This is a genomic window from Roseateles depolymerans, from assembly GCF_003387155.1.
In the GTDB taxonomy this organism is placed as follows: Bacteria; Pseudomonadota; Gammaproteobacteria; order Burkholderiales; family Burkholderiaceae_C; genus Roseateles; species Roseateles depolymerans.
The window spans coordinates 685,163-742,833 of the sequence record NZ_QUMT01000001.1 but is presented as its reverse complement, the minus strand read 5'-3'; the positions used below and the strand labels follow the sequence as shown (position 1 = coordinate 742,833).

The 57,671-nt window shown below is 67.7% G+C and carries 50 protein-coding genes (2 of these 50 running past the window's edge); 23 read left to right on the top strand and 27 right to left on the bottom strand.

All coding sequences use genetic code 11. The features are described 5' to 3' along the window. A protein-coding gene (locus tag DES44_RS03210; protein ID WP_058936241.1) for a S41 family peptidase crosses the window boundary here: on the top strand, positions 1-1,236 show its 3' portion. It extends 216 nt beyond the left edge of the window; the window shows 1,236 of its 1,452 coding nt (coding positions 217-1,452); its start codon lies off the left edge, out of view; its stop codon occupies positions 1,234-1,236. 857 nt (positions 1,237-2,093) lie between these two features. Continuing rightward, positions 2,094-2,453, top strand: a complete 360-nt coding sequence (locus DES44_RS03205; RefSeq protein WP_058937554.1) for a hypothetical protein — start codon at positions 2,094-2,096, stop codon at positions 2,451-2,453. A 31-nt stretch (positions 2,454-2,484) separates the two neighbouring features. On the opposite strand, the gene DES44_RS03200 is transcribed toward DES44_RS03205, so the two are convergent. Next, positions 2,485-3,030, bottom strand: a complete 546-nt coding sequence (locus DES44_RS03200; protein ID WP_058936242.1) for a type II TA system antitoxin MqsA family protein — start codon at positions 3,028-3,030, stop codon at positions 2,485-2,487. 11 nt (positions 3,031-3,041) lie between these two features. Further along, positions 3,042-3,344, bottom strand: coding sequence for a hypothetical protein (locus DES44_RS03195; protein WP_058936243.1), 303 nt, complete (start codon positions 3,342-3,344; stop codon positions 3,042-3,044). A gap of 341 nt (positions 3,345-3,685) precedes the next feature. Between DES44_RS03195 and DES44_RS03190 the strand changes: the two genes are divergently transcribed. From DES44_RS03190 to rocF, 3 genes are all read left to right on the top strand, one after another. After that, positions 3,686-4,450 (top strand): HesA/MoeB/ThiF family protein, encoded by a 765-nt coding sequence (locus DES44_RS03190; RefSeq protein WP_058936244.1) that lies wholly within the window; start codon positions 3,686-3,688, stop codon positions 4,448-4,450. An 82-nt stretch (positions 4,451-4,532) separates the two neighbouring features. Further along, positions 4,533-5,420 (top strand): LOG family protein, encoded by an 888-nt coding sequence (locus tag DES44_RS03185; RefSeq protein WP_058936245.1) that lies wholly within the window; start codon positions 4,533-4,535, stop codon positions 5,418-5,420. A gap of 5 nt (positions 5,421-5,425) precedes the next feature. After that, positions 5,426-6,346 carry an arginase gene (gene rocF, locus DES44_RS03180; protein ID WP_058936246.1) on the top strand — a complete coding sequence of 307 codons (921 nt, stop codon included), beginning with the start codon at positions 5,426-5,428 and terminating at the stop codon, positions 6,344-6,346. A 168-nt stretch (positions 6,347-6,514) separates the two neighbouring features. Here rocF and DES44_RS03175 read toward each other — a convergent pair whose 3' ends face one another. The 4 genes from DES44_RS03175 to DES44_RS03160 all read right to left on the bottom strand — a co-directional run bounded on the left by DES44_RS03175 (position 6,515) and on the right by DES44_RS03160 (position 10,973). After that, positions 6,515-7,549 carry a ketopantoate reductase family protein gene (locus DES44_RS03175; RefSeq protein ID WP_375137500.1) on the bottom strand — a complete coding sequence of 345 codons (1,035 nt, stop codon included), beginning with the start codon at positions 7,547-7,549 and terminating at the stop codon, positions 6,515-6,517. Between the two features lie 206 nt (positions 7,550-7,755). After that, a complete protein-coding gene (locus DES44_RS03170; RefSeq protein WP_058936248.1) occupies positions 7,756-8,616 on the bottom strand; it encodes a DUF429 domain-containing protein in 861 nt (286 codons plus the stop codon). Positions 8,617-8,766: 150 nt separating this feature from the next. Next, complete coding sequence (locus DES44_RS25435; RefSeq protein WP_058936249.1) at positions 8,767-10,209, bottom strand: sensor histidine kinase; 1,443 nt, start codon at positions 10,207-10,209, stop codon at positions 8,767-8,769. Next, positions 10,206-10,973, bottom strand: a complete 768-nt coding sequence (locus DES44_RS03160) for a response regulator transcription factor (RefSeq protein ID WP_083525790.1) — start codon at positions 10,971-10,973, stop codon at positions 10,206-10,208. Before DES44_RS03160 ends, DES44_RS25435 begins: the two co-directional genes overlap by 4 nt. Before the next feature lie 405 nt (positions 10,974-11,378). On the opposite strand from DES44_RS03160, the gene DES44_RS03155 reads away from it, so the two are divergent. Further along, entirely contained in the window at positions 11,379-12,641 is a 1,263-nt protein-coding gene (locus DES44_RS03155; protein ID WP_058936250.1) for a sugar MFS transporter, read from the top strand. 176 nt (positions 12,642-12,817) lie between these two features. Continuing rightward, complete coding sequence (locus DES44_RS03150; protein WP_058936251.1) at positions 12,818-14,503, top strand: GGDEF domain-containing protein; 1,686 nt, start codon at positions 12,818-12,820, stop codon at positions 14,501-14,503. 7 nt (positions 14,504-14,510) lie between these two features. Here the strand turns inward: DES44_RS03150 and DES44_RS25900 are convergent, their stop codons facing one another. The 6 genes from DES44_RS25900 to hutC form a co-directional block, all read right to left on the bottom strand. Further along, positions 14,511-16,067 carry a methyl-accepting chemotaxis protein gene (locus tag DES44_RS25900; RefSeq protein ID WP_083525791.1) on the bottom strand — a complete coding sequence of 519 codons (1,557 nt, stop codon included), beginning with the start codon at positions 16,065-16,067 and terminating at the stop codon, positions 14,511-14,513. Between the two features lie 156 nt (positions 16,068-16,223). Further along, a complete protein-coding gene (hutF, locus tag DES44_RS03140) occupies positions 16,224-17,585 on the bottom strand; it encodes a formimidoylglutamate deiminase (RefSeq protein WP_058936252.1) in 1,362 nt (453 codons plus the stop codon). Further along, complete coding sequence (gene hutG / locus DES44_RS03135; protein WP_058936253.1) at positions 17,582-18,427, bottom strand: N-formylglutamate deformylase; 846 nt, start codon at positions 18,425-18,427, stop codon at positions 17,582-17,584. Before hutG ends, hutF begins: the two co-directional genes overlap by 4 nt. A 9-nt stretch (positions 18,428-18,436) precedes the next feature. Then, positions 18,437-19,672, bottom strand: a complete 1,236-nt coding sequence (gene hutI, locus DES44_RS03130; protein ID WP_058936254.1) for an imidazolonepropionase — start codon at positions 19,670-19,672, stop codon at positions 18,437-18,439. Further along, entirely contained in the window at positions 19,669-20,223 is a 555-nt protein-coding gene (locus DES44_RS03125) for a HutD/Ves family protein (RefSeq protein ID WP_058936255.1), read from the bottom strand. Before DES44_RS03125 ends, hutI begins: the two co-directional genes overlap by 4 nt. Positions 20,224-20,288: 65 nt before the next feature. Beyond that, positions 20,289-21,005 (bottom strand): histidine utilization transcriptional repressor HutC, encoded by a 717-nt coding sequence (gene hutC / locus DES44_RS03120; protein WP_058936256.1) that lies wholly within the window; start codon positions 21,003-21,005, stop codon positions 20,289-20,291. A 101-nt stretch (positions 21,006-21,106) separates the two neighbouring features. Here hutC and hutU point away from each other — a divergent pair, with 101 nt between their 5' ends. The 3 genes from hutU (at position 21,107) to DES44_RS03105 (ending at position 25,888) form a co-directional block, all read left to right on the top strand. Next, complete coding sequence (gene hutU, locus DES44_RS03115; RefSeq protein WP_058936257.1) at positions 21,107-22,789, top strand: urocanate hydratase; 1,683 nt, start codon at positions 21,107-21,109, stop codon at positions 22,787-22,789. Between the two features lie 71 nt (positions 22,790-22,860). Next, a complete protein-coding gene (hutH, locus tag DES44_RS03110; protein WP_058936258.1) occupies positions 22,861-24,411 on the top strand; it encodes a histidine ammonia-lyase in 1,551 nt (516 codons plus the stop codon). Between the two features lie 19 nt (positions 24,412-24,430). Further along, the gene (locus tag DES44_RS03105; protein ID WP_058936259.1) at positions 24,431-25,888 is read left to right on the top strand and encodes an alpha/beta hydrolase; all 1,458 of its coding nucleotides are present in this window, start codon (positions 24,431-24,433) and stop codon (positions 25,886-25,888) included. A gap of 10 nt (positions 25,889-25,898) precedes the next feature. On the opposite strand, the gene clsB is transcribed toward DES44_RS03105, so the two are convergent. The 3 genes from clsB to nudB all read right to left on the bottom strand — a co-directional run bounded on the left by clsB (position 25,899) and on the right by nudB (position 28,514). Further along, the gene (gene clsB, locus DES44_RS03100) at positions 25,899-27,101 is read right to left on the bottom strand and encodes a cardiolipin synthase ClsB (protein ID WP_232309824.1); all 1,203 of its coding nucleotides are present in this window, start codon (positions 27,099-27,101) and stop codon (positions 25,899-25,901) included. A gap of 88 nt (positions 27,102-27,189) precedes the next feature. Further along, positions 27,190-28,017, bottom strand: a complete 828-nt coding sequence (locus DES44_RS03095; RefSeq protein ID WP_058936261.1) for an endonuclease/exonuclease/phosphatase family protein — start codon at positions 28,015-28,017, stop codon at positions 27,190-27,192. Next, complete coding sequence (nudB, locus tag DES44_RS03090) at positions 28,014-28,514, bottom strand: dihydroneopterin triphosphate diphosphatase (RefSeq protein ID WP_232309825.1); 501 nt, start codon at positions 28,512-28,514, stop codon at positions 28,014-28,016. The genes DES44_RS03095 and nudB overlap by 4 nt, the downstream gene beginning before the upstream one ends. Positions 28,515-28,840: 326 nt before the next feature. On the opposite strand from nudB, the gene DES44_RS03085 reads away from it, so the two are divergent. The 4 genes from DES44_RS03085 to DES44_RS03070 all read left to right on the top strand — a co-directional run bounded on the left by DES44_RS03085 (position 28,841) and on the right by DES44_RS03070 (position 36,516). Then, positions 28,841-29,347, top strand: coding sequence for a hypothetical protein (locus tag DES44_RS03085; RefSeq protein WP_058936263.1), 507 nt, complete (start codon positions 28,841-28,843; stop codon positions 29,345-29,347). Further along, entirely contained in the window at positions 29,347-29,937 is a 591-nt protein-coding gene (locus tag DES44_RS03080) for a hypothetical protein (RefSeq protein ID WP_058936264.1), read from the top strand. The genes DES44_RS03085 and DES44_RS03080 overlap by 1 nt, the downstream gene beginning before the upstream one ends. Before the next feature lie 64 nt (positions 29,938-30,001). Then, positions 30,002-30,691, top strand: a complete 690-nt coding sequence (locus tag DES44_RS03075) for a flagellar basal body L-ring protein FlgH (protein ID WP_058936265.1) — start codon at positions 30,002-30,004, stop codon at positions 30,689-30,691. A gap of 206 nt (positions 30,692-30,897) precedes the next feature. Next, positions 30,898-36,516, top strand: a complete 5,619-nt coding sequence (locus DES44_RS03070) for a type I secretion C-terminal target domain-containing protein (protein WP_058936266.1) — start codon at positions 30,898-30,900, stop codon at positions 36,514-36,516. On the opposite strand, the gene DES44_RS03065 is transcribed toward DES44_RS03070, so the two are convergent. The 5 genes from DES44_RS03065 to DES44_RS03045 all read right to left on the bottom strand — a co-directional run bounded on the left by DES44_RS03065 (position 36,517) and on the right by DES44_RS03045 (position 42,292). Then, complete coding sequence (locus tag DES44_RS03065) at positions 36,517-37,695, bottom strand: hypothetical protein (RefSeq protein ID WP_058936267.1); 1,179 nt, start codon at positions 37,693-37,695, stop codon at positions 36,517-36,519. A gap of 19 nt (positions 37,696-37,714) precedes the next feature. Then, positions 37,715-39,508, bottom strand: a complete 1,794-nt coding sequence (gene aspS, locus DES44_RS03060) for an aspartate--tRNA ligase (RefSeq protein WP_058936268.1) — start codon at positions 39,506-39,508, stop codon at positions 37,715-37,717. Positions 39,509-39,641: 133 nt separating this feature from the next. Continuing rightward, positions 39,642-40,328, bottom strand: coding sequence for a DUF502 domain-containing protein (locus DES44_RS03055; protein ID WP_058936269.1), 687 nt, complete (start codon positions 40,326-40,328; stop codon positions 39,642-39,644). Between the two features lie 21 nt (positions 40,329-40,349). Continuing rightward, complete coding sequence (locus DES44_RS03050) at positions 40,350-40,718, bottom strand: FmdB family zinc ribbon protein (protein WP_083525793.1); 369 nt, start codon at positions 40,716-40,718, stop codon at positions 40,350-40,352. Positions 40,719-40,858: 140 nt separating this feature from the next. Continuing rightward, a complete protein-coding gene (locus DES44_RS03045; RefSeq protein WP_058936271.1) occupies positions 40,859-42,292 on the bottom strand; it encodes a high affinity choline transporter 1 in 1,434 nt (477 codons plus the stop codon). Positions 42,293-42,502: 210 nt separating this feature from the next. Here DES44_RS03045 and DES44_RS03040 point away from each other — a divergent pair, with 210 nt between their 5' ends. The 9 genes from DES44_RS03040 (at position 42,503) to DES44_RS03000 (ending at position 48,946) form a co-directional block, all read left to right on the top strand. Further along, positions 42,503-42,733: a hypothetical protein gene (locus tag DES44_RS03040; RefSeq protein ID WP_116001278.1), complete on the top strand. Its 231-nt coding sequence runs from the start codon at positions 42,503-42,505 to the stop codon at positions 42,731-42,733. A gap of 185 nt (positions 42,734-42,918) precedes the next feature. Continuing rightward, complete coding sequence (locus DES44_RS03035; protein ID WP_058936273.1) at positions 42,919-43,125, top strand: hypothetical protein; 207 nt, start codon at positions 42,919-42,921, stop codon at positions 43,123-43,125. Between the two features lie 365 nt (positions 43,126-43,490). Continuing rightward, a complete protein-coding gene (locus tag DES44_RS03030; protein WP_147306927.1) occupies positions 43,491-44,087 on the top strand; it encodes a hypothetical protein in 597 nt (198 codons plus the stop codon). Beyond that, positions 44,084-44,392, top strand: a complete 309-nt coding sequence (locus DES44_RS03025) for a hypothetical protein (protein WP_058936275.1) — start codon at positions 44,084-44,086, stop codon at positions 44,390-44,392. Before DES44_RS03030 ends, DES44_RS03025 begins: the two co-directional genes overlap by 4 nt. Further along, positions 44,389-45,384, top strand: a complete 996-nt coding sequence (gene sctJ / locus DES44_RS03020) for a type III secretion system inner membrane ring lipoprotein SctJ (protein ID WP_058936276.1) — start codon at positions 44,389-44,391, stop codon at positions 45,382-45,384. Before DES44_RS03025 ends, sctJ begins: the two co-directional genes overlap by 4 nt. Before the next feature lies 1 nt (position 45,385). Then, entirely contained in the window at positions 45,386-46,201 is an 816-nt protein-coding gene (locus DES44_RS03015) for a hypothetical protein (protein ID WP_058936277.1), read from the top strand. Next, a complete protein-coding gene (locus DES44_RS03010; protein WP_157592980.1) occupies positions 46,198-46,926 on the top strand; it encodes a GNAT family N-acetyltransferase in 729 nt (242 codons plus the stop codon). Before DES44_RS03015 ends, DES44_RS03010 begins: the two co-directional genes overlap by 4 nt. Positions 46,927-46,956: 30 nt before the next feature. Beyond that, the gene (gene sctT, locus DES44_RS03005) at positions 46,957-47,751 is read left to right on the top strand and encodes a type III secretion system export apparatus subunit SctT (protein WP_058936279.1); all 795 of its coding nucleotides are present in this window, start codon (positions 46,957-46,959) and stop codon (positions 47,749-47,751) included. Between the two features lie 13 nt (positions 47,752-47,764). After that, entirely contained in the window at positions 47,765-48,946 is a 1,182-nt protein-coding gene (locus DES44_RS03000) for an EscU/YscU/HrcU family type III secretion system export apparatus switch protein (protein WP_058936280.1), read from the top strand. 44 nt (positions 48,947-48,990) lie between these two features. Here DES44_RS03000 and DES44_RS24930 read toward each other — a convergent pair whose 3' ends face one another. The 7 genes from DES44_RS24930 to DES44_RS02960 all read right to left on the bottom strand — a co-directional run. Continuing rightward, complete coding sequence (locus DES44_RS24930; protein WP_058936281.1) at positions 48,991-49,476, bottom strand: hypothetical protein; 486 nt, start codon at positions 49,474-49,476, stop codon at positions 48,991-48,993. Further along, positions 49,473-50,828, bottom strand: a complete 1,356-nt coding sequence (locus DES44_RS02985; RefSeq protein WP_058936282.1) for a FliI/YscN family ATPase — start codon at positions 50,826-50,828, stop codon at positions 49,473-49,475. Before DES44_RS02985 ends, DES44_RS24930 begins: the two co-directional genes overlap by 4 nt. Next, the gene (locus DES44_RS02980) at positions 50,822-52,129 is read right to left on the bottom strand and encodes a hypothetical protein (protein ID WP_058936283.1); all 1,308 of its coding nucleotides are present in this window, start codon (positions 52,127-52,129) and stop codon (positions 50,822-50,824) included. The genes DES44_RS02985 and DES44_RS02980 overlap by 7 nt, the downstream gene beginning before the upstream one ends. A 1-nt stretch (position 52,130) precedes the next feature. After that, positions 52,131-54,323, bottom strand: coding sequence for an FHIPEP family type III secretion protein (locus tag DES44_RS02975; protein ID WP_058936284.1), 2,193 nt, complete (start codon positions 54,321-54,323; stop codon positions 52,131-52,133). A gap of 62 nt (positions 54,324-54,385) precedes the next feature. Next, a complete protein-coding gene (locus DES44_RS02970) occupies positions 54,386-55,585 on the bottom strand; it encodes a hypothetical protein (RefSeq protein WP_058936285.1) in 1,200 nt (399 codons plus the stop codon). Positions 55,586-55,662: 77 nt separating this feature from the next. After that, positions 55,663-57,492 carry a type III secretion system outer membrane ring subunit SctC gene (sctC, locus tag DES44_RS02965; RefSeq protein ID WP_058936286.1) on the bottom strand — a complete coding sequence of 610 codons (1,830 nt, stop codon included), beginning with the start codon at positions 57,490-57,492 and terminating at the stop codon, positions 55,663-55,665. Further along, positions 57,492-57,671, bottom strand: partial view of a hypothetical protein gene (locus DES44_RS02960; protein ID WP_058936287.1) — the 3' portion only. Its footprint extends 36 nt past the window's final position; only the last 180 of its 216 coding nucleotides appear in the window; the start codon falls outside the window, past its right edge — the gene reads right to left on this strand; its stop codon occupies positions 57,492-57,494. Before DES44_RS02960 ends, sctC begins: the two co-directional genes overlap by 1 nt.

Below are 57,671 nucleotides of genomic sequence, written 5' to 3'. Positions count from 1 at the left end.
GTGTCCGGGCTGGACCCGCATTCGCAGTTCTTCGACAAGAAGAGCTTCAAGGAATTCCGCGAAAGCACCTCCGGCCGCTTCGTCGGCGTGGGCATTGAAATCGGCATGGAAGACGGTCTGGTGAAGATCGTCTCCCCCATCGAAGGCTCTCCCGCCTTCCGCGCCGGTCTCAAGAGCGGTGACCTCATCAGCAAGATCGACGAGACGGCCGTCAAGGGCCTGACCCTGGACCAGGCCGTCAAGCGCATGCGCGGCGAACCCAACACCAAGGTGACGCTCACTATCTACCGCAAGAGCGAAAGCCGCACCTTCCCGCTGACCATCACGCGGGAAGAGATCCGCGTGCAGAGCGTGCGGACCAAGCTGGTGGAACCGGGCTACGCCTGGGTCCGCGTGAGCCAGTTCCAGGACCGCACCGTCGAGGACTTCACCCAGAAGGTGGCCGACCTCTACAAGCAGGACCCCAAGATCAAGGGCGTGGTGCTGGACCTGCGCAATGACCCGGGCGGCCTGCTGGAAGGTGCCGTGGCCATTTCCGCGGCCTTCCTGCCCAAGGACGTCGAGGTGGTCTCCACCAATGGCCAGATTGCCGACTCCAAGGCCAGCTACAAAGCCAGCCCCGATTTCTACGCCCGTCGTGGTTCGGGCGACCCGCTGCGCAAGCTGCCGGACGCGCTCAAGAGCGTGCCGCTGGTGGTGCTGGTCAATGAAGGATCGGCCTCCGCCAGCGAAATCGTGGCCGGCGCGCTGCAGGACCACAAGCGCGCCACCGTGATGGGCGCACAGACCTTCGGCAAGGGCTCGGTGCAGACGGTTCGCCAGTTGGGCCCGGACACGGCGGTGAAGCTGACCACTGCGCGTTACTACACGCCGAGTGGCCGCTCCATCCAGGCCATGGGCATCGTGCCGGACATTCCCTTGGACGAGACAGCCGAGGGCAATGTCTTTGCCGAACTGCGCATGCGGGAAGCCGACCTGGAAAAGCACCTGGCCGGCAGCAACGAGAAGGCGGACGATGCCCGGGTGAAGGAACTGGAGAAGCTGCGTGAGGAGCGTCGCCAGAAGCTGGAAGCCGAATATGCCAAGCGCGGCGAGCCGCTGAAGCCGCTGCCCGAGTTCGGCAGCAATGAAGACTTCCCCCTGCAGCAGGCGCTGAACCAGCTCAAGGGCAAGCCGGTGGTGGTGTCCAAGACCGCCATGGAGCGCAAGGCTGAAGCCAAGACCACCAAGGAATGAGCGGTCGCCCCGCCATCCGCGCTGGCTGATGCCGCGCGTGTCGTGGAGAGCGTGACATTTTGAAAGAGGCCCTGCGGGGCCTCTTTGCTTTTGGGGCGCCGCCGTGGATCGATTCATTTGCGGCACCCGCGTGGCTCGCAGAAACCGCATCAAAGCGCACCGCCCGCCCCATGCGCTTCAACCGTGTCAATGCAGCGTCGCGCTCCGCTGTTCGCATTCATCGCACTGCAGGCCATGCGCATGAACGTGACAATTGAAAACGAATTCACACGCACGGCCGCCGTTCCCCGTGGATGCGGGGCGGGCACGCGCGACGGATGCGGCGAGACTGGCCGCTTCACTTTTCAAGGCATTCCCACATGGCGAGCAATTCGATTCGCGTGCTGGATTTGACCGCACGCGTGGGCGAACTCGCCATTGAGCAGGTGGGCTCAGCGTTGTCGGGGCATCCGGGGCAAGGTCCGGGTCATTACTCCGTGTCGCTCAGCGGCACCGGCAGCGGCCCTGCGTTCGACTGGATCCGACCCGCCATCGGCGGCACGACCGCACCGGACGACATCGCACCGCGAGCGCTCATCCTCGTGCTCGGTCCTGGCTCGCAAGCCACGGCACGCGCCGCACTCACCCAGGCCTGGGCCCAGGAGGTGGACTATGTCCGCGTGCTGATTCTGCCCAGCGCCATCGTGGAAGAAATGACGCTGATGCCCTTGGTCAAGGAGCGTCAGTCCACCACGACCCATGTCTACCGCTTGCCTGACAGCAGTCCCGAAACCCTCTGGTTTGTGCTGCTGGAAGAGTTCAACAAGATCGTCGCCCAGTTCGCGATTGATTTCTCCACGAAAGACGGAATTTCCCCCATGAACAACCTCAACGATTCCATCCAGGCTTGCATGGCCATCGACGGCGCCATGGCTGCCGCGCTGGTGGACTACCGCAGCGGCATGTGCCTGGCCCAACAAGGCACCGCCCTGAATCTGGATCTGGCCGCTGCCGGCAACACGCAGGTGGTGCGAGCCAAGCTCAAGACAATGGAATCGCTGGGGCTGCGCAAAGGCATTGAAGACATCTTGATCACCCTGGGCGACCAATATCACCTCATCCGCCTGGTGCCCAACAACGACGGCCTGTTCCTGTACCTGGTGCTGGACAAGGCCAAGGGCAACCTGGCGCTGGCTCGCTACAAGCTGACAGACATCGAGCGCGGGTTGAAGGTCTAAGTTCCCGAGCCGCGCTGACGGAACGGTCGCTTCATTGGAGCACGGCCCTGCGCTTGGACTGGGTCTGGGACGCAGCGTGGGCCGGTTCAGCATCCGCGCCATTGAGGGAGGCTGAACGCCCCACCCGTCGTTGAGCAGCTCTTTGCGCCCCTTGCGGTTGCAGGGGAACGCCCGCGAGCTTGGCCAGATGCTCGACCACGCCGGGCACTTCGAGGGCACACTGCACAAGCAGTGCGGCCGGGTCGCTCATGTCTGACTGACCCGATTCCCATTTGGCAAAAGCAGCCTCTCCGGCACCAAACAGCCGGGATGCCTCTCGCTGGCTCAGGTCGTAAGTCTCTCGCAAGCGCTTGAGCAGGCCCCTTGACACGGCCGCAGGCGTCTGAGCCAGCGCGGCTTCAATGCGCTTGTGGTTGAGGTCATACAAGGACAAAGGCACCACCGCCTCACCGCAATGCCCACACACCATCTGCAGGCAGCCCGGCACCTGAACGGTTCGGCGGCCTGCCTTCACTGCATGGGTGTAGGTCACAGTGGTCAGCGCGTCTGCTTCACAGAAAGGGCAGTTGAGGGACATGGCAATTTCCTTCAGTAGAGGCTGCGGTGAAGAGAGAACACCAGCAAAGCCGGGATGCTGGTCCGAACGGTGAACTTGCAATAGATCCACGGTTCGTGGGCTGGATGTTCGACGCCAGTGAATCGGTTGAAGCCCATGAGATAGGAATCAGCCTTCATCGGTGGCTGGTTCACCTTCCCACCGGGTAGACACCATTCCGAATCGTTGTAGCGCGCCTTGTGCAAACTAAGGATGAAGCGGCAGATGTCAGAGGAAGACCAGGCGAGATCCTCCAAGACAGAGGCCTGTGCGGAACTGCTCAGCTGCACCGACATGACACCGTTCGCGACAGCCTTCTGAACGGCCGCAAGATTCCAGCATTGACGCCTGATCTTTCGCTCGAAGTCCGTGCAGTCCCGGATCGGCTTGGTCAGTGGGGGTGGGGTCCATCGATCGAAGCACACGAATGATACCTTAAAGATAGCGGTTGCAAGGATGATTTCGTGGGCTCAAGAGTGCCCTCAGCGACCTCCGAGCGGCATTGCCCATCCATGCGGCATTGGCCTGCATCCCACTTGAACCGGGCATTTCCGCCACTCGCCCAAGGCAAAGTTCCGTTCGCCCCTCCGATCTCCCGCCTCCTGCCCTCCCCCCTCTGCGGCGCTATGCTTGTCAGATGAATGACGAGCAACTGCTGCGCTACTCGCGGCACATCCTGCTGGACGACATCGGTGTGGAGGGTCAGCAGCGCTGGATGGACGCCCATGCGCTGGTGATCGGCGCTGGTGGGTTGGGGTCGCCGGTCGCGCTGTATCTGGGCACCGCCGGCGTGGGCCGCATCACGCTGGTGGACCACGACCATGTTGACCTGACCAACCTGCAGCGTCAGATCGCCCACACCCAGGCCCGGCTGGACCAGCCCAAGGCCGCGTCCGCTGCAGCCGGCATCGCCGCCATCAATCCCGAGCCGCAGGTCCATTCGCTGGTCGCCCGCGCCGATGACGCGCTGCTGGACGAATGGGTCCCGCAGGCCGACGTCGTGCTGGACTGCACCGACAACTTCCAGACCCGCCACCGCATCAACGCCGCCTGCGTGCGCCACGGCAAGCCGCTGGTCTCCGGCGCGGCGCTCGGCTTTGATGCGCAGCTGAGCGTCTACGATAGCCGCGGCGGCCGCTTCCCCTGCTATGCCTGCCTCTTCCCGCCCGACCAGCCCCCGGAGGAACAGCGCTGTGCCGTCATGGGCGTGCTGGCCCCGCTGGTCGGCATCATCGGCAGCATGCAGGCCGCGGAGGCGCTCAAGCTACTCAGCGGCATGGGCAGCACCCTGCCCGGCCGCCTGCTCATGCTGGACGGACGCCGCATGGAATGGACCGATCTGCAGGTGCTGCGCGACCCTCACTGCCCCTGTTGTGGCCGAGCGCCGGCCGCCGTGCAATAAATCGCCGCAGCACCCACCGCCCGCCCCCCAGGACGCACAAAAATTAAGTGAAGACGCCCGTAAGCTCTCGGGCCACCGCATCATGATCAGAACCGACAAGCTCACCGCCCGCAACTTCCCCACCGCACAGGAGGAGGTCAGCCAGCCGACGGCGTTCGACACGAACCCGCCGGACGCCTACCGCCTGGCCTTCGCGGACACCGACTTCCTGGTCCGCCCCGAATTGCGCCCGGTGCGCATGCAGTTGGAACTGCTCAAGCCCGAGCTGATCCAGCAGGAACTCAACATCCAGTCCACCGTGGTCATCTTCGGCAGCGCCCGCATTCCGGACCGCGCCTCCGCCGAAGAAGCCCTGGACGCCGCCCGCAAGAGCGGGGACACCGTCGCCCTGCAACGCGCCGAGCGGCGTCTCCTGATGAGCGGCTTCTACGAAGAAGCCCGCCGCTTCGCCCGCCTCATCACCGAACAGACCGCCGACCACCCGCATCCGCTCTACGTTGTGACCGGCGGCGGCCCCGGCATCATGGAAGCGGGCAACCGCGGCGCGCATGAAGCGGGCGGCCGAAGCATCGGCCTGAACATCGTGCTGCCGCACGAGCAGCGCCCCAACGAATACATCACCCCGGAGCTGTGCTTCCGCTTCCACTACTTCGCGCTGCGGAAGATGCACTTCCTGATGCGCTCGGTGGCCCTGGCGGCCTTCCCCGGCGGCTTCGGCACGCTGGACGAGCTCTTCGAAACCCTCACCCTCATCCAGACCGGCAAATGCCGTCGGCGCCCCATCCTGCTGTTCGGCAAGGACTTCTGGTCGCGCCTGATCGACTTCGACCTGCTGCTGGACACCGGCATGATCAGCCCCGGGGATGAGCAACTGTTCCATTACGTCGAAACCGCCGAAGAGGCATGGGCCTTGCTGAAGAAGGAATACGACATCGGCCTGCCCGCCTCCGCCGCCCCTCAACAGGAGTGAACCTCATGAGCAGCACCCAGCAAGTCAGCCTGATCGGCGCCCCGACGGACGTCGGCGCCGGTGCCCGAGGCGCCAGCATGGGCCCCGAAGCCCTGCGTGTGGCCGGCCTGGTCCAGGCCCTGCGCAACCATGGTGCGGACGTGCTGGACCGCGGCAATCTGCAAGGCCCGGCCAACCCCTGGCTGGACCCGGTGGAGGGCTACCGCCACCTGGAGGAAGTGACCGCCTGGAACCAGGCCGTGCACGACGCCGTCTACGGCGAGCTCAGCGGTGGGCGCATGCCCATCCTGCTGGGCGGTGACCACTGCCTGGGCCTGGGCTCCATCTCCGCGGTGGCGCGCCACTGCCGCGACACCGGCAAGAAGCTGCGCGTGCTGTGGCTGGATGCCCATGCGGACTTCAACACCAGCCTGCTCACCCCCAGCGGCAACATCCACGGCATGCCGGTGGCCTGCCTGTGCGGCTATGGCCCGAAGGAACTGGTGGAGATCGGCGGCCATGTGCCGGCCATCGATCCGAAGTGGGTGCGCCAGATCGGCATCCGCAGCGTGGACCCGGGCGAGAAGCGCTTTGTCCATGAAGTGGGCCTGGAAGTCTTCGACATGCGCTACATCGACGAGATGGGCATGCGTCACACCATGGAACTGGCGCTGGCCACGATGGACGCCAACACCCACCTGCATGTGAGCTTCGACGTGGACTTCCTGGACCCGGACGTGGCCCCAGGCGTGGGCACCACCATCCCGGGGGGGCCGACCTACCGCGAAGCGCAGCTGTGCATGGAAATGATCGCCGACACCGGCCGGCTGGCGTCGCTGGACGTCATGGAACTGAATCCAGCGCTGGACGTGCGCAACAAGACGGCGCTGGTGGCGGTGGATCTCATCGAATCGCTGTTCGGCAAGTCGACCCTGATGCGCAAGTAAGGACGGGGCTCGGCGTCAGAGCGAAGCCTCGTCGAGCGCGGGCTTGCACCCAGGCTGGGATGCAGGCCCAGGCCGCGCTTCAAGCCAGAAGGCTGCGGAGGCCCTGCCCCACCCGGCGAGCAATGCCATGGGTCATTCGGCGGGTCATTTGGCGGGTCATGCGGCGGGTCATGCCGGGGCCGATGACGACGCCACCGCGGTCGGCACGGACGTGGCCGCCGGTGCCTGCATCACCCTCACCAGCGCATACATCACGCGGTTGGCGGGCGTCGGCACCCCCAGCGCCTCGCCGCGCCGCACGAGATAGCCATTGAGGTGGTCGATCTCGCTGGGCTTTCCACGCTTGAGATCCTGCGCGGTCGAGGACAACTGCCCCGGCATGGTCTCGGCAATCTTGCGCACGGCCGCATGCACGTCGCCCGACACGTCCACGCCGCTGGCCCGGGCCACTTCCAGCCCTTCATTCACCAGGTCGTCCAGCACCGCCCAGACGCCCTCCCCCTGCACCAACTGCCCATACGACTGCTGTGTCACCGCCGACATCGCGTTGTAGGCGCAGTTGATCAGCAGTTTGGCCCACAGGGCGCCGCGTGCGTTGACTGAAACATCGGTGGGCACGCCGGCCGCGATGAAGGCCTGGGCCACCTGCTCCGCGCCATCGGCCGGCTCGATGATCAACTCGCCGCGGCCGTAGTGCTTCACATGCCCCGGCCCGATCATGCCGGTGGCCACGTACACGACCGCAGCCGACACCGGTTGAGTCAGCACCTCACGCAGCCGCTCGGCGTTGTCCACGCCGTTTTGCATCGACAGCAGCAAGGTGTGGGGAGACAGGAAGGGCTGCAGCTGCCGCGCAGCCTCGATCGTGTCCGTTGATTTGACGCAGAACAGCACCACATCCGCGCCCTGGGCGGCGGCGGGCTCGGTGTCCGCCTTCAGTGGAATCTGCACATCGAAAGTGGCGGTCTCCATGCGCAGACCGTCCCGCTGGATGGCCTCGACATGCTGAGGACGACCGATCAGGGTCACGTCATGCCCCGCACGGGCCAGCACACCGCCGAAATAGCAGCCCACAGCCCCGGCGCCCATCACGGCGATGCGAAGCGGTCCGACCGCAGAGGTCCCGGCGGATGTCGCAGCAGAGGTCGCGGCAGAAGTCGGCGCAGTGGCCCCAGCAGTGGACGGGGTGGAGGGCATGGTCATGGGCAATCTCCTGCAAGCAAGCGGTCCAGCACCGCGGTTTGGCGTCCGGTTGGCATTCCTGCGCCATCGGCCGGTCGCGGAGGCGGGCACCGTTCAACGACACGCGCCGCTAACGCAAGGCAAGGCAAGGCAAGGCAAGGCAAGGGCATAGGCAAGGGCACGCGCCGGCGAAGCAACAAAAGCCGCCGATGACGCGCGGAGCGATGTTAGGCCGATCCGCCCGCCGCGTGCGGCGTACTGACAATCCAGCCTTCCAGCGGGTCGGCATCCGCCGGCATGCCGTACTGAGGCTGCTCGGATGCCCACGCGGCCTGCAGCAGGCACAGCACCGCATCCAGCTTGTCGCCGCTGCCGTCGTCGGCCAGTTCGTCGCGCTGCGCATGGCTGAGCTTGAGCCGCAGGCCCAGGCGGCTCCGGCCCTGCTCCAGTGCGTCGATCAGGTCCTTGCGGGCAATCAGCCGCTCCGGCGTCTGTTTGGCCTTGTCGTCGCTCTTGTAGCTGCGCGAGCCGATCAGTTCACGGGCCAGCAGGCCGGGATAGGCCTCCAGCGCCACCCGGTCCGGATCCCCGGCATGCAGCCCCGGCAGGCTCACACCCGCCTGGATCATCGGCGGCACCCCGGCATGCATCATGAACGCCACGGGCGGGTTGACCCATTTCATGCTGGGCGAAGCCCCGGCGGGCCCGTCGCAGACCCGGTGGGCAAACTTCTTCCCCACCGGCCGTGCGGCGCAGAAAGCGGCAAAGGTGTCCCGGATCTGCTCGCGGCTGAGCGCGGCGTAGTGCGCCATCAGCGGCGCCCATTCGGTGGGCCAGCCCAGCGTCGTCACCAATTCCCGCGAATGGCCGAAGGGCAGGTCAAAGCCGCCGACCCAGCGCTGGCCCGGGGCAGCCGGTTCGGCCAGCCAGGCGGCATAGTCGGTGAGCGAGGTCAGTGCCCGCTGCGATTCCAGTCGCACCACCGCCCCCTGGCGCCGGCCAATGGCCAGCCGGATCGGTTTGCGGGCCGTGGGGGCACTGGAGAAATCCACGCCGATCAGCGTGAGGGACGAAGAGGAACTGCTCATGACAAGGGGCTGGAGGATGCGCGGGGACGCGTGATGGAGACGCCGCGGGGCGTGACGTCGATGGGCGTGAAGTCGATGGGCAAGGGATTGATACGGATCGGGCCCACACGCGGATCAATAGGCGGATCAATAGGTGGATCAAAAGGTGGATCAAGGCGCGGTTTGATCCGCCGCCGGAAACGCCATCGTCACCAGTGTCCCCTGCGGCTGCACCGCCTCCAGCGACACCGTCCCGCCATGCAGCGTCACGATCTCCCGCACGATGGCCAGACCCAGGCCCGACCCCTGTGCATCGGGTCGCGCCCGGTAGAAGCGTTCAAACGCCCGCTCGCGGTCGGCCTCCGACATGCCGCAGCCGTTGTCCTCCACCTGCACCCGCACCTGGTCCCCCGACCGCTGCACCCGCACCGTCACCGTGGCGCCCCGTCCGGCGTATTGCAGCGCATTGTCCAGCAGATTGCCCAGCGCCTCGCGGATGAGCATCGGGCGGCCGTCGATGGTCGCCCCGTCGGGCGCATCGTCCACGCCCAGGTCCATGTCCGCTGCCAGGGCTCGCGGCACGCAGGCCAGCGCCACCGCCCGGCACAGCGCCGCCAGGTCGATGCGTTCAACCGGCAGCGCCGACGCGCCCTCCGGCCCCGAGCGGGCCAGCATCAGCAACTGGCTGACCAGATGGGCACTGTGCAGCGCGCTCTGATGCACCTTCTGCAGCCGCGCCATCACCTCCTCGCTGCGGTCGGTCCGCACCGCCTGCAAGGCCAGCTCGGTCTGGCTGCGCAGCCCCGCCAGCGGGGTGCGCAGCTGATGGGCCGCGTCATCGATGAAGCGCCGCTGCACTTCCATGCTCCGCCGCACCTTTCCGAGCAGCGCATTGACCGCCTCGGCCAGTCCGCGCACTTCCACCGGCGCCGTGTCCAACCGGATCGGGGCCAGGTCTTCCGGGTCGCGACCATCCACTTCTCGCCGCAAGGTCGTCAGGGACGACAGCCCCGCTCGGATGCCGAAGTGCACCACCAGCGTCAACAGCGCGCCCAGCAGGGACAGGGGCAGCACCGTGTCCAGCAGGATGCCGCGGGCCAGCGCCCCGCTGCTGGCGCGGGACTTGGCCACCTGCACCAGCAGCGCCTGCTCCGGCGCGTTGAGCCCACCGCCCATGCGCACATACAAAGCGGCCTGCCGCACCGGCACCACTTTCTCCCCCTCGCGCATCTCGCCGTTGTGGAACTCCGGCAGGCCCCAGCGTCGCGGCTGCCCTTCCGGGATCGGCGGCAGGTGCTGATTGCCCAGCACGAAGTTGCCGGGCGGCGAGCTGACCATGTACATCAACCGGTCGTTCGGGTCGGACTCCAGAATGTCCTGAGCAGCGCGCGGGAAGTCGATCAGCAGGCCGGACTCCAGCGGCTGGATGCGACGGGCCAAGGCGCGCGTGGCGGTGGAGAGGGACGCGTCGATCTCGCGGTTGGCATACGAGAGCGCCAGCTTGAAAGTGAAGATGCCGGCCGCCGCCCACAGCACGATCTGCGGCAGGATCAGCCACAGGAACAGCTGGCGCTGCAGCGAAAGTGTCGGCGGGGCCGACCCGCGGGCGCTCATCGGGTGGCCGTCTCCGCGCCGTCCGGCGAGCGATCCGGCGCGGCCTCGGGCGAACGATCCGACGAACGATCCCCAGACCGGTCGGCAGCACGATCGGCCTCGAGCAAATACCCAAGCCCGCGCAAGGTGCGGATGTTCATCCCGCTCTGCGCCAGTTTCTTGCGCAGCCGGTGGATGTAGACCTCGACGGAGCCGCTGCCGTCGGACGCGCCGTCCCCGCCCGCCCAGGCGGCGGTGATCTCTTCCTTGGTGACGACGTTGTCTCGGCGCGAGATGAGCAGCTCCAGCAGGCACCATTCGCGCTGGGTCAGGTCCAGCACCTCGCTGTGGAGCAGTGCCCGCCGGTTGGGGCGATCCAGCACGAGTCCCGCCGGAGAGTCGCTTGGCTCCTGCGCGGAGGCCTGCCCGCGCCGCAGCAGCGCATTGACCCGCGCCAGCAGCTCGGGGAAATCAAACGGCTTGACGAGATAGTCGTCCGCGCCCGCATTGAGCCCGTTCACCCGGTCGTCCACCCGGTCGCGGGCGGTGAGGATGAGCACCGGCACCCGCGAGCCGCTGCGCCGCGCCTGTCGCAGCACGTCCATGCCATCCACATAGGGCAGCCCCAGATCGAGGATGGCGACGTCAAAGGGTTGACGCGTCAGCAGATAGTCGGCCACCGGACCGTTGGGCGCATGCTCCACCTCGAAACCGGCGCCCTGGAACTGGGACACCAGCGCATCGGTCAGCATGGGATCGTCTTCGGCGATCAGAAGTCTGGGCATGGGCAACAACAAGGGCCGGGGATGGCAACCGCGCAAGCGTAACTGATCGGTTCCCGCCGCTGCACCGGGACAGGGCATTCACGCCCTGCACCGGGGGGAACGTCAGCCTTCCCGGGAACCCCTTCAAGGCTTAACAAACCCTGATGTTATCTGCCTTCCATTGTTTAATTTTCAGTTAATTTTTCTGCAAAGACTCGGGGCAGCCTCGCCCTGAAATGGCGCAAACACGTGGTAGCGAACAGGGATTTAGGTAGTAACCCTGGGGAACTCCTTTTCATCTTGTTTTAAAGTTTCGTTCAAGTTGAGAGGGACTCAGTCCCCGCCGAGGAGTCAAGACGATGCCGCCCTGCGGGCCGCCGGATTGCCATCTCGGATTTCCAAGCCGCTCACTACAGGCCACCGGACATGAACGCTTCGTCTCGCCCCGCCTCCGACTCCTCCGCCTCTGCGCCGCGCTACGGCATGCCGCTGCTGACCGCGCTGTTTTTCGGATGGGGTCTCATCACCTCGCTGAACGACGTGCTGATTCCCCACCTCAAGGCCGTGTTCTCGCTGAACTACGTGCAGGCCATGCTGGTGCAGTTCTGCTTCTTCGGCGCCTACTTCCTGGTCTCGCTCCCGGCGGGACAAGTGGTGCGCCGCTGGGGGTACCAGCGCGGCATGGTGATGGGGCTGGTGATTGCCGCCATCGGCTGTGCCCTGTTCTATCCCGCCGCCACCTTCCAGACCTATGGCTGGTTCCTCGGGGCGCTGTTCGTGCTGGCCAGCGGTGTGACGCTGCTGCAGGTCGCGGCCAATCCGTATGTCACCTTGCTGGGCCCGGAGCAGGAAGCCTCCCGCCGCCTGACCTGGACCCAGGCCTTCAACTCGCTGGGCACCACCGTCGGGCCGCTGTTCGGCGCCTCGCTGATCCTGGCTGCCGCCGACTCCGTCGCCGCTGAAGCCACTGCTGTGCGCGGCCCCTACCTGGGTCTGGCCGCCGCGCTGCTGGTGATTGCCGGCGTGCTGATGGTGGTGAAGCTGCCCAAGGTCGGTGACACGCAGGACGCCCGCGCTGCTGCCAGCACCCCGCCCGCCTGGCGCCACCGCCATCTGTTGCTGGGCGTGCTGGCCATCTTTGTGTACGTGGGTGCTGAAGTGTCGATCGGCAGCTTCCTGGTCAGCGTGATGAGCGCGCCGGATGTGGCGAGCCTGTCGGGCAGCGATGCCGGCCACATGCTGGCCCTGTACTGGGGCGGCGCGATGGTGGGCCGTTTCATCGGCGCCTGGCTGATGAAGCGCATGTCGGCCGCCCGCCTGATGACGGGCTGCGCAGTCGGCGCTGTTGTGTTGCTGACGGTGGCCATGCTGGCCGGCGGTCACCTGACCATGTGGGCGCTGCTGGCCATCGGCCTGTGCAACGCCATCATGTTCCCCACCATCTTCTCGCTGGCACTGGAACGCCTGGGCCCCCGGACCGAACAGGGCTCCGGCCTGCTGTGCATGGCCATCGTCGGCGGTGCGCTGGTGCCGCTGGTGCAAGGTGCGCTGGCCGACAGCCACGGCCTGCTGCCGTCCTTCGTGGTGCCGCTGGTCTGCTACGTCTACATCGCCTACTACGCCGCGCGGGGTCACCGCGTGGTGCCGGTGGCCACGACGACGCCGGCCGCCGCTGCCGTGCGGACCTGAACACAGGAACCTGGGCACAGGAACTTGAGCACAGGCAGGCCCGTGCCTGCCTTGCCACCTTGATCAGCGACAACTGCTGCCGCGATCTGAGACTTTTCACCATCACGGCGCATCTGCACGGCCTTCCTGGGGCCGGTCAGCATTGACGCGAGGCGCGAGTCGCCCAATGCTTGGGCATGTTCCAACGCGAGCTGGCCCGTGCCCATGATCTGAGCCGTCGCGGCGCCTACCGTGACGCCACCGACGCACTGGAGCGCTCCCTGGCCGTCGCTGCCGACGACCGGGAGCGTGTGCACATCCTCACCGCGCTGGCCCACATTCTTCCCCGCCAGGGGGACTTGCAAGCCGCGCTGCGCCGGGCCAGCGAAGCGGTCGCCCTCGCCCGCCAGACGCCCGGCGACGGCTTTGAGGCCCGACTGGCCGAGGCGCTCACCGAACTCTCCTTCGTTTATGCCCAGTTCCAGATGGGCCGGGATGCGGCGCAGGCCGCCTGGCAGGCGCTGGCCGCTGCGCGCCAAGCCGGTGACCGGGTGCGGGAAGCCTGGGCCCTGAACCGGCTCGCGGTCTCCTACGCCGCCATGGACCAGACCGAACAGGCCTGCCAGGACACGCTGCAGGCGCTGGAGATTGCACAGGCCCAGGTCGATCCGCACAGCCCGCACGGTGACCGCGAACTGCTGCTCTCCTGCCTGAATAACCTGGCGCATTTCTGGCTGCAGGCCCATGGCGAGGCGCTGCGCAACGGCGACCGCACCGGCGCCGCGGAAGCCCTGGCCCAGGCCGGCCCCTACGCCCAACGCGCCGCGACCCTGGTGCGGGAGGAGCCCAACCCCTTCATCATCGCCGTGACGCTGTCCAACCAGGTGGAGCAGTTGCTCGGCAGCGGCGACCTGGTGCAGGCCGGCGGGCTGATTGACGAATACGAGGCGCTGGCCGTGCGCCACGGCTATGCCGGCATGCAGCGCCAGGCCCGCGCCCAGCGGGCGCTGATGGGCCTTCGCGGCGATGCCTTGGCGGTGGACGCGGCGGTGGCCACCATCCAGCATCTGCTCTCCGGTCAGGATCCGCCGCCGCTGCCCGCCCGCATGCGCCGACAGATGTCGCTGGCCATGTACCAGACCTGCAAGGCCCGTGGGGACTTTGCCAAAGCCCTGGCGGCGCATGAACAGCTGTCCGAACTGGAGCGGCAGTCCGCCCGCAGCGCGATGGCGCTTCAGACCGAGGCCATGCTGATCCGCCAGGAATTCGAGCAGGCGCAGGCCCGCGCCGAGCATGCCCTGCAGGACGCCCGCCGTGAACGTGAACGGGCCGACCATGCCGAGCAGGAGCACAGCAAGCTCAAGCGACAGGCGGACGAGCTGGGCCGCATGGCTCATGAGGATGCGCTGACCGGCCTCAACAACCGTCGCCATGCCGAATTCGCCCTGCCGCTGCTGGTGGAGCGGGCGCGGCAGGAGCGCAAGCCCATCGCGCTGGGCCTGCTGGATGTGGACTTCTTCAAGCGGGTCAACGACACCTGGGGCCACGGCATGGGGGACCTGGTGCTGCAGCAGGTGGCCCTGTGCCTGCGCAAGCAGTTGCGCGCGGCCGACCTGCTGGCGCGGGTCGGGGGCGAGGAGTTCATGCTGGTGTTTGTCGGCGTCCCCGCCAGCCGGGCGCTGGACATCTGCGAGCGGCTGCGGGCCGCCATTGCGCGTCACAGCTGGAAGGACCTGGCGCCCAACCTGCAACTGACGGTCAGCATCGGGCTGAGCACGGCGGAGGCACCGCAGCAGCCGCAGCTGCTGGTGGAGATGGCGGACCAGGCGCTTTATGCGGCCAAGCACGGCGGCCGCAACCGCGTGCATGCAATGAGCTGCTGAAAGTCCCTCAGGCCAGCCGGAACACCGACACCGACTGCGACAACGCGTCCGCCTGCTGCTGCAGGCTCTGCGCCGCGGCGGCCGATTCCTCCACCAAGGCTGCGTTCTGCTGCGTCATCTGGTCCAGCTGCGAGATGGCCGAGCCGATCTGGTGAATGCCACTGCTCTGCTCCGCCGTGGCATGGCTGATCTCCGACACGATGCGGGACACCCGCCCGATCGAGTCCGAGATCTCGCGCATCGTGCCACCGGCCCGCTCCACCAGTTCCGCGCCGCTGGCCACAGCCTCGCCGCTGGACTGGATGAGCTGCTTGATCTCCTTGGCCGCTTCGGCGCTGCGCTGCGCCAGCGTCCGCACTTCCGCCGCCACGACGGCAAAGCCGCGGCCCTGCTCGCCGGCACGTGCGGCTTCCACGGCGGCATTCAGCGCCAGGATATTGGTCTGGAAGGCGATGCCGTCGATGGTGCCGATGATGTCGGCAATGCGGTCGGAGGAAGCGCTGATGCGGCCCATGGTCTGCACCACGTCCCCCACCACCGCGACGCCGCGCTCGGCCACTTGGGCCGCCTCCGACGCCAGCGCATTGGCCTGGCGGGCGGAGTCGGCGTTGTGCTGCACGCTGGCGGTGAGCTGCTCCATGGCGGAGGCCGTTTCCTCCAGGTTGGAGGCTGCCTGTTCCGTGCGGTTGCTCAGGTCCTGCGCACCGGCGGCCACTTCGCGCGAGGCGGTGGCAATGCTGTCGGTGGCGCTGCGCACTTCGCTGACCACGCCGCGGATGGACACCTGCATGCCCTGCACGCCACGCATCATCGCGGCCGTCTCGTCGCTGCCCTGTACCTGCACGGCTTCGCTGAGGTCCTTCTGCGCGATGCGCTCGGTGGTGCGTACCGCCACATCCAGCGGCGCAAGGATGGAGCCGATGTTGAGGAAGGTGAACACGCCGATGCCCAGGGCGCCCAGCACCATCACGGCGGTCAGGGCCAGGCGCACATGGCGTTCCTCGGCATCCATGCGCTGCACTTCGCTGGCGCCGCGCTCCACCACGGTCTTGGTCAACTCCGCCAGTTGCTTGTCCATCTCGCGGATCGGGCCCTTGATGGGCTCGGTGGCCCGGTTCACCTCGGCGGAATCGGTGAAGTCGTCATTCAGGACGCGTGCCACGATGCCGTCCAGGCCGCTCTTGTAGCTGACCAGGTTGGTCTTCATGGCGGCGGGAATCGATTTGACCGCGGGCGGAACATCCAGCGCCTCGATGGCTTCCAGGCTCTTGAAGGTGCTGTCGTAGGCCTTCTGCCAGTCCTGGTGGTAGCGCTTGACGGCGCCCTGCTCGCCCATGTTGATGATCATGTCCTTCTCAAAACGGCGCAGGTTGCCGACGCCGGCGCGGACATCCGCCAACTGGGCCAGCGATTCCACGTCATTGCCGACGTAGTGCTCGAAGTCCTTCTTGGTCTTGGCCATCGCCCACAGACCGTCGCCGCCAATGATCAGCAGCGCCAAAACCGACAAGAGACCCAGCGCCATGAGGCGCGCCCGGATGGTGTAGTTGCGCAAGGACTGCATACCTTCCCCAACGATGTTTGTGATAACTGCTCAGCGTAGCAAACGTCGTACGGGAGGAACAAGTCCGCAGCCGCGTGGTCCTCGAAATTACCGGGTTTCCGGCATGGTTGCGCAACCGTCTTCGGTGACGGGAGCAGGTCGAACCGGCCTCAGCGATCAGGCGCCCCAGCACGCCTGCATGACCGCCTCAAAACGGTGCGTCCGCGCCGCATCCCGCAGCGGCTGCGACACGCCGGCCACGAACACCTCGCGCCAGGGCTGCCCCTGGCTGGCGAAGATCAGCCCGTCCATCAACGCATCGGCGGGCAGGCCCGACAGTCCGCAGCCGGCCACGTCCAGCACCAGGAAGTCCGCGCGGGCACCGGGCACCAGGCCCCAGGCGCCCAGGCCGGCAGCTGCGGCGCTGCCCTTCAGGCAGGCATCGAACAGCCGCGCAGCGGTACTGGGCTGACGGCCCGGCCAGGCCGCCACATTGCGACGCTGCTGGCCCAGCCGCTGCCCGTACTCCAGCCAGCGCAGTTCCTCGACCCAGAAGCGGGTGACCTGGCTGTCCGAGCCAACGGTCATCGGCACGCCTGCCGCCAACCAGCCCTCCAGGTCCGCCAGGCCGTCACCCAGATTGGCTTCAGTGCCCGGGCAGATCACCACCCCCGCACCGCTGGCGGCGATGCGGTCGATCTCACCGCGCGTGCTGTGGGTGGCGTGCACCAGTTGCCAGCGCGGATCCAGCCCGTAGTCGGCCAGGGCGGCCAGGGGCCGCTGACCGGTGGCGGCCAGGCAGTCCCTCACCTCCTGCTGCTGCTCGGCCACATGAATGTGGATCGGGACGGGGGTGGTGCCCACGCGCTGCTGCAGATGCCGAATGTCTTCCGGATGCGCGGCCCGCAGCGAATGCAGCGCCACACCCGCCGACACCAGCGGCAAGCCGGCGGCATTGATGCGCTGGCAGGCCCGCCAGACCCAGTCGGCATCGGTGCGGAAGCGGCGCTGGGTGTCGCGCAATCCGGTCTCGGCGAAGCCTGCATGGGCATAGAGGACCGGCAGGAGCGTGAGGCCGATGCCCACGTCGCGCGCCGCCTCGGCCAGCGCCCAGCTCATGGCCAGGTCGTCGTCGTAGGGCTGCCCGTCTTCGCGGTGATGCAGGTAGTGGAATTCGCAGACCTGGGTGTAGCCGCCTGCCAGCAGCTCGGTGTAGAGCTGCGCGGCAATGGCTCGCAACTGGTCCGGCGTGATGCGCAGCGCCACGCCATACATCCGTTCGCGCCAGGACCAGAAGTCGTCGCTGTCCCTGGCCCGCTGCTCCGCCAGGCCCGCAAACGCGCGCTGGAAGGCATGGCTGTGCGCATTCACCAGACTGGGCAGCACCGGGCCGTCCAGGCGGCGGGCGCCTTCCGGGGCCGGCAGGCCCGCCCGTACATCCAGCCAGTGGCCGTCAGCGCCGACCCGCAGCAACACATCGGGTTGCCAGCGGCCGTCCAGCCAGGCCAGGGGGGCGTGAAAGAGCGTGGTGGCGGTCATGCGGTCGGGCGGTCCACGGGGGCCGTCGAACGCGATGGGTTGGCCATCAGGTAGGCCTGCAGCAGCAGGCTCAGCACAGGCCGGATGCGCGCCATGCAGGCCTCGTCCAGTTCATAACCGGTGTAGCCCAGCTCCCGCTCCACCATGTAGCAGCGGTAGCACATCTCCATCTGCACCACCTGCTGGCCCAGTGCCGGGCGGCCGTACTGGCGGGTGATGTAGCCGCCCTTGAAGCGGCCATCCACCACCCAGGTGAAATCCTGCTGCGCGTTCAGCACGATCTCCATTGCATCGCGGGTGATCTTCTTGCAGGACTGCCCGTCCACCGTGCCCAGGTTCAGGTCGGGCAGTTGGCCATCGAACAGCCAGGGCAGGCTGGACCGGATGCTGTGCGCTTCAAACAGCAGGGCTTGGCCGTGTTCCTGGCGCAGCCGCTGCAACTCGCCCTGCAGGGCCTGGTGGTAGGGCTGCCAGTAGGTCTGCAGGCGGCGCTGCTTCTCTTCGGGGTCCGGGGCGCGGCCTTCCTTGTAGAGCGGCTCGCCGGTGAAGAAGCGGGTCGGACAGAGTTCGGTGTTGGAGGCGCCCGGATACATGGGCGTGTCCTCCGGCGGGCGGTTCAGGTCGATGAGGTAGCGCGAATAACGCGGGATGATCAGGCCCGCCCCCAGCGCCTCGGCGATCGGGGCGTACAGCCCTTCCAGATGCCAGTCGGTGTCCTCGCTGCCCAGGGCCCGCTCCACATAACGGTCCTGCTGATCGGGCGGAATCTCCCGCCCCACGTGCGGCATGCTGATCAACAGCGGGGTGCGGCCGGGCCGCAGTTCATACACCTCATGCTTCATGCTGTCTCCTCACACGACGGGCCGCGCAGGCGCCGGCTCATGGGCACGGCCCTGCAGGACCGTGGCGCGCCGTGGGTTGCGTCCAAAGTAGTAGGCCAGTTCGCGCGGATGGGCGGCATCCCAGACACAGAAGTCCGCACGCTGACCGGCCACCAGCTGTCCCCGGTCCGGCAAGCCCAGGGCCCGGGCCGAATGCACGGTCAGCCCGCGCAGGGCTTCTTCCGGCGTCATGCGGAAGAAGGTGCAGGCCATGTTCATCATCAGCAGCAGCGACAGGCCCGGTGAACTGCCGGGGTTGTGATCGGTGGCCAGCGCGATCGGCACGCCCGCCCGGCGCAGGGCCTCCACGGGCGGCAGCTTCGTCTCCCGCAGGAAGTAGAAGGCACCGGGCAGCAGCACCGCCACCGTGCCGGCGGCCGCCATCGCCTGAATGCCGCCGTCGCTGAGGTATTCGAGGTGGTCGCAGGACAGCGCCTGGAAGTCCGCCGCCAGGGCAGCGCCGCCCTGGTCGCTCAGTTGCTCCGCATGCAGCTTGACCGGCAGGCCCAGGCGTCGGGCGGTCTCGAAGACACGGCGCGTCTGCTGGGGGCTGAAGGCGATGCGCTCGCAGAAGGCGTCCACCGCGTCGATCAGGCCGGCGTCCTTCAGCGTGGGCATCCAGGCGCAGACGGCATCGACGTAGTCGTCGGGTCGGCCATCGAATTCGGGAGGCAGCGCATGCGCGCCGAGATAGGTGGTGCGGACGGTGATGCCCAGCTCGGACAGGCTCCGCGCCACCCGTAGGCAGCGGGCTTCGTCATCCAGTGACAGTCCGTAGCCGGACTTGACCTCCAGCGTGGTCAAGCCTTCGTCCATCAGCGCCCTGGCGCGGGCCAGGGCACTGGCACGCAGGCTGGCCTCGTCGGCAGCGCGGGTGGCCGCCACGGTCGAGCGGATGCCGCCGCCGGCGCGGGCGATGTCTTCATAACTGGCACCTTGCAGGCGCATTTCGAATTCGGCGGATCGCTCCCCGCCGTAGACCAGGTGGGTGTGGGGGTCGATGAGGCCGGGCGTGACCAGCGCGCCCTGCAGGTCCACTTCCGCGTCCAGGCCCACGCGCAGGTCTTGCGGGAGATCGGCCAGCGGCCCGACCCAGCGGATCTGGCCGCCCTCGGTCAGCAGTGCCCCGTCCGGCACCAGGCCCCAGCCCTGTGCCTGTGCCAGGGTGACGAGGTGGCCACCGCGCCACAACTGCCGGCCGCTCATTCTGCGCTCCAGAGCAGCCACCAGGCCGGCCCGTGGCTGTCACCATCATCAAAGACGCAGCTCTGCGCGGCCGGCGCCTCGCACCACGCCAGGGTGTGCGGCGCCACCGGCACGGCCCGCGCGCCGTGGATCAGCAGCCCGCCGCGTTCGGTGAACAGGCCGAACCAGTCCACCTCATGCGGAATGACCGGCCGTTCTGCCGGCTGCACGCGGAAGCGTCCGGCGCCCCGGCGGTGCATGGCATTGAAATCCCGCGTCGGACCCTGGATCAGCCGGCAGTCCGGCGCGTCTTCCCCCGCGAACTGCAGCAGCCCGTCACCGGGACGACGCTGCGACCCCAGCAGTTCCACACCGGCGCCGCTGAGCACACCGAACCAGCGGTCCACGCCGGGGAAGGCAGAGAACGGGCCATCGCGGTCGATGTCCGCCACGCTGATGCGCAGCTTCCAGTCCGCCACCGTCGGCCAGGCCAGCAGCTCACGCGTCTTTCCGCCACCGTTGCGCCAGGGCACCGGCGTCACATCGTCCGCGCAGATCCGCATCCAGCTCATCCCACCCTCCTCCACGCGGCTCGTCCCCATGCGGCTTGCACCCATGCGGCTCGCACTCACGCCATTCATGCCTGAAAACTCCCCTGCAACATCCAGCGACCCCCCGGATGCACCAGACGCACCACGGTCACCACCTGTCCCAGACTCAGCGTGCAGCGTCGCACCACGAGGCAGGGCTCGCCGCGGGGCATGCCCAGCAGCTTGGCCTCCAGCGGCGAGGGCCGCTGGGCTTCGATCGTATAGCGGGCTTCCGACAGGGGCGCCACTTCCAGCAGGTAGTGGGTGGGCGTGACCTGGGTGAAGTCCTGGGCCTGGTAGTCCGGCGCACAGGCCGGATTCACCAGGCGGTCTTCGCATTGCACGGCCACGCCATTGTCGCGGTGCACGATGATGCTGTGGAACAGTCGTGCACCTGGTTGCAACTGGAACTCGGCGGCTTGCGCCTCGGTCGCCGCCACTTCCTCCAGCAGATGGACCTGCGCCTCATGCTGATGGCCCCGCGCGGCGATCTCGTCGTGCACATCCCGCACCGTCAGGGTGGACGCGATGCGATGCAACTGGGCCACGAAGCTGCCCACGCCCTGCACCCGCTCCACCATGCCTTCCTGATGCAGCTCGCGCAGCGCGCGGTTGACGGTCATGCGGCTCACGCCGAAGGCTTCCGTCAGCTCCGCCTCGGACGGCAGGCGTTCGCCCGGCCGCCACCGGCCGCTGGCAATGCCTTCGCGCAGATGGGTCTTGACCTTGAGGTACTGGAACGCGGGACCGGAGGGGACAACCATGGGCGCGCATCCTACTGGATGCAAGCTTGTATAGACAAGTCAGGACCGGGTCCACATAATCGCGCCCCATCGGCATCACCGAACGACTTCAGGAGACCCGCATGAGCGCCCAGCCCCGCACCGTCCGCGCCCCCACCGGCACGCAGCTGCACTGCAAGAACTGGCTGATCGAGGCCGCCTACCGCATGCTGCAGAACAACCTGGATCCGGCGGTGGCCGAGAACCCGGACCAACTGGTGGTGTACGGCGGCATCGGCAAGGCGGCCCGCAACTGGGACTGCTTCGAGGCCATCCTGGAGACGCTGCGCGGCCTCAATGAAGACGAGACGTTGCTGATCCAGTCCGGCAAGCCGGTCGGCGTCTTCCGCAGCCATGCGGATGCGCCGCGGGTGCTGCTGGCCAATTCCAACCTGGTGCCCGCCTGGGCCACCTGGGACCACTTCAACGAGCTGGATCGCAAGGGCCTCATGATGTATGGCCAGATGACGGCTGGCTCGTGGATCTACATCGGCTCGCAGGGCATCGTGCAGGGCACCTACGAAACCTTCGCCGAGGCCGGCCGCCAGCACTATGGCGGCGACCTGTCCGGCCGCTGGGTGCTGACTGCAGGCCTGGGCGGCATGGGCGGCGCACAGCCGCTGGCCGCCACCTTCGCCGGGGCCTCGTCGCTGACGATCGAATGCCAGCAGTCCCGCATCGATTTCCGTCTCAAGACCCGCTATGTGGACGAACAGGCCAGCAGCCTGGACGACGCACTGGCCCGCCTGCAGCGCTACACCGCCGAGAAGAAGGCCGTGTCCATCGCCCTGCTGGGCAATGCGGCGGAAGTCCTGCCGCAACTGGCTGCGCGGGTGAAGGCCGGCACGGCCCCGCGTCCGGACCTGGTGACCGACCAGACCTCCGCCCATGACCTGATCAACGGTTATCTGCCGGTGGGCTGGACGGTGGCGCAATGGAAGGAAGCCGCTGCCGATCCGTCGCGGCATGCCGAGCTGCGCCAGGCCGCCGCCCTGGGCTGCGCGGTCCATGTGCAGGCCATGCTGGACTTCCAGGCCATGGGCATTCCCACCGTCGACTACGGCAACAACATCCGGCAGGTGGCCCTGGACCAGGGCGTGAAGAACGCGTTCGACTTCCCTGGCTTCGTGCCCGCTTACGTCCGCCCGCAGTTCTGCGAAGGCCGCGGGCCGTTCCGCTGGGTGGCCCTGTCCGGCGATCCGGAGGACATCTACAAGACCGACGCCAAGATCAAGGAACTGTTCCCCCACCACGCCGGCGTGCACCGCTGGCTGGACATGGCCCGCGAACGCATCAGCTTCCAGGGCCTGCCGGCCCGCATCTGCTGGCTGGGCCTGGGCGAGCGGCATCGCGCAGGCCTGGCGTTCAACGAGATGGTGCGCAGCGGCGAATTGAAGGCGCCCATCGTCATCGGGCGGGACCATCTGGACTCCGGCTCGGTCGCCAGCCCCAACCGCGAGACCGAACGCATGCAGGACGGCTCGGACGCAGTGTCCGACTGGCCGCTGCTCAATGCCCTGCTCAACACCGCGGGCGGGGCGACCTGGGTGTCGCTGCACCACGGGGGCGGCGTGGGCATGGGCTATTCGCAGCACAGCGGCGTGGTGATCGTGTGCGACGGCACCGACGCGGCGGCGCGGCGGATCGAACGGGTGCTGTGGAACGACCCCGGCACCGGCGTAATGCGCCATGCCGATGCTGGTTATGAAAGCGCCCAGCGCTGCGCCCGCGAGCGGGGCCTGCAGTTGCCGATGCTGGACCGCTGATCCACACGGAACCTCGATCCTTTGAGCCTTTGAGCCTTTTGTCCGCCCACACCGGACGCCCGAGCCCCACCATGACGACCCCTCTCGAACTCATCCCCGGCCAGTTGACGCTGGACCAGCTCCGCCAGATCCGAAACGGCGAGGTGCGCCTGACGCTGCACCCCTCGGCAAATGCCGCCATTGCCCGCAGTGCCGCCGTCGTCCAGGCCGCTGCGGCCGGGGACGACCCGGTCTACGGCGTCAACACCGGTTTCGGCAAGCTGGCCTCCAAGCGCATCAACAAGGACGAATTGGCCGCCCTGCAGCGCAACCTGATCCGCTCGCACTGCGTCGGCGTCGGCGCGCCGCTGGCGCCGCCAGTGGTCCGCCTGATGCTGGCCACCAAGGCGGCCTCGCTGGCGCGCGGCTTCTCCGGCGTGCGACCGGCCGTGGTGCAGTCGCTGCTGGACGCCTTCAATGCGGGGCTGGTGCCCTACGTGCCGGCGCAAGGCTCGGTCGGCGCGTCCGGGGACCTGGCCCCGTTGTCCCACATGACGCTGGCGCTGATGGGCGAAGGCGAGATGCTGGTGGACGGCCAGCGTCGTGCGGCCCTGCCCGAGCTGCAACGGGCCGGCCTCGCGCCGCTGGTGCTGGAGGCCAAGGAAGGCCTGGCGCTGATCAACGGCACGCAGACCTCCACCGCGCTGGCGCTGGAAGGCCTGCTGCGTTTCGAGACGGTCTATGCCAGCGCCATCGTCACCGGCGCGCTGAGCCTGGATGCAGCCCGCGGCAGCGACGGCCCGTTTGATCCGCGCATCCATGAGGTGCGCGGCCAGCCCGGCCAGATCGAGGCAGCCGCCGCCTACCGCGCGCTGCTGACCGGCAGCGCGATCCGCCAGTCCCACCGGGACGGCGACGACCGCGTGCAGGACCCCTACTGCCTGCGCTGCCAGCCCCAGGTGATGGGCGCCTGCCTGGACCAGGCCCGTTATGTGCGCGACGTGCTGCTGCGTGAAGCCAATGCGGTGACCGACAACCCGCTGGTGTTCGCCGCCGACGACGGCAGCAGCGCCATGATCAGCGGCGGCAATTTCCATGCGGAACCGGTGGCCCTGGCCGCTGACGCACTGGCCTGCGCGATTGCGGAAGTCGGTGCCATTGCCGAGCGCCGCATCGCCATGCTGATCGACACCGGCGTGTCCCGCCTGCCGCCCTTCCTCACCGCCAATGCCGGCCTGAATTCCGGCTTCATGATCGCCCATGTGACGGCCGCGGCCCTGGCCAGCGAGAACAAGTCGCTGGCCCACCCGGCCAGCGTCGACAGCCTGCCCACCAGCGCCAACCAGGAGGACCATGTCTCCATGGCCACCTTCGGCGCCCGGCGCCTGGGCCCGATGCTGGACAACACCGGCCACATCGTGGCGATCGAGCTGCTGGCAGCCGGCCAGGGCATCGAGTTCCTGCGCCCGCTGCGCAGCTCCGACACCCTGGAAGCGGTGCATGCCCTGCTGCGTCACCACTGCCCGCCGATGCCGGACGACCACTATCTCGCCCCTGACATCGAAAAGGCCGCCCGCATCGTCGAGTCGGGGGAACTGGCAACATTGCTGAACAAGAGAGCTGCTATGGTGCTGCTGGACTGATCCAGCCTCGCACTGCCCCATGCCCGCCTTCCTGACCGCCCTCGCTCCCGCGACCTTTCTCCTCCGCCTGAAGGCGGGTCCCACCCTGGACCGCAGCGCAGCGCGCAGCGGATGCGGGCCTCTCGCTGTTGCCCTGACCCTGGCCCTGGCCCTCGCCTTGGCCTCCGTCCTGACCCGTCGGGTGCTGACAGGCCTGGCCTTACTGCTGATGACCTGGCTGGCGGCCGACGGCGCGCAGGCGGCCACGCGGGTGAAGTTCGAGATCGACATGCGGGAGGAGATCAGCGCCGGCCGCTTTGATCCGGCCAAGGACCGGGTGGGCATCCGCGGCGGCGGCCCGCTCAGTTGGGACCGTCCCCTCTACGCCTACCCGGCGCCGTCCAGCCGTGGATCAGCCCCCGACGACACCGCTGCCGAATCCGGCCTGTGGGTCGCTGAACTGACGGTGGACCGGGCGCCGATCAATGGCGCCCTGCTCTACAAGTTCCGCATCGAACGCCCCAACCAGGGCAGCAGCGACGGCTGGGAACCCGGCCCCAACCGCAGCCTGGAGCTGGTGGCCGACCGGGTGCTGGTGGCCCGTGCCTTCGGAGCTCCCGCTGCGCCCATCTCCATCAGCCGCGCCGGGCATATCGACGCCTGGCTGCCGCTGGGCGACGATCGCATCTCCCCGCGCACGCTGCAGGTCTGGCTGCCGCCCGGTTATGAACAGCATCCGGACCAGCGCTACCCAGTGCTGTATCTGCACGATGGACAGAACGTGTTCGATGCCGCCGCCGCCGGGGCCGAATGGGGCTTCGACGAAACCGCGCAGCGTCTGGTGGTGGACGGCGAGATCCAGCCGCTGATCATCGTGGCCGTGGCCAGCGGCCCCAGCCGGGTGGACGACTACACGGCCACCCGCATCGACCGGGATGGCCTGCCGCAGGGCGGCAAGGCGGCGGACTATGCCCGCTACCTCATCCAGACGGTCAAGCCCGCCATCGACCAGCGCTACCGCACCCTGCCGGACCCAGGCCACACGGGCGTCGGCGGCTCGTCGCTGGGCGGCATCCTGAGCCTGTGGCTGGCGCTGCATCATGACGATGTCTTCGGCGGTGCGCTGGTGGTGTCGCCGTCCCTGTGGTGGGACAACGAATTCCCGCTGCGGGACCTGATCCGCACGCCGCTCTCCGGTGCACCGCGGCCCAAGCTGTGGCTGGACATGGGCACCGAGGAAGGCGGGACGGCCATCAAGCAGTTGCGGGTGCTGCGAAGCACGCTGCTGAACCGGGGCTGGAACCGCAACGACCTGAACTACCTCGAAGCCGCTGGCGGCACCCATGACGAAACCAGCTGGGCGGCCCGCGTGGCGCCGATGCTGATCTTCCTGGACCGCACCGTGTGGCCGGGCAAGGCGACCCCGCGCATGCCCAAGGGCTCGGACGATCCCTTCCCGCCGGACATGCAGCGACTGCCGGAGCGGCACGGCCGCTGAAGATCGCCGTTCAGTAGCGCCCCGTCGCCCCCGCCACCCGCAGGTAGACGTAGGCCACCCAGGCCACCAGCGCCCGCCGCAGCATGCCGCGCAGCCCCTTGCCGTCGGGCTGCTCCACCCGGCGGGACTGGGCCACCGCCGCATCGAAGGCCCGCACCACATCGCCCGCGAAGCCGGCATCCTGGACCACCACGTTGGCCTCCAGGTTCAACAGCAGGGACAGCGGATCGATGTTGCTGCTGCCCACCGTGGCCCAGTCGTTGTCCACCACGCAGACCTTGGCATGCAGAAAGGCCGGGGTGTATTCGAAGATCTGCACGCCGTGGCCCAGCAGCTCGTCATACAGCGCATGCGCGGCCAACGCGGCAATCCGGTAGTCCACCTTCCCTTGCAGCAGCAGACGCACCTGCACGCCGCGCTTGGCGGCGTCCTTCAGGGCACGGCGGAAGCGGTGTCCCGGGTAGAAGTAAGGGGTGATCAGGTCCACCCGGGCAGTCGCGCCGCGAATGGCGTTCACATAGGCCCGCTCGATGGTGCGGCGTTGTCGCAGGTTGTCCCGCAGCACAAAGGCCACGCGCACCGGCGGCAGCTGGCGCGGGTCCGTGACGCGATGGCTCGCCCGGGGCATGCGCACCCGGCGCATCAGCCGGCGCGCCCGGCGCATCGGGGCGGCACTGCGCACCATGGCGCGCAGCTCGTCGCCAAAATCATGGCCCAGCCAGGCCCGAGTCCACACCGCCCGCACGGCCTGCTCCACCGGCCGGACGACCGGGCCCCGCAGCGAGGCGGCAAAGTCCAGCCGCGGCGTTTCGGTGCGACCGTGATGCAGGTCCACCCGGTCCTCGATGATGTTGATGCCGCCCACGAACGCGACATCCCCGTCCACCACGCAGAGCTTTTGATGCAGCCGGCGCAGCTGTCCCGGATGCAGCCAGTTCCACCAGCGGTCGATCGGGCGGAAGACCGCCAACGCCACCGGGGCCTGGGCCAGTTGCTGGCGCAGCCAAGCCAGGCTGGACTTGGAGCCGAACCCGTCCACGACCACCCTCACCCGCACCCCGCGCAGGGCGGCGCGGCACAGCGCCTGGGCGGTGGCCAGGGCGGCCTCGTCATCGTGGAAGATGTAGGTGGCCAGCCAGACCTCATGCCGGGCCTGGTCGATGGCCGCGATCTGCGCTGGAAAGAGGGCATCGCCGCCGCGCAGCAGTTCCACGGCATTGCCGCCGCTGAAGCTGGGCTGGGTGCCGAGGGTCCAGGGGAAGTGGGTGTCCTGCGGGCGTTTCAGGCAGCACTCCTTGGCATCAGGCGTCCAGGACCAGTTCGGCCAGCAGCGGCAGATGGTCCGACATGCGAGCCCAGCTCGGGCCGCGCGGCACCTTCATGTCGACGCAGCGCAGGCCACGCACGTAGATGCGGTCCAGCGCAAACACCGGCACCCGCGACGGAAAGGTCGGCAGACGGGCCCGGCCCGGCACCACGGCGCGCGCCAGGCCCCCTTCCTTCATCGGACCATCCAGGCGTTCGCCCCAGTCATTGAAGTCGCCAGCGACCACCAGCGGCGCATCGGCCGGCACATGGTCGCTGATGAAGCGGGCCAGCCGCTGCACCTGACGCACCCGGCTGCCGTGGATCAGCCCCAGATGGGCCACCACCGCATGCACCTCCCGTCCCTGCCAGCGCACCGGCACGTGCAGCAGGCCGCGCTGCTCGAAGCGGTGGTCCGACACGTCGTGGTGGCCGATGTCGCCGATGGGGTAGCGGGACAGCAGGGCATTGCCGTGCTCGCCATGCCGGGTGATGGCGTTGGTGCGGTAGGCCACCTCGTAGCCCTCTGGTGCCAGGAATTCCGCCTGGCCCTGCTCCGGCCATCCGAACCAGGTGCGTTCAAACTGGCGCGCCTCGCGATGGTGGAACAGCCGCACTTCCTGCAGGAACACGAGGTCGGCATCCAGCGCCTGCACGCCCATGCCCAGGTTGTGGATCTCCAGCCGCTTGCTCGGGCCCACGCCCCGCACGCCCTTGTGGATGTTGTAGGTGGCCACCCGCAGCCGGTCCGCGCTCTGCGCGGGGCTGGTGTCGGTGGTGGCGGAGTTGCTGACCGCCGCATGCCGGGGGGTCGGGCGGGTCATTGCTCGGCCCCCAGCGCGGTGTCCGCGCCGACATGCGCCGGCAGTTGCAGGATGGCTTCGGCGTTGGAGGGGGAGAAGCACAGGTCCGCCGCCTCCCGCCAAGGCAGCCAGCGGTACTGCAGATGTTCGCGCGGGGCCAGGGTCACCGCCGTGCCGGCGGGCACGCACAGGCCGAAGACATGTTCGGTGTTGTGGGTGACGCCGGGGGCATATCGGTGCCGCCAGACCGGGTAGATCTCGTAGACATTGGCCAGGCCCCAGTCGGACAGCGCGTCCGGCGGGAGACCGTCCACCGCGATGCCGGTCTCCTCGAAGACTTCCCGGCGCGCGGTCTCGGGCAGCGGTTCGTCCAGGCGGTCCTTGGAACCGGTCACGCACTGCCAGAAGCCCGGCCGGTCCGCCCGCTCCAGCATCAGGACCTCCAGGGCCGGCGTGTGGATGACCACCAGCACGGATTCCGGAATCTTGTGGGGATGCAGCTTGGGGACATCGCTCATGGGCGAAAGCATATCGCAGCGCCAATGTCCCCCAGGGTGCAGGGTCGGGTGCAGGGTCGAAAGCCGGGGGCGGGAAATATTTCCATCATGGGTTTTGCTGGCGAATGACATGCCCTGACACACAGGGGCGCCCTGCGCCATTCGACACCTGACATGCCCGCTTCAGCAATCAAGCTTTACCTGCGCTGCATGCATTGGGGTGCAGATGTCCGGTTGGACGGAAGCAACGCTTTCCGAACAGCGCGGAGGGGGCGGTATTTGGCCGATGGTCGCGGATGCGAATTTGCAGAATTCACTCCATCGCAACCGGCACCGCAGGAGGGCCCATGACCTCGATCTCCAACAATCCCCTGGTCGCTTCGCGGCAGCTCACCAGTCGCCCCAGCGGCAGTTATGAGATCAATGCCCGCGAATACGGCACGGTCGCCGCGTCCGCCATCGGCGCGACACAGGCGCTGTATCAAGGCACCGAAAACGCGGTGAGCGCCATCGTATCCCTCAGCGAAGAAGGCCTGCAGGCGCTGGAGAGCGGCGCCAGCAGCGTGGGCCATGCGCTGAGTGAAGGCGCCACGCTGGTGGGAGAAGCGGCGAGCTCGGTCGGGCATGCGCTGGGCGAAGGGGCCTCCGCGCTCGGCGAGGCCGCTTCCGCCGTGGGCGAGGCCCTGAGCAGCGGCGCCACCTCGGTCAAGAACGCGGTGGTCAGTGGGGCGCACAGCCTGGCCAACGGCGTCAGCGCCGTGGTGGACGAGGTGGAAGACGTCGGCAGCACGGTGGCCGGTTATGTGTCCGCCGGGGCCGTCGCCGGGCGTGCGCTGATCGACGAGATCCTGTGATGCGCCCCCCGCGCCAGCCCTCTCGCCTGCCCCGCAGCCGGGGCGCCCTGGCCCTGTCGGTGGTGGTGCTGGCCACCTCGACCGGCCTGTCTGGCTGCTCGCTGTTCAGTCCCCTGCCGACCATCGAGCTGATCAAGGCCAGTGCCAGTGCCGCCACGGTGGCCATCGGCCAGGGACCGAACAAGGCCAGCAACACCGTGTTCCAGGGCAACGCGCTGCCCCGGCGGGTCTGCATCGAATACAACCGGTCGCTGGCCATGCCCGACTTCGTGCCGGCGCTCATGGCCGAACTCAAGCAGCATGAGGTGTCGTCCCGCGTGTTTGATGTGGGCGTGCGCCCCGGGGACGACGAGTGCCCCGCCTGGTTGCACTACCAGGGCCTGCAGCAGTGGGACAAGCCGCCGCTGTCCGACCAGATGCGGCCCTATCTGGCACAGGCCACCCTCAGCCTGCATGACGCCGGCGGACGCTTGATGTCGGCCAGCAGCTATCAGAGCGAGGACGCGGTCATGGGCCTGGGCAAGTGGGGATCGACCCGCAACAAGCTGGCCCCGGTCGTCACCGCCTTGCTGACCGGGTTCGAGAGCTGACGCTGCGCATTCGCAATCCCTCACCGTCAACGTCACCCCCTTCATACCGCCGCACGAGGTCCTCATGTCCAAAACCACTATCACCGCCCTGCTGATCGTCACCCTGCTGGCCACGGCCTGCGCCTCCCGCGATCCCATCCTGGTCCAGGACCCGGTCCATGTGATGCCGCCCGCTGAGCCCGCTTACGTCGAGCGCACCAACAACGGCGCCATCTACCAGCCCGGCATGGCCGCCGCCTCCCTGTTCACCACCGAGCGGCGCGCCCGGCAGGTCGGGGATTCGCTCAAGGTGGTGATCAGCGAATCCCTCAACGCCAACCAGAAGACCAAGACCGACACCAGCCGCGAGAACGCGCTGTCGGTGAAGGGGCCGGGCGGCTCCAGCAATGTCGGCCTGATCGACAAGCTGCTCAAGGCCGACGCCTCCGCGTCCGGCAGTGATTCCTACAAGGGAGACGGCAGCACCCAGAACAGCAGCAGCTTCAACGGGCAGATGGCGGTGTCGGTAATCAACGTGCTGCCCAATGGGCACATGGTGGTCGCAGGGGAGCGCAGCGTGGCCATGAACGGCGGCATCAACACGCTGAGGTTTTCCGGCATCGTGAATCCCCAGGACATCCGCAGCGGCAACCAGGTGGCATCCACCGACATCGTCAATGCACGCATGGAGCTGGTGGGCCGGGGGGAAGTGGCGGATGCCTCCCATCGCAGCTGGCTGCAGCGGGTGCTGGCGAGCAGCTTGTCGATCTGGTGATGTCGCCCGATTCTTTGACAGGCATGCAGGCTGGGGGTCACGACTAGCAAACTTAGGTAGGTCTACCCGATTCAGTCAGCATCTTTAGGGGAGCGCGCGCGGCGAGTTGTCGTCTGAAACTGCCATTGTTCATACACAAGGCAGTCATCATGAACTCGAGCACCCACCCCCAAAAGTCGGCCGCTTGGCCGCACGCTGTTGAACCGATGAATGAGCTTGCGCCGGGCACCCGTGCGGCAGCGACGCCGGGGATGGCGCAGGCGTCCGTGCCGGGTGCGGTGAAGGCAGGTGCCGGACGCACCGGTCTCCGTCGAGCAACCAGCGCGGACGACGATCGGACCGAGGAGGGCCTGACCCCTCAGGACGATCGGCCAGCGGAAGAGGCGGCGGCATCGTCGTCCGAGCCGGTTATCAGCGATGCGGGCCTGTCGGGCTTGCAGGAACCGGGCGGGGCCTTGACCGAGATCGCCGAAGAGGAAGAGGAGGACAAGGCCGGCCTCCTGCTGTTCGGATCCGGCGGCATGGCGGCGGCGCTTGGGCTGGGTGTGCTTGCTCCGCTCGTTCTGGCGGGTGGCGCCGGACACGGCAGCGGCGGGCCGCAGCCTCCAGTGACAGGTCCCACGGGAGCTGGACATTCGGTGGATGACCAGGCAGGCGCAGGCGCAGGCAGCGGCAGCGGCAGCGGCAGCGGCAGCGGCAGCGGCAGCGGCAGCGGCAGCGGCAGCGGCAGCGGCAGCACTGGCACTGGCACTGGCACTGGCACTGGCAGTGGCAGTGGCAGCGGTAGTGGCACTGGCGACAACGGCAGCACTGTGAACCCAGACGTCAGCCAGGAAGCCGGGCATGACGCGTCTGGCGATCCAGGCGCGCCCTCCGCGCCCAACCCAGAAAATCCAGTGACGCCGGTCGATCCCATCGATTCAGTCGGTCCCGTCGATCCCACCGGCCCCACCGATCCTGCCGCTCCCGTCGATCCGTCTCTCCCGACAGATCCGATCGTGCCGGTAGATCCGGTGATCCCGATAGATCCTGTGGTTCCAGTCGATCCCACCAACCCGGTGGACACCGTCGAACCGGTCGATCCCATTGATCCCATTGATCCAGTGGATCCAGTGGATCCCGTTGATCCCACTGATCCGATCGATCCGGTTGATCCCATTGATCCAGTGGATCCCGTTGATCCCGTTGATCCGGTGGATCCGACCGCCCCGGTGGATGGCACAGACCCCGTCGACGAATTTCCCCCTCCGAGGCCCCAGCCCCCGTCGCTCTCCACCACCGCACCGACATTGACCCTGCTGCGTGACACCGGCGCGTCATCCACCGACCGCATCACCGCGGATGGCACCCTCCGAATTCAAGCCCTGGACCCTGACCGCCCCTGGGAGTTCAGCCTGGACGGCGGGACCGTCTGGGAACTTGGCACCGGCCACCAAATCCCCGCAGCCACCTTCCTCGGCCCCGGCGCTCACACCGTGCTGGTGCGACACACCGACGGCACTGCGGCCACCAGCGACGTCGCCAGCCTCAGCTTCGAACTGGACACCCAGGCCGACGCCCCCCTGCTGGCCCTGGCCGAGGACACCGGCGTCTCCGCCACGGACCGCATCACCCACAACGGTCAGATCCAGGTCACGGCGCTGGAGCCTGGCGCCGTGTGGGAGTTCTCGCTCGACGGCGGTGCCACATGGACGGCCGGCCAGGGCGACACCCTGGACTTGGCGGCCGTCAGCGGCGCGGGCGACCATGAGGTCCAGATCCGCCAGACCGATCTCGCAGGCAACGTCAGCAACGCCGTGCACATCGACCTGACGCTGCTGCTGGACGCCCCGGCCCTGGACCTGCAGACCGACGCCGGGCTGCAGCTCCAGACGTCCCGCGTGTTGGGCATTGCAAGCGCCCTGCAGGGCGTTCCCCTGGTCGACACCCTGGCGGAACTCAGCCAGACCGATCTTCGAACGCTGTCCCTGCGCATCGACAGCGGCCTGGCCCCGGACGACTGCCTGCGGTTCGACGACGGCCCGGTGCTGGACCAAGACCTGCACGCCACCCACGCCACGCTGGCCGGCGTGACCGGGCTGACCTACCACTTCGACGCCCAACTGGGACTACTGACCCTCCAGAAAACCGATGGCAGCGCGCTGACCGGCATGGAAGCCAGCACGCTGGCCAATGCCTTGCGCCTGGTGAGTCTGGCTGCGCTGCCCACACCCGGCGACCGCAGCTTCTCCTTCTGGGGTGAGGACCTCGCCGGTAACGTGGGCGACCCGTCCACCGTGCGCATCACCGTGGACATCCGCTCACCGATGCTGGACCTCAACGGCGCTCTTGCCGGCGTGGAGCCCCTGACCCATGTCCATTCCCTGGAAGGTCCGGTTCGCCTGTTTGCCAGCGACCTGACCCTCACTCACGACAATCCCGAGGCCCGCTACTCGCAGGTCACCCTGCGCGGCTTCGGCGGCGGCACCAGCTTCGAGGACCAACTGGCCAGCCAGACCGGCCCGTCGCTGGTGACCCTCACCGACGGACTGCAGTGGCAGCTGGGCGACACCGTGTGGACGGTGAGCCGGATCTCCACCCGTTATGCCTTTTCCACGGCGGACGGCTCGCTGGCCAGCCAGGAGGCAGTCACTGCGCTGCTGGAGTCACTGCGGCTGATGAATCCCCTGACGGAACCCGGACAGGGCGAGCGGCGCTTCACCGTGGTGCTGACCGACCACGTGGGCAATACCGGCGTGGCGTCCGGCTCCGTCATCCTGGACCAGACCGCGCCTGTGGCCGACCTGAACGGACTGGCGGTCGGGCAGGACCACGGCATGCAGGTGGTCGCCGGCGTGGGCTGGATGCTGCCGCTCTTCAATCCCGCCACGGCCGCGCTCCTCGACGACAGCCCCATCACGGTGCTGACGCTGTCCTTCTCTTCGGCGCTCTCCAACGTCTTCCAGGGCCAGGCCGGCCAGCAGGAACGCATCGGGCTGTCCGATGGCGACGACACCGATGGGCTGGGCCATGCCCTGGTGCTGGGCCAGGGCGGGACCGTGGTGGACGATCAAAGCGTGCCGGGGCGCATCATCACCCTCACCCTGTCGGGCGATGCGTCGCGTCCGGTCCTCACCCTGACCGCCGATGCGCCGCTCACGCCGGAGCAGGTGTCGCAACTGCTGCAGCGGCTGCGCTATGAAGGGGAGGCAGGCGCGGCCCTGGGGGTGCGCGAGATCGCCGTCACCGCCACGGATGTGGCCGGCAACACCACCACGACGCCGAGTCTGGCCCAGCTGGAGGTCCTGCCCGTGGGCACGCCCCTGGTGTTCCTGCACCCGGACACCGACAGCGGCACCTACAACAGCGACAACATCACCCGCATGGATGGGTCGGCCGACAGCCCGTTGCGTCTGCGCGGTGCAGGCCGGGCTGGCGCCACCCTGCACATCTACCTGGATGCCAACGGCAACGGAACGGGCACGGCCGATGAACGCGTCGGCACCGTCGTGTGCGACGCCCAGGGGCGGTGGGAGCTGGCGTTGCCCGCGCGTCCGCTGGCCGATGGCCAATATCCGTTCATCGCCGTGGACCCGGATGCGGGACTCGTATCCCCCACGCTGACCGTCACCGTGGACACCCGTCCGCCGGCCAGCGCCTACGACATGGGGGACTCCGTGGCGCTGTCGCCGCGGCTGTTTGGCGTGTCCGACGCCTTCGAGCGCGTGGTGGTCGAGATCGACACCGACAACAACCTGCTCAACGGCTATGAACTGCGTTATGAAACCCGCGCCGACGCGGCCGGGCAGTGGCTGCTGGACACGCGTGTGGACCGACCCGTCGCCGGGACCTTCCAGCCGTTCATGAACGGACAGACGGTGCAGACCCGTGTCACCACCTTCGACATGGCCGGCAACGCCACCGTGCGGGAAGACGCGGCGCCGGCCATCGCCTCGGTGTTCAACCTGTCCGACGCGCATGTGGTGGAAGGCGTGGATGGCACGCGGGAGCTGGTGTTCATGGTCACCCGCAGCGGCGATCTGAGCAGCGACGGCAGCGTGCAGTGGTCGGTGGACCTGTTGCGCAGCTCGGCCACCGACAATCCCGCCGGCCTGCTCTCCGATACCGACTTCACCGGCGCGGCGTCCGGACAGGTCCGGTTCGCGGCCGGCGAGACCCAGCAACTGGTGCGCTTCACCGTCTCCGGGGATTACTACCGCGAGGTGAACGAACGGCTGATGGTGAATCTGGAGCATGCGCAGGGCGGCACGATCGGCGACGGTCTGGGCATCGGCACGATCTACGAGGTGGACATTGACCACACGCAGGCCGCCTACAGCATGCGCAACCTCAATCCCAACCTGAACACGGCGGCCATTCGCGTTCGGCGGTCGTCGGACAATCAGGAGCAGGACATCGGCTTTGATGCCAACGGCAACCTCGACACCGTCGCGCTTCTGAACTTCGTGGGCCGCAGCAGCGGCGACACTGGCTACGTCACCACCTGGTACGACCAGTCCGGCCACGGCCGCGACATGGTGCAGGCCAATGCCTCGATGCAAGGCGTGGTGGTGGACGGCGGCGTGCTGGTGACCCGGGCGGACGGCTCCGCGGGCATCAGTTTCAACAGCCGCAATGGCGCCTCGGACGATTTCATGACGACCAACGGCGTGGCCGGGACCGATTGGACCAGCGCGTTGATCTATGCCAAGGTGCAGTCGGAGGGTGGCCAGAATGGCTCGTTGTTCAACCTTGGGCCCAGTGGCTATGGCCGTTTGAGCGCCCACTACCCCTCCAACGCAAGCGATGGAGGCGGTTATGTCTTCGATGTGTCGGAATGGGATCGCGCGGGCCCCGGGCGCCTCAACCGTGAATTGACCTCAGGCCATCAGTCGCTGATCGGTCTGGCCAACGACGTGGTGTTTGAAGCGCATTCCGGCAACACCACGGCCGGGTCTGCAGAACTCAATTACACGAACGCCGCACAAGCCATCTTCGAGAACGGCATTCGAGTGACGTCGGACGCTTCGATGTTCGATCGCTTCTCCACCACCAACCAATGGTTCCTGGCTCGCCATGGCGTCGGCAGCGAGTACTACCAGCGGGTGATCTTCAATGAGTTCATGGTCTACCTGGACACCGGCAACAGCGCGCCCAACATGCGCTCGCTGCTGGGCACCGCCAACGACGACGTGCTCACCTATTCTGGCGAGAGGCAGTTGCAACGCATCGACGGCATGGCAGGGAACGACACCCTGTATCTGTCCGGCGCCACCGATCTGGACTTCGGCCAATTCAGCGGCGGCGTGCGTGGCATGTCCCAGGTGTGGATGGACAACGGGCAGGCCAACACCCTCACGCTGACCACCGCCACCCTCACCGCCAATGGCAATGTCCCGCTGACGGTGGTGATGGGGCAAGGCGACAGCGTCGTGCTCAACGGACAGCGCCTGAACTATGACGCCCAGCAGGCGCAATCGCTGGTGATCGGCCTGGACGGCGACGAGGTGCTGTTCAGCACCAGCCGCAATGACGTGCTGCGCGGCGGCGCCGGCGCGGACACCTTCACCTGGCGCGCGAACCAGGGCGGCGTGGACACGGTGGTGGACTTCAGCGATGCGCAAGGGGACCGCCTGGACCTCAGCCAGCTCCTGCAGCGGATGACGGCGGGCCGGGAAGAGCTCTACCTGAACAAGCAGATCGATGCCAACGGGCAAGTCGTCGTGCGGGTGGACACCGACGGGCGCGGCCACTTCCAGGATGCGGACCTGATCATCCAGCTGGGCGCCGCCCATCCCATCGACCCCATCACGGTGGTCACCCACTATGGCACCGTGGTGCTGTGATCAGGGGGGCGAGAGCCGACGCGCCAGTTGTGCGGCCGAAGCGGCCAGTGCGCCCAGCTCCCGCCGCAGCGTGGCGGCGGTCGCGCCGGACTGCGCCAGCGCCGACAGGGCTTCGCTGAGCGCGGTGGCCTCCCACGCCGCCTGAGCCAGGTCCGCTGGACCTCCGGCGGCCGGCTGTTGGTCAAAGCGGGCCAGTTGCTCCAGCCGGGCCGGCAGGGCGGACTGGCCCAGCACGGCTTCCAGCCGCTGACGCTGTTGCTGGTGATGCCAGCTGGGCCCCAGCGCGCCCCGGTCGGCCATCAGCTGGCTCAGGCGCGCATGGGCCGCTGCCTGCACGGCGCGGGACTGCAGGCCCTCGCCCAGCGCCAGCGCTTCCTGCGCATGCGCCAGAGCTTCCTCGTCCTGCAGCTCGCTCAGCAGCAGCAGGCACTGCGCCTGCAGCCACCGGTAATCACAGCGGCGGGCCTGGCGCAGGGCCGATCGCGCCAGGGACAGCGCCTGTGTCGGATCGCCGCTGTCGCGGGCCCCGCGCGCACGATGCCAGCAGGTTTCGGCTTCATAGTCGCGATGCCCCACCTGACGGGCCGCGCGCTGGGCCTGGTCCAGCAAGGGCACGGCCGCCTCAGGTCCAACGGTCGCCCGGCTGGCCACCGCCCGGTTCAGTCCGATCTTGGCGCGCAGATAGGCATCGCCGACCAGACCCGGGTAGTGACGCTCGGCCTGGTCCAGCACCCGGCCCCCGCGGGCCCAGTCGCCCACCGCAAAACACAGATGCGCCAGACCGATGCGGGCCAGGCAGGCCCAGCGGGTGTCGTCCTGGGTGAGCTCCAGCGTCTGGCTCCAGGCGTTGCAGGCCTGCAGATAGTCGCCGCGCTGGTAGTGCAGCCGGCCCAGGGCCTCGCTCAGCTCGGAGGCTTCTTCACGGGCCGAGGCGTCGGCCCGATGCTGCGCGCGGTCCAGCGCGCTGGCCAGGGCCGCTTCCAGCGCCGCTTGCAGTTCCGGTCCGCGGCCGCAGCGTTCGAGAACGAAAAACAGGCCCAGCAGGGCCTGTACGGGCGGGTCTTCCCCGCCGAGATCCACCACCCGCTGCAGCACCGGCAGGGCCAGTGCCGGACGGCGCATCAGCAGACGTTCCCAGCGGGACAGGTCCCGCTGGGTCAAAGGCGCGGCTCCCGGCATGGCGGTCTGCCGACCCGGCTTATTCAGCCGCAGCCACCGGGTTGCGCAGGCGGATGTGCAGCTCGCGCAGCTGCTTTTCATCCACGAACGACGGTGCACCGGTCAGCAGGCACTGCGCGCGCTGGGTCTTGGGGAAGGCGATGACGTCGCGGATGGATTCCGCCTTGGTCATCAGCGTCACCAGACGGTCCAGGCCGAAGGCCAGGCCGCCGTGCGGGGGCGCGCCGTATTGCAGGGCATCCAGCAGGAAGCCGAACTTCACGCGCTGCTCTTCCGGGCTGATGTTCAGGGCCTCGAAGACCTTGGCCTGCACGTCGGCGCGGTGGATACGCACCGAGCCGCCGCCCAGCTCCCAGCCGTTGAGCACCATGTCGTAGGCCTTGGCGATGCAGGCACCCGGGTCGGTGGCCATCAGGTCCTCATGGCCGTCCTTCGGCGCGGTGAACGGATGGTGCACCGCAGCCCAGCGGTTGTTTTCCTCGTCCTGCTCGAACATCGGGAAATCCACCACCCACAGCGGGGCCCAGCGGTCCTCGAACAGGCCGCTGGTCTTGCCGAATTCGCTGTGGCCCACCTTCAGGCGCAGGGCGCCGATGGCGTCGTTGACCACCTTGGCCTTGTCGGCACCGAAGAAGATCAGGTCGCCGTCCTGTGCGCCGGTGCGGGCCAGGATGTCGGCCACGGCCTTGTCGTGCAGGTTCTTGACGATGGGGGACTGCAGGCCTTCACGGCCCTTGGCCAGTTCATTGACCTTGATCCAGGCCAGGCCCTTGGCGCCGTAGATCTTGACGAACTCGGTGTAGCTGTCGATCTCGCCGCGGCTGAGCTGGGCACCGCCCGGCACGCGCAGGGCCACCACACGGCCGCCCGGGGTCGTGGCGGGGCCCGAGAAGACCTTGAAGTCCACGTCGCCCATCACGTCGGTCAGCTCGGTGAACTCCAGCTTCACGCGCAGGTCCGGCTTGTCCGAGCCAAAGCGGTGCATGGCCTCGGCATACTTCATCACCGGGTAGTCGCCCAGCTCGACGTTCAGCGCCTTGCGGAAGACATGACGGATCATGCCTTCGAACATGGCGCGGATCTCTTCCTCGGTCAGGAAGCTGGTCTCGATATCGATTTGGGTGAATTCCGGCTGGCGGTCGGCGCGCAGGTCTTCGTCCCGGAAGCACTTGGTGATCTGGTAGTAGCGGTCGAAACCGGCGACCATCAGCAACTGCTTGAACAGCTGCGGGGACTGCGGCAGCGCGAAGAACATGCCGTCATGCACCCGAGACGGGACCAGGTAGTCGCGCGCGCCTTCGGGCGTGCTCTTGGTCAGCATCGGGGTCTCGATGTCGACAAAGCCGTGCTCGTCCAGGAACTTGCGCGCTTCCATCGCCACGCGGTAGCGCAGCATCAGGTTGTTTTGCATGTACGGGCGGCGCAGGTCCAGCACGCGATGCGTCAGGCGGGTGGTTTCCGAGATGTTCTCGTCATCCAGCGGGAACGGGGGCGTGACCGAGGGGTTCAGCACTTCCAGCTCGTGGCACAGCACTTCCACCTTGCCGCTGACCAGGTTGCCGTTCTCGGTGCCGGCCGGGCGTGCACGCACCTTGCCGACCAGCTTCAGGCAGAACTCGTTGCGCACGCCTTCGGCCACCTTGAACATCTCGGGGCGGTCCGGGTCGCAGACGATCTGCACCAGGCCCTCACGGTCGCGCAGGTCGATGAAGATGACACCGCCGTGGTCGCGGCGGCGATGGGCCCAGCCCATCAGGGTCACGGTCTGATCCAGCAGCTTTTCGCTGACTTGGCCGGCATAACAGGTACGCATGGAAACTCTCCGGAAATCGGTTCAATGGGGCGCGCTGGACACAGTCGCGGGCCCCGATACAAGGGTCAAAAGGGGCGCTGGCGGGGTCGGGGCGACCCTCAGGGCTGAGCGCTTGCCGGGGCGCTCAACCCGGTCAATTTCGGGCGTTCCCCGCAGCGGGCAGCGTCACCGGATGGGTGGTGTCCCCGGACGCCGGCGCCACCACGCCCATCGAGATGATGTACTTGAGGGCTTCATCCACGCTCATGGCCAGCGGCCGCAACTGGGCGCGGGGCATGATCAGGAAGAAACCGGAGGTGGGGTTGGGCGTGGTCGGGACGTACAGGCTCACATGCTCGTCGGCTGGGTCGCCGCTGAGCGTGGAGAGCTGGTCCGCCACCTCGCCGGCCGGCTTGCCGGTGACGAAGGCGATGGTCCAGGAATGGGGATGGGGATAAGGGACCAGCACCGCTTCGCGGAAGGCATTGCCGCTGGAGGAGAACAGCGTGTCCGAGACCTGCTTGACCGAGCTGTAGATGCTCTTGACGATGGGGATGTTGTAGAGCAGCCGGTCCCATTGGCGCAGCCACCACTGCCCGAACATGTTGGCCACGAACATGCCGGTGAGCATGAGCGCGCCCACCAGCACGACCACGCCCAGACCGGGCACTTCATGCAGTTGTTTGAGCGACTCGCCGGCGGATTGGGGCAGCACGGCGCCGACGGCGGACAGCAGCCAGATGAAGACGCTGTTGATGATGCCGAGCACCCACAGCAGCACCCAGACGGTGATGGCCAGGGGCAGCCAGACCAGCAGGCCGGTGATGATGTACTTTCTCATGCCTGGGTCCGGCCTTTCCGGTCAGTGGCAGGCGCAGCCGCCGCCACAAGAAGCGCCAGACGTGCTGGACGAGCCGGAGGACGACTCGCCCCCTCCGCTGGAAGAAGCGCTGGAAGATCCGCTGGATGGGGTGTCAGCACCGGCTGAAGAAGCCCCCGCAGCGGCGCCCGCACCGCCGGCAGTTGCCGGGGCGCTGGTGCCGCCGGAGCCTCCACGGAAGTCGGTGACATACCAGCCCGAGCCTTTGAGCTGGAAGCCGGCGGCCGTCACCTGTTTGCTGAAGGATTCCGCGCCGCAGGCCGGGCAGGTGGTGAGCGGCGCATCGGACAGCTTCTGCAGCACGTCCTTCGCGTGGCCGCAGATGCCGCAACGGTAAGCGTAGATCGGCATGGTATCGCCCTGGGTCAAAAACCCGAAATTATATAGAGGAGCGGCGACCCGCCTCGGGGCGGGGACGCCCGGCCCCGCCGCGGCCCCCGTCAAGAGGGGGGCCTTCCCCCTTCTGCCGGTCACGGCGTGGCGCTTTTGCCTCAGATCTTGTGGTGCGATCCGTGCGTGTTGCGGATCGCCTGGGGGCCCAGCGAGCCCACCAGCATGCCGACGATGCCGGCCAGGAAGCCGGCCAACTGGGCCGGGAACTGCTCCCCGGCGGGCGTCAGCAGGAACAGCAGCCAGGCCACAACGCCCAGGGCGATGGCAAACAGGGCGCCCTGCGTCGTGGCGCGCTTCCAGTACAGGCCGAAGACCAGCGGCACGAAGGCCCCCACCAGGGTGACCTGGTAGGCGGCGGACACCATTTCATAGATGGACGTGCCCTGCAACGCCACGGCATAAGCGCAGACGCAGATCGAGAAGATCAGCACGGCGATGCGCATCGTGCGCAGCTCCTGCTTGTCCGACACCCGAGGGAAGAACTGGCGCCAGATGTTCTCGACAAAGGTGACCGAGGGGGCCAGCAGCGTGGCAGAGGCCGTCGATTTCAGGGCGGACAGCAGGGCACCAAAGAAGAGCACCTGCATCACGAAGGGCATGCGCTCGATCACCAGGGTGGGGATGACCTTCTGCGGATCTTCCGCGATCAGCTGCTTGGCCTCCTGCGGCATGATGATCAGCGCACTGACCACGATGAACATCGGCACGAAGGCAAACAGGATGTAGCAGATGCCGCCGATCACCGGGCCGCGGGTGGCCGCTTTCTCGTCCTTGGCCGACATCACCCGCTGGAACACGTCCTGCTGCGGAATGGACCCCAGCATCATGGTGATGGCTGCGCCCAGGAAGAACACCACGTCGTGGAAGTTGGGCTCGGGCAGGAACTTGAACATGTCCTGGCTGGTGGCCAGGGCGATGACCTTGTCCGCCCCGCCGGCCTTGTCCGCGGCGAACCAGGCAATGATGGACAGGCCGACCACCAGGATGATCATCTGGATGAAGTCAGTCACGGCCACCGACCACATGCCGCCGAACAGGGTGTAGGCCAGGATGGACGCGGTGCCGATGGCCATGCCCACCGGGATGGAGATGGCACCGCCGGACAGCAGGTTGAACACCAGGCCCAGCGCCGTGACCTGGGCGGACACCCAGCCCAGGTAGGACAGGATGATGATGAAGCTGCAGATCACCTCCACCACCCGGCCGTAACGCTCGCGGTAGTAGTCGCTGATGGTCAGCAGGGTCATCCGGTACAGCTTGGCGGCGAAGAACAGGCCCACCAGGATCAGGCAGGACCCTGCCCCGAACGGGTCTTCCACCACCCCATTGAGCCCGGTTTGGACAAATTTTGCGGGGATGCCCAGCACCGTCTCCGAGCCGAACCAGGTTGCAAAGGTCGTGGTGATGATCATCACCAGCGGCAAATGACGCCCCGCAATCGCGAAGTCGGCCGTGTTCTTCACCCGCTTGGCGGCCCACAGGCCGATGGCGATGGTGACAAGCAGGTAAAGGATGACCAGAGTCAAAAGCATGGCGTCGGCCTTGGGAACTTTCTGGGGGAAGTCGGGGTGGGAAAAAGCGCGCGGATTATCCCTGGATCGCGGGCAGGGCCGCATCGGGTCTGCCCGAATTCATCGAACTTGCCACGAATCGGCCGCTACTGACCGGCACCAGGGCGCGCGCCCAGGGCACTGACGACCAGATTCAACCCCTCAATTCACTGACTTCAAGGAGATCCCACGATGGGAGCAAACCTGATGGGCGGCATGGGCGCCGGCAACCCGCTGTCCAACATGCAAAACCAGATCAATCAGCAGCAGATCGACGCTGCTACGGCAGCCACCAGCCGCGAAAACACGCAGACCACCATCCAGAAGATGGTGCAGGACGCACACAACAAGAAGCAGAACATGGCGGTCGAGCAGGTCAATTTCACGTCCGCCATGGCCGGCAAGATCGATCTCAGCCACTGAGGCTGACTCGCTGGGGCTCATCCACTGAGGCGGCTTCAATGAGGCTGCTTCAATGAGGCGGCTTCACTGGGCCTGATTCACTGGGCCTGATTCACTGGGCCGGAGCCCGCGCGCTCCAGCCCTTTCACGCAGGCGACTGACGCCAGTCGCCATTTCTCTCCCCTCTTTTTTCACAAGGAAACAACATGACTTCACCGCAACCCAAGATCCAGGTCAACAACTACTTCGACACGCCCGGCATGCCCGGCATGCACGGCATGCACTGCCATCACGGCGGCTTCCGCTCCATGATGGGGGCCTTCGGCGGCGCCATGGCCTTTGGCATGCTGAGCAACATGCTGAGCAACCCGGGCTTTGGCATGGGCTTTGGCGGCTATTCGCGCTTCTTCTGAAGCCGACGCGCAAGCCTGAGGGACCTGTGAGGTCCTGGCCTTGACCCGAGTGGGGCAGCGTCCCGAAGGACACCGCTCCGCCGCCGCCCTTGACCGACCCGGAGAAGGGGCGGCGGCCTCGCCCCAAGTCCGACCTCGCACCCTCTTCGTGCTTGCGCTTGCAGACCTGGCACCAGGCTTGACCTCCTCCCAGGGACCGTCCCGAGCCCAGGTCTGGTGCCAGGTCTGTGCACGCGCCGGCTCGCCGGCGATGAGCGCCACGGGCCAAGGCCCACCGCCCTCGCCCGGCCCCGCGCCCTTCCCTTTCTTTGATCCGATGAACCTTTGACCCAGGAGCACCGTCACCGGCGCTCCAAGGAGCCCCCATGACTTCTCTCGACCATCACCACGCGTCCTCCGTCCTGGAGGCCCCCTCGCATCCTGCCGCCATGACCCTGTCGGCCGACGATCCCGATGCGCAGAAGCGCCTGTGCATCGCCGGCCTGATGGACCGTCATCCCGAGACGTTCGCCGCGCCCACCTCGGCCCCGACCTGGACCGAATTCGTCGAGCGTCAATGCGTGCCCCAGGACCATGAACTGGCCACCTTGAACCTGGCCATCGGCCGCCTGGTGCAGGTGATGCGCGTGGCCCAGTCCAGCATTCCTGATGTCGGCGACCTGCCCAGCCTGTTGCAGCGCGCCCAGCAGGAAGGCGTGGGCGATCTCGAGCCCGATGCCGCAGTGGAGTCGCTGGCCTCGCCGGACGCCGCGCCGGAAGATGTGCAGGTGATGGCACGCGCCATGTCCCTCTACAAGACCTGCGTGGCCAATGGCGCCGCCCAGGGCGACGAAATCACCAACGCCATCGATGCCGGCTTCGCCCTGGTCCCGGTCACCAGCGCCTTCATGCAGAGCCTGGTCGACACCGCCAAGGAAGTCACCCTGATCGATATCCGTCACGCATTGGGGCTGAACGCATGAACCCGCTGGACTTCCCCTCCCGCCTGGTCCTTCCGTCGCAGCCTCTGAACAGCGGCACGGGCGGCGGCGCTTCCAGCCCGTCCTTTTCGGAAGCCCTCGCGGACGTGGCCAGCATTGCACGGGACATGACGGCTGAACGTGTGTCCATCGCCAATCAGATGCGCCGCATCGTCAATTCCGGCGACACCACCCAGATGCCGGCGGTGCTGACCCGCCTGCAGGATGCCAACGCACGGCAAGAGGTGATGGCCACCGTGCTCACGAAGACGACCTCTGGCATCGACCAGATCGTCAAGATGCAGTGAACGCCCTGCTGTTGATCGCTCGCGGCAAGCGCCGAGGCCCCTTCCGCATGGGATGGGCCTCGGCGCTCCTGGTGCTGGCGCTGGCGGGATGCAATTCGTCGTCCGAGCTGTATGCGGGCCTGAGCGAGCGAGATGCCAACGACATCACCGCCGCCTTGAGCGACCACGGCATCGATGCCCGCAAGACCGCATTGGGCAAACAGCTGTTTTCGGTCAGCGTGCCGGCCTCGGACTTCAGCCGCTCCGTGGCGCTGCTGCATGCAGTCGGCCTGCCCAACAGTTCCTTCACCCGCATGGGAGACGTGTTCAAGAAGGACGGGATGATCTCCACGCCGACCGAGGAACGGGCACGCTTTCTGTATGCCCTGTCCCAGGAGCTGGAGAGCACCCTGTCGCAGATCGACGGCGTGGTGCTGGCCCGCGTGCATCCGGTGCTGCCGGAGCGGGTGGTGCCGGGCGAGCCGGTGCTGCCCAGTTCCTGCTCGGTGCTGATCAAGCATGTGCCGGGCTGGGACACGGCCGCCTATGAGCCGCGCATCCGCAAGCTGGTGCTGGCCAGCATCCCGGGCCTGGCGGACACGCCCGAGAAGGTCGCGGTGGTGTTCGTGCCTTCGGAAGCGCTGGCGCTGCATCAGATGTCCCGGGGTGGCGGTTCGACCGGCACGCCGGTGACGTCGCCGACCTTGTCCACGTCTTCTGCGTCGTCCACGTCAAGCACGGCCATCGGGTCGAACGCCTCGGGGATCTCGTCCCCGGGCCGGGCGTCCGGTGCGAACGACGTCGTCGCCGTCAGCAGCGCCCCCCTGAGCGCCACCGGCGAACCCTTGCCACGCCGCAGCAGCGTCAATGCATACGGCTGGCTGATCGGGGTGGCGGCGGTGGTGATCGGCATCGGCGGCCCCTGCGCATGGCTGTGGTGGCATCGCCGCCGGGCACAAGCCGGGACCGGGAACGCCACGACCGCCCTCGCCGACCCGGTGGAGGAGCAGTGACATGCAACCCGCCGCCCTCGACGCCGAGGCGCTGGACGCCTGGTGGACCTTATGGCACGAACCCTGGCGCCAGGCCCACCCCGGATGGTGGACCCTGTCCCAGCGTCACGACGCTGCGCTGACGCCTCGGACCCCAGACGCGGAGCAGACGGGTGACGGTGGAGGCGCTGACCAGGGTGATGACAAGGGTGATGACGCCGGCGACAACACCAGCAACGAGGCGATCCACCACACGGTCGAGGGCCTCTTGTCCCTCTTCGCGGAAGGCTCGCCGGAGTGCCGGCTGGGTCATCGGTGGTTCTGCCGCCATTTCGGCATCGACGCCGCCCTGCCCCACCCGCGGCCTTTTCCCGCCGCCGCTGGCATCCCCCTGCCCTCGCTGCCGCTGGCGCCCGACGACCTGGTGGCTGCGGCCACCGCGCTGGGCCGCGTCGGTTACGCCAGCCATTGCCTGACGTCCTCCCGCCAGGGGCTGGCCCGCCTGTTCTCGCAGGACACCCAGACGGCCGGGGACGCCGACGCCTGGCGCGACGCCCTTCGGCAGGCGCGCGCCCGACCGCTCACGGTCGAGGGCGTCCAGGCCCCGCCGCAACACGGCAATGCCCTCGAACTGCAACGCTGGGCCCTGCCACTGATGGCCCGGCTGATTGAAGACGCGGTGCCCGGCGCCTGGGCCCGTCTTCGGCTGCGTGTCGATCCGCAGTGTTTCGCCCTGGCGCCCATTGCGCCCACTTCCTATTCCCCCGCGCTGCAACGTCAGGCCTGGCGCATCTGGCGTGCGGCGGCGCTGTCACCCTCTTTCGCTGTATCCCCATGAAACCGGCACTCCCCCCCCTGACCTGGCGACTGGCTCGTTCGGAAGACGCTCCCGTCATGACCCAGATCTACAACGAATCCGTCGCCAGCGGCGGCATCAGCCCCGCCCTGTCGGACGCCTCCGAGAACGGCATGGCCTACCTGCTGCTCGAAGGCCGCCGCAACGGTTGGCCCACGTGGGTCCTGACCCACGGCGAAGAACTCATCGGCTGGGCATCGCTGCGCCGGATCGGCTGGGGCGGGCCTGCCTGCGGCGCCGTGGCGGACCTGTGGCTGTACGTGGCCAAGTCCTGGCACGGCAGCGGCGTGGCCATGCAGATGGCGCGTCGCGTCCATCCGGAAATCGTCCCGCGGGGCTTTGACACCCTCACCTGCTGGATCCTGGGCGGCAACCGCCGTAGCCTGTCCCTGGTGCGCGGCTGCCGGCTCAAGCGTTGGGCCGTACTGCCGGGCGTCGTCCAGTTCGGCGATCGCAGGAGCGACGTGGAGATCTGGGGCGTACGCGCCGACGACCCGCAGTGGCAGGACTACATGACGCGGCTGGATGCACGCTACCGGCGGCTGGAAGCCCGCAAGGCGCTGCGCGGAGATGCGGTTGCGGACGCGGATGCGGTTGCGGGGGCTGAAGTCGAGACCACGGCCGGGGACGAAGCCGAAACCGCGGTCGGCGCGGAGTTCCTTCCCACCGACGTCCACCCGGACGCTGCGGTGCCCTGCGCGGCCTGACGGCCCGCCCCACCCCTGCAAGGAACCGACATGTCCGTGATGCAGTCCGATCTGCTGGTGCTGATCCAGGCGCTGCTGCTGTCCATGGCACGCACCCTGGGCATGCTCAAGTTCCTGCCCTTTCTCTCCCAGCAAAACAGCAGCACCACCATTCGCAGTGCGCTGGCCCTGGGCCTGAGCCTGCCTGTCGCGGCCGGACTGTGGCATCCGCTGGTGGCGGCCTCCCCCAGCCCCGCGATGCTGGCCGTCCTGCTGATCAAGGAGGTCATGCTGGGCACCCTGCTCGGCATGCTGGCGGCCCTGCCCTTCTGGGCCATCCGCGGCATGGGTACGTTGATCGACAACCAGCGGGGCGCCAACGCCGCCCAGCAGGTCAACCCTTCGCTGCAGGCGGACGCCACGCTGATCGGTGAACTGGCGGAGCGAGGGCTGGTCGCGCTCCTGGTGCAATGGGGGCTGCTGCAGACCGTTTTCAACGTGCTGACCGACAGCCACGTCCAGTGGCCAGTGCTGGCGCTGCTGCCCGACCTTGGGCCCCACCAGCACGGCATCCTGGCTGCATTGGCCGGCGTGGTCACGCAGGCCATGGTGCTCGCCGGTCCGGTACTGTTGCTGCTGATCCTGATCGAGCTCGGGCTGGCGCTGGTCAGCACGGCGGTGCAGGGCTTTGACGTGTATTCATCCGCCATGGCGGTCAAGACCCTGCTGGCCCTGGTGATCCTGGTGCTGATGCTGGCCCCGGTCCTGGAGACCAGCGCCCAGGACGCCCTGCGCTGGTGGCAGGAAGGCCTGCCCCAGACGCTGGGCCTGGCGCCCTGGCCCTGATCGGGAGGTCACGATGGGAGACAAAACCCTACCGCCGACCCCACAGCGGATTGAGCAGGCTCGCGAGGATGGCCAGGTCGGCGTCAGCGAAGAGGCGGTTCGCATCGTCAAGCTGCTGGTGATGGCCGAGCTGGCTTTCGCGGCCGAGCCACATTGGCGGCGGCTGTTGTCGGAGTGGATCGACACCGCCCTGGCGGCCGCCACCACCCCTCAGCGCATCAGCCTGTCCACCAGCATGGAAGCCCTGCTGCCCGCCGTGCTCTGCATGGTGGCGCTGGCCGTCGTGCCCATGGTGCTCGCGGCCCTGGTCACCCTGGCCCAGACCCGCTTCAACGTCGCGCCCAAGGCCCTGGAAAAAGGCGTGGAGAAGCTGAACATCGGCAACAACCTGCAGCAGCTGGTGTCGGCCCAGAAGCTGTTGATCCCGCTGCTGGGACCGATCAAGGGCGGGCTGCTGCTGTGGATGATCTATCTCGAATTGCGGGACCAGTTCCCGCAGATCGGCCTGGTCTACCGGGCCAGTCCGGCCCAGGGCTGGGCCATGACGATGACCCTGATGCATGACCTGGTGATGCGCTGCGTGGTGGTGCTGATCATCCTCATGGTGGCCGACATCCTGCTGCAGCGGTACTTGGTCTGGCGTGAACTGCGCATGGACCACAGCGAGATGAAGCAGGACTACAAGCAGGCCGAGGGTGACCCGATGCTCAAGGGCATGCGCAAGCAGACCGCCAAGGAAATCGTGATGGGCGACTCGCCGCCGGCCAAAGACCAGCAGCGCCCGAGCGCGGTGGTGGTGAACCCGGAGCACATTGCCGTGGCCTTGCTGTATGAGCCGGATGACATGCCGATGCCGGTCATGATGGCCGCGGTCACGGACGAGCAGGCCCGTGAGCTCAGGCGCCGCGCCCGGACCGAGGGCATTCCGATGATCAAGTACGTCGCCCTGGCCCGGCACCTTTTGGCCAGCGGCAAGCCGGGCGAGCCGATTCCCGATCACACCTGCCGGGCGACGGCGCTGCTGTTCAAGGTCATCGAAGAGTATGAGCGACTGGCACCGGAGTTGCTGCGCCCGCCCTTGGACATCGAAGAGATGACCATGGGCGAGGACGAGGAGGAAGGGGATATGAATGACTTCATTCCCCTGGCCGAGGTGGACGAGGAACTGGGCGCTGCGATGTTTGACGGACCTTGAGACCTTGAGACCTTGAGACAGGTCATGGGTTGGAGGGCCGCAGGTCATGCGGCTTCTTCCACAATCTGCTCGATCAGCATGCCGAATTTCTCATGCCGCCGCGTCCGTTGCCGATGCGTCTCCTGCGCCTGAAGCAGCGCGACCTCGGCACGCTCCAGGGCCTGTTCACAATCGGTGACGGCCTGCCTGCAAGGGGGAATGCTGTCCAGCAGGCGCTGGTCCGCCTCCCGCCATCGGCGCAGCGCCATTCCGGCGTCGGGCGACGCCTGGCGTTCATCACGAAGCCGAATCCGCTCCTGCGCCACAAAGGCCACGCGGTCCTCCAGCGCTTGCCGGGCCTCTTCCAGTGCCAGGCACGCCTGCTCCTGCGCATGGCGCGCCCGGGCGAGTGCGGCTTCCGCCAGGCGGGCGCGGCGGCCCGCCAGCGACTCCATCATGCCCAGCGGCCGCAGCCGTCCATCGGGCAACGGGTCCGGCGCGATTTCATGCGGCCAGCGCGCAGGCGCCTCGGCCAGCCCATTGGCATTCATGCCGCCCCGCTGGCCAGCGCCATCATTCGGGCAATGCTGTCCGCCGTCGGTGCGGAACTGCGGGTGTCCTGACGCAGGAACTCGATGACCCGGGGATAGTCCGCCACGATGCGGTCCGTCTCCGGATCCTGCCCGCTGCGGTATTCCCCCAGTTTGACCATGAGCTCGATGTCGCGATAGCCGGACAGCACCTGGCGCAGTCGCGCCGCGGCCTGGCTGTGCTCACGCGGCACGATGTTGGACATCACCCGGCTGAGACTGGCCAGCACGTCCACGGCGGGGTATTGCCCCTGTTCGGCCAGTTTGCGGGACAGCACGATGTGGCCGTCCAGCAGGGAGACCGCCTCCTCCGAAATCGGATCCGAGCGCAGTTCCCCTTCCAGCAGGACAGTGTAGAGCGCGGTGATGCTGCCGCCGGCGGCATTGCCCGCCCGCTCGATCAGGCGTGGCAGCAGGGCATACACGGAGGGCGGGAAACCGGCACGTGCAGGCGCCTCGCCGGCCGCCAGGCCAATCTCCCGCTGCGCCCGGGCCAGCCGGGTGAGGGAATCGATCATCAGGAGCACGTTCAGGCCCTGGTCGCGCAGCGCTTCGGCGATGGCAGTCGCCGTGAAGGCGGCCCGCACCCGCTCGATGGAAGTGCGGTCGGAGGTGGCGCAGACCATCACGGTGCGCGCCATCAACTCCGGCGGAAATTCATGTTCGGTGAATTCGCGGACTTCCCGTCCCCGCTCACCGATCAGGCCCACGACGATGACGTCGGCCGGACTGCCTCGCCCCACCGCCGCCATCAGGGTGGTCTTGCCGCAGCCAGGGCCGGCAAACAGCCCCACCCGCTGCCCTTGACCCAGCGTGAGCAAGGCATCGATGCTGCGCACGCCGGTGGGAAAACAATCCTTGATGCGCCAGCGCTCCACGGGGGGCGGGGCATCGGCCACCACCGGTCGTAGCACCACACCGGGCTGGCCGGGCATCAGCGCGGGCTTGCCGTCCAGCGGCATACCGAAGCCGTCCAGGATGCGGCCCTGCAGCGCAGGGCTGACGGCGACCTGATGGGTGGTGCGCAGCGGGCGCACCATGCAACCAGCCGAAATTCCTTCCAGCGGTGTCAGGGACGACAGCAGCACCTGCGTGCCCTGGAAGCCCACCACCTCGCACCGCCAGATGCGCGAGGGCCGCGCCGGATCGAACACCTCGCACAGTTCACCCACGCTGGTGCCGGGAATCCGAGCTTCAATCAGCATGCCAGTGACCCGGTGCACCTTGCCCAGGGTGGACGTCACCGGCACCCGGGCCATCGCAGCCCGCATGGCGCTGGTCTGGGCCTCCAGAAGGACGGTGTCGGTCACCATGGCAACAACACGCGCTGAGGTCCATCAAACACCAGGGTGCCAGCCTTGATCTCCATCAAGCGCCATCGGCCGACGGCATCGCCCGGCAGCAACACCTGACCGCTGGTCAGCACCACCCGGCTGCGTGCGCCCAGGACCACTTCCCGGACTTCAAAGGGCAAGGTGATGTCGACGCCGCCGCGCACCACCGTCACGCCGCCGCCGGATTTCACGCGGTCGTTGCGGCCTGGCAGCGGGGTCGGGTCGGGGTCTGCCTGTCGAGTCGGAAGGTCCTGACCGGCTGAGGCGGAGATGCCGGCGGTGGCCGATGTCCTGCCCGCGCTGAACGGCGGGGTCCCGCCTGGCCGGGCGAGCGCAGGACCCGCGGCATCCGCAGCCATCCCAACGGCACGCTCCGAAGCAGGGGCTGTCAGCGCGAGTGGGGCCTGCGCGTCGAACAAGCCCAGCTGGCCCGCCAAGGCCAGCAGGCCGCCCGCCGTCAGCAGCGCGCCCGCGCCCACAATGCCCCAGGTCTTCCAGCGCTGCCGTCCCCGCAGGAGGGACGAGGCGGTTCCCGACCGTGTACCCGTGGCACGACCCGCCAGACCGGCGGGTCGCGAGGCCGGGTCGATATGCCAGGGCGAGTCGTCGCCGTCGGCGGCCATCATCCAGTCGTCCAGGGGTTCCGAAAGGTCGGGGGGCCGGTGCCAGTCCGCGCGCGCTGAGGGGGCGCTGGCCTCGTCGGACGCTTCAAGGCCTTGTGCGTCGTCGTCAGAGGCCGCCCATTCGTCAGCTTCGACCGGCTCCCGGGCGACAGGGCCGCGCTCGGAAGGATCGACCCATGCGGCCCAGGGCGCATCCATGGGTTGGACCTCCAGCCACAGTCGCTCCAGGCCAAAGGGCTGACCCGGCGCCAGTTCGACCGTGCCGACGACCGGCGTCCCGTCTTCCAGCAGCAGGCCTTCATGCATCGAGGTCAGTTGCAGTCCGCCGTCGGCCCCAATGGCCAGCTCCAGCAGATGGGACGGTGCGTGATCGTCCAGCAGCAGCAGGTCACAGTCCTCGCCCTTGCCGACCAGCAGTGGCTGGTCCAGCGGCAGCGCGGCACCGGCTTGCAGGCCGCTCAGGACACGCAGTTCGAGGAGGACAGGCCCCGTGGCCGCTGGCGAGTCATGGTCATGGTCTTGGTCATCGTCATGGTCAAGGTCGTCGTCGCGGTCAGGGTCATGCGCATGACCCAGGGCGTCCTCGTCGTCATGGTCATGATCGTGGCCATGGACGGGGTCCTGCACCTGGACATCCGGGTCTGAAAGAAAGTCCATGTCAGTACTGATCGGTATACCCGGAGTAACCGGTCGCGGCCGAGACCACGCTCAGCACATTCACCCGGTAGTCCGGTGGAAGCTCGGACATGCCGATGACCGACATCTCCGGAATTCGTTCCGCCAAGAGCTTGCGCACATGGGCGCGGATGTCCTGGGCACAGACCACCACCGTCGGATGGCTGTCGCTGACCGAGCTCAGGTAGGCGCGTGACAACTCGTCGCAGATGTTGTCCGTGCTCTGCGCATCCAGGGCGAGGAAGTCGCCGTAGGCCGTCTGGCGGACGGACGAGCGGATGGTCGATTCCAGTTCACTGTCCAGCACCAGGGCACGCAGCTCGCGATTCACCGACTGGCTTTCGCAGATCTCACGCTGCAGCGCGGCGCGAATGCATTCGGTCAGCACGGCGGCATCCCGTTCGCGCGGGCCCCAGTCGATCAGGGCATTGAGGATGACCGGCAGGTTGCGGATGGAGACCCGCTCGCTGAGCAGGCGCCGGAACACTTCGGCCATCCGGCTCAGCGGCAGCGCACGCTCCAGTTCCTTGGCGACTTCGGGCATGCGCTGCCCCGTCCAGGTGACGATGCGCTGGCATTCCTCGATGCCGAAGTAGGCCGGTCCGTTGCGCAGCATGACCTCTTCAGTCAGCGACTCCAGCCGCTCCCAGCAGTCCTGCACATCCGACGGTGGCGGCGTGAGCTCATCGATCTGCGCCTGCGGCATCCAGAGCCGCACCGCGCCGGCCATGCCGCCCCGCAGTTCGATCTGGTCCGGCGGCAGGTTGAACTGGCTGCCGTCGTCCTGCAGCCAGGAGCAGGTCTTGAAACCTTCCCGCAGCCGAAGGCCAAATGAACGGACCTCGCCATGGCAGAACTCGATGTCCACATCCTCCAGCGGCACCGATTCCTCGGCATACACCGTCGGCATCATCAAGCCCATGCGCATCAGCAGCCTGTTGCGGGTGGTGCGGCACTGGTTGATGGCCTTGAGCGCAGTGTCGGGATCGATGCGGTTGCTGACGCGCACGACAAAGGCCCGGATGACGTCGAATTCCCCTTCCGGCTTGACCTCTTTCGCCTTGTTGCGCTCTTCTTCTTCGTTCTTGCGCATGGCCCGGAACATGGCCACCAGGCCCACGCTGGCGGACGCCGCCGACAGGCAGACAAACGCCAGCAAGGGCATGCCCGGCAGAAGACCGAAGGCCAACATCGCGCCACTGGCCGTCACCCAGGCCTTGGGCTGGGCCAGCAACTGCTCGGTCAGCTGCTTGCCGATATTGCCGCCCGCCCCGCCGGGCTTGGACACCCGGGTGACCAGCAGACCGGCGGTCATGGACATGAGCAGCGCTGGAATCTGGGCGACCAGTCCGTCACCGACGGTGAGGATGGAATACACGCGCAGGGCCTCGGAAGCTTCCATGCCCCGCTGCAGCACCCCGACGGCCAGGCCGCCGATCAGGTTGACCAGCACGATGACGATGCCCACGATCGCGTCGCCCTTGGCGAACTTCATGGTGCCGTCCATGGCGCCAAAGAACTGACTTTCCTCGGTGAGCTGGTCGCGCTGGGTCTTGGCGTCCTGCTGGGTGATGCCGCCGGATTTACGCTCCATGTCGATGGCCATCTGGCGGCCCGGCATCGCGTCCAGCGAAAAACGGGCGCCCACTTCGGCGACCCGCTCGGAGCCCTTGGTGATGACGATGAACTGCACCACCGTCAGCACCAGAAAGATCACCAGACCCACGATGAGGTTGCCGCCCACAACGATCTCGCCGAACGCGGCAATGATGTGCCCGGCTTCGGCGTTCAGCAGGATCTGCCGGGTACTGGCCACGCTCAGCGCCACGCGGAACAGCGTCGTCACCAGGAACAGCGAGGGGAAGGCGCTCAGGCCGGTGGTGTGCTTGATCTGCATCACCAGCACGATGAGGAAGGAGGAGGTGCAGAGGTTGACCGCGATCAGCAGGTCCAGCAGCCAGGTCGGCACCGGGAGCAGCATGGCGAAGACCACGGCCACCACCAGCGCGGTGACCACGATCTCCGCCCGCTCCCCGCTGGGGGCGAGCCGGGCTGCCAATGCGCGAGAAGCCGCCGCGGCGCCGGTGACGCGTCCGGAGGCGGCGGCAGGCGGGGCCGCCCCGGCCGATGAGCCGGAGCTGGGGGTGGAAGCGGCGAAGGGTCCGGGCGTGTCCATGAGCGGTCAGTGCGAACCCGAGGTGCGAGGTTCTGCGCCTCAGGCCGGGATCGTCGATTCCGTCACGCGGCCGGAGCGGCGTTGGGCAAGGCCGCGCGGTTGAGCTGGCCGGCCGGTCCGAGGACACCTTGCCGGCGGTAATGCAGGCCCTGGGCCTCGCGCAGGCAGGTCTGGACGGCGGTCTTGGCGTCGATGCTGATCCAGACCGGTTCCGGATACTGGCTGACCTGCTTGAGCAGCGCCTGGTCCAGTTGCGAGCTGCGCTGCGGCCCCACCATCTTGAGCAGGTCCGTGCGCAGCTTCTCCAGTTTGGGCCGAGGCGCCGCCGTGCGGCACAGGTCCATCAGCTGACGCAGCAGCTTGGGCTGCTCGCCGGCGGGCAGCCCGATCGCGTTGCTGAGCCCGGTGGCATGGTCATCCATGGTGCGCAGCACGGCCATCATCTGGGCCAGCGCCACGCTCAAGCCGACGAAGGCCGCAGGCGATTCGAATTGGCCTTCGTGCGGCAAGCCATGCACCTGCCGCGACAGCGCCTTGAGCCCCTCGGACGATCCCACCGCGTCCATCAGCATGCGCGGGCTGGGCGGGGAGGACAGCAACTGCAGGAGCGCAGACGCTGGGGCGGACACCGGCGTGTCCTGCTTTTTCTGAGTGGCCTCGTAGACCTTGATCAGGTGGCGGATCTGCTGGGCGTCCTGATGTTCCAGCTGACGCAGCGCCTGCAGGGTGGCCTCCGCTTCGGGCCGCTTGTCGCGCGTTTTCTCGATGAGCGACTCGGCCATGCTGAGCAGGGCAAAACGTTCCGCCGGGCGGTGGGACAGCATCTTCAGCCGCTCCAGGGCGCCGTGGGGATCCGCTTCGAAATCCCGCGCAAAGATGCGGGCCTGGGTGCGCAGCAGCTGAAAGCCCTGCTGCCCCTCCATCAGCCGCATCACCGCCACGACCTTCTCCACCGGCAAGGCGCCGCGGATCAACTCCGCCTCCTGCACATGACGGTCATGGAGCTCGTCATGCACTTCGGCTTCCTCGCGCTCACTGGCCTGGAAGGTGATTTCTTCAAAGGCGTCGGCGCCCAGCCCGGCGGAGGGCGGGCGCGGCAGCGGGGTGTCCATCGGCGGCTGAAAGGCCGCCTGCTGGCGCTTCTGCACCTGGCGGGTCTGATCCGCCACCTGGAAGGGGCTGACATCGACATCGGCAAACCGGTGCAGGTCGGATGAGAGCGGGAGGCCGGCGCCGGTCGGCGCGGTGGGACTGATGGCCATGGCAATTCCTTGGAAGACGGGACCGGGGGGACGAGTGACAGGCAGACGGTTGGACGGTGGGGCGATGCGTGGACCGATCAGGGAAGCACGCGGGCGGTGACGATGAACAGGCGTTCCCGTTCTTCGCTGATGACACTGTCTCCCCGGAACAACCAGCCCAGCAGCGGCACGCTGTCCAGGCCGGGAACCCGGCTGTGGGAGGACTCGCTGTTCTGCCGCCGGTAGCCGCCCACCACCAGCGACTCGCCGGGACGCACCACCGCCTGGGTGCTGACGGAGCTGTTGCCCACGCGCGGGTCCGAGGCGCCAGCGCTGCTGTCGCCAAGGGCCCCGTCGTCGATGTCCAGCGTGACGCGGATGTTGGCGTTCTTGTCGTCGCCCAGCACGCTGGGCGTCACGCGCAGCATGGTGCCCGCGCTGACACTGCGCAGGTCGGTGGTGCGCTCGCCCACCAGCCTCACGTAGACCGACTGGCTCATGTCCAGCACGGCGGCATGGTTGTCCTGGGTCAGGATGGAGGGGCGCGACATGACCTGGGCCTGTCCCCGCGACTCCAGCGCGCGCAGCCGCAGGCTGAGGCGGTCGGTGGCCCAGAGCACCATGGAGGAATTGCTCGCCGGGCTGCTGCCGTCACTGCCGATGTTGCCGGCCGCATTGAGCTGCACCCGGGCCGCGCCGGACCCGATGGCCAGGTCGGCCGCCCATTCCCGCAGCGCATTGGCATTGACGTCGAGGATGGTCACATTGATCTCCACCTGCCGGGTCGGCACGTCGAGTTCAGCGATCACCGCGGTGTATTCGGGCTTGCGGGACGGGAGATCCCACACCAGCACGGCATTGAGCGGTGGGTAGGCACCGATGGTGGGCAGCGCGGCCCGTTCCTGGCGACGCCGCTCTTCTTCCACGGCATCCGCCGGGTTGGATCCTGGCGTGGATCTCTTGCCGCCAGCGGCAGCGCCGGGGATCAGGGTGTCGGGCAGTGGCGAGGCGAGGAAGGATCGTGTGCCGGCACTGCTGTCCGCGAGCCCATTGAAGGGCGACGGCAGGCCGCCGAGCGCGGCCGGTAGCGACGCGGCGCCGCCCAGCAGGCTCGATGGGCCTCCGGCCCCCAGGCTGCCTCCCAGGCCAGCCCCACTCCCGCCCGCTGGGGAAGACCCAAGGCCCAAGCGGTTGCTCAACGCATCCAGCCGCGCGTTGGACGCGGGGCTCATCAATTCCTTCAGCACCGAGGCGAGGCCGGGCTGCCGCGTCGTGAGGCCGCGCACCTGAACATCGCGGTCCTGGGCCACCGCATGCTTGAGGCGAAACACCATCAACTGCGGGCGCTCGGGCGCCGGCGCTGCCGGATTCGGCGAGACCAGGAAGCTGCGCACCGCCTCGACATAACTGGCAGGACCTTCCACCAGCACGGTGGGCGGATCGGTGTCCAGCTCGCCCCAGCCAAAGCGCGACTCGAACAGGCCCAGGCCGATCAGGGCCTGCCGGGCTGCTGCCGCGGTCTGGCCCGTCAGCTCGACCCGGGCGCGGGCCGATGCCGACTGCGGGGACACATGCAGCACCCCGCGATACACATACCAGTCCAGCGACAGGCTCTGGGCCAGTTGGTCCAGAAAGGCCGCCGGCGCACTGCCGCGTGAAGGCAGCGCCAGCATGCGGCGCTGACCCAGCTTGGCACTGGACAGCTTCAGCTCCACCCCCATGGTGTCGCAGAACTGCTGCAGCACGGTTTCCAGCGTTGCGTTGTCATCCGCGCGGTTGCTGTAGAGGATGTCCTTCCAGCCGGCGGGCGTGACGGCCTGCGCCGGCAGCCAGCACGAGAACAGGCAGGCGGACAGGCAGGTGGACAGGGCCAGGCTCGGTGCCCAGCCCCGCTTGAGCCGCAACAACGAGGAGGTCTGCGTGGCCATCACAACTTGCCCGCGACTTTTTTCAGCAGCCCATGACGCAGCTGCAAACCGATCTGGGCCGCCCAGTCGGCGCGCTGGAGCTCCATCTTGGCTTCGAGGAAGGTGCGGCCGCCAGGGCCATCCAACACATCGACGGATTGCAGCCGCTGCTGAATCTCCACCTCGCGCGAACGCAGTTG

Coding starts and splice junctions, on each gene's coding strand:
- DES44_RS03205 (WP_058937554.1), top strand. CDS start 2,094: ATGAACAACCTCAACGATTCCATCCAGGCTTGCATGGCCATCGACGGC.
- DES44_RS03200 (WP_058936242.1), bottom strand. CDS start 3,030: ATGTCCCTCAACTGCCCTTTCTGTGAAGCAGACGCGCTGACCACTGTG.
- DES44_RS03195 (WP_058936243.1), bottom strand. CDS start 3,344: ATGTCGGTGCAGCTGAGCAGTTCCGCACAGGCCTCTGTCTTGGAGGAT.
- DES44_RS03190 (WP_058936244.1), top strand. CDS start 3,686: ATGAATGACGAGCAACTGCTGCGCTACTCGCGGCACATCCTGCTGGAC.
- DES44_RS03185 (WP_058936245.1), top strand. CDS start 4,533: ATGATCAGAACCGACAAGCTCACCGCCCGCAACTTCCCCACCGCACAG.
- rocF (WP_058936246.1), top strand. CDS start 5,426: ATGAGCAGCACCCAGCAAGTCAGCCTGATCGGCGCCCCGACGGACGTC.
- DES44_RS03175 (WP_375137500.1), bottom strand. CDS start 7,549: ATGACCATGCCCTCCACCCCGTCCACTGCTGGGGCCACTGCGCCGACT.
- DES44_RS03170 (WP_058936248.1), bottom strand. CDS start 8,616: ATGAGCAGTTCCTCTTCGTCCCTCACGCTGATCGGCGTGGATTTCTCC.
- DES44_RS25435 (WP_058936249.1), bottom strand. CDS start 10,209: ATGAGCGCCCGCGGGTCGGCCCCGCCGACACTTTCGCTGCAGCGCCAG.
- DES44_RS03160 (WP_083525790.1), bottom strand. CDS start 10,973: ATGCCCAGACTTCTGATCGCCGAAGACGATCCCATGCTGACCGATGCG.
- DES44_RS03155 (WP_058936250.1), top strand. CDS start 11,379: ATGAACGCTTCGTCTCGCCCCGCCTCCGACTCCTCCGCCTCTGCGCCG.
- DES44_RS03150 (WP_058936251.1), top strand. CDS start 12,818: ATGTTCCAACGCGAGCTGGCCCGTGCCCATGATCTGAGCCGTCGCGGC.
- DES44_RS25900 (WP_083525791.1), bottom strand. CDS start 16,067: ATGCAGTCCTTGCGCAACTACACCATCCGGGCGCGCCTCATGGCGCTG.
- hutF (WP_058936252.1), bottom strand. CDS start 17,585: ATGACCGCCACCACGCTCTTTCACGCCCCCCTGGCCTGGCTGGACGGC.
- hutG (WP_058936253.1), bottom strand. CDS start 18,427: ATGAAGCATGAGGTGTATGAACTGCGGCCCGGCCGCACCCCGCTGTTG.
- hutI (WP_058936254.1), bottom strand. CDS start 19,672: ATGAGCGGCCGGCAGTTGTGGCGCGGTGGCCACCTCGTCACCCTGGCA.
- DES44_RS03125 (WP_058936255.1), bottom strand. CDS start 20,223: ATGAGCTGGATGCGGATCTGCGCGGACGATGTGACGCCGGTGCCCTGG.
- hutC (WP_058936256.1), bottom strand. CDS start 21,005: ATGGTTGTCCCCTCCGGTCCCGCGTTCCAGTACCTCAAGGTCAAGACC.
- hutU (WP_058936257.1), top strand. CDS start 21,107: ATGAGCGCCCAGCCCCGCACCGTCCGCGCCCCCACCGGCACGCAGCTG.
- hutH (WP_058936258.1), top strand. CDS start 22,861: ATGACGACCCCTCTCGAACTCATCCCCGGCCAGTTGACGCTGGACCAG.
- DES44_RS03105 (WP_058936259.1), top strand. CDS start 24,431: ATGCCCGCCTTCCTGACCGCCCTCGCTCCCGCGACCTTTCTCCTCCGC.
- DES44_RS03095 (WP_058936261.1), bottom strand. CDS start 28,017: ATGACCCGCCCGACCCCCCGGCATGCGGCGGTCAGCAACTCCGCCACC.
- nudB (WP_232309825.1), bottom strand. CDS start 28,514: ATGAGCGATGTCCCCAAGCTGCATCCCCACAAGATTCCGGAATCCGTG.
- DES44_RS03085 (WP_058936263.1), top strand. CDS start 28,841: ATGACCTCGATCTCCAACAATCCCCTGGTCGCTTCGCGGCAGCTCACC.
- DES44_RS03080 (WP_058936264.1), top strand. CDS start 29,347: ATGCGCCCCCCGCGCCAGCCCTCTCGCCTGCCCCGCAGCCGGGGCGCC.
- DES44_RS03075 (WP_058936265.1), top strand. CDS start 30,002: ATGTCCAAAACCACTATCACCGCCCTGCTGATCGTCACCCTGCTGGCC.
- DES44_RS03070 (WP_058936266.1), top strand. CDS start 30,898: ATGAATGAGCTTGCGCCGGGCACCCGTGCGGCAGCGACGCCGGGGATG.
- DES44_RS03065 (WP_058936267.1), bottom strand. CDS start 37,695: ATGCCGGGAGCCGCGCCTTTGACCCAGCGGGACCTGTCCCGCTGGGAA.
- aspS (WP_058936268.1), bottom strand. CDS start 39,508: ATGCGTACCTGTTATGCCGGCCAAGTCAGCGAAAAGCTGCTGGATCAG.
- DES44_RS03055 (WP_058936269.1), bottom strand. CDS start 40,328: ATGAGAAAGTACATCATCACCGGCCTGCTGGTCTGGCTGCCCCTGGCC.
- DES44_RS03050 (WP_083525793.1), bottom strand. CDS start 40,718: ATGCCGATCTACGCTTACCGTTGCGGCATCTGCGGCCACGCGAAGGAC.
- DES44_RS03045 (WP_058936271.1), bottom strand. CDS start 42,292: ATGCTTTTGACTCTGGTCATCCTTTACCTGCTTGTCACCATCGCCATC.
- DES44_RS03040 (WP_116001278.1), top strand. CDS start 42,503: ATGGGAGCAAACCTGATGGGCGGCATGGGCGCCGGCAACCCGCTGTCC.
- DES44_RS03035 (WP_058936273.1), top strand. CDS start 42,919: ATGACTTCACCGCAACCCAAGATCCAGGTCAACAACTACTTCGACACG.
- DES44_RS03030 (WP_147306927.1), top strand. CDS start 43,491: ATGACTTCTCTCGACCATCACCACGCGTCCTCCGTCCTGGAGGCCCCC.
- DES44_RS03025 (WP_058936275.1), top strand. CDS start 44,084: ATGAACCCGCTGGACTTCCCCTCCCGCCTGGTCCTTCCGTCGCAGCCT.
- DES44_RS03015 (WP_058936277.1), top strand. CDS start 45,386: ATGCAACCCGCCGCCCTCGACGCCGAGGCGCTGGACGCCTGGTGGACC.
- DES44_RS03010 (WP_157592980.1), top strand. CDS start 46,198: ATGAAACCGGCACTCCCCCCCCTGACCTGGCGACTGGCTCGTTCGGAA.
- sctT (WP_058936279.1), top strand. CDS start 46,957: ATGTCCGTGATGCAGTCCGATCTGCTGGTGCTGATCCAGGCGCTGCTG.
- DES44_RS03000 (WP_058936280.1), top strand. CDS start 47,765: ATGGGAGACAAAACCCTACCGCCGACCCCACAGCGGATTGAGCAGGCT.
- DES44_RS24930 (WP_058936281.1), bottom strand. CDS start 49,476: ATGAATGCCAATGGGCTGGCCGAGGCGCCTGCGCGCTGGCCGCATGAA.
- DES44_RS02985 (WP_058936282.1), bottom strand. CDS start 50,828: ATGGTGACCGACACCGTCCTTCTGGAGGCCCAGACCAGCGCCATGCGG.
- DES44_RS02980 (WP_058936283.1), bottom strand. CDS start 52,129: ATGGACTTTCTTTCAGACCCGGATGTCCAGGTGCAGGACCCCGTCCAT.
- DES44_RS02975 (WP_058936284.1), bottom strand. CDS start 54,323: ATGGACACGCCCGGACCCTTCGCCGCTTCCACCCCCAGCTCCGGCTCA.
- DES44_RS02970 (WP_058936285.1), bottom strand. CDS start 55,585: ATGGCCATCAGTCCCACCGCGCCGACCGGCGCCGGCCTCCCGCTCTCA.
- sctC (WP_058936286.1), bottom strand. CDS start 57,492: ATGGCCACGCAGACCTCCTCGTTGTTGCGGCTCAAGCGGGGCTGGGCA.